Raw genomic sequence first — 49122 nt, 5'->3', positions numbered from 1 at the left:
GTGCGCTGTGCGTGCACAGCGACATCACATTCGGGGCGCTTCCACGAGCGGGAGAGCGCGAGAGGGACAAGGTTCCTCTCGCATTCAGAATAAAGGTTAGGTTTGAAAAGACGCCGACAGTGAAGAGCTGCGCAGGCTTCCGAATCAGCCATTCGGTAGAAGCACCGACAATGAAGTAGCGCACAGGCTCTAGAATCAGCCAGCAGATCAAGACGCTAACGTTGAAGCCCACCCAGGCTCCAGAATCAGCCCCCTGTATAGCCTCCTACGAAAAAGGGCGCCTTATCGGCGCCCTTTCTTCTCTACTCTTACCCAGCCTTACTCGGCAAACAAATTCTCGAGTACGATGGTTTCGGAGCGGTCGGGGCCGGTGGAGATGATGGCGATGGGTACGCCGACTTCCTTCTCGAGGAAGTTGATATAGCCACGGGCGTTGGCGGGCAGGTCATCGATGCTTTTGGCACCGATGGTGGATTCACGCCAGCCGGGCAGGTCGGTGTAAACCGGTTCGACCGCTTCGTAACCTTCCGCATCGATGGGGCTATCGAGAAGGTTGCCGTCTTTCGAGCGGTAGCCGACGCAGACGCGAATGTTTTCGAGCCCGTCGAGCACGTCGAGTTTGGTCAGGCACAGCCCTGAAATCGAGTTGACCAGCACTGAGTGGCGCAGCGCAACGGCGTCGAACCAGCCGCAGCGGCGCGCGCGTCCGGTGTTGGAGCCGAACTCGTGGCCTTTTTCGGCGAGGTGACGACCAAAGTCATCAAACAGCTCGGTGGGAAATGGCCCTGAGCCCACTCGGGTGGTGTAGGCTTTGGTGATACCCAGCACGTAATCAAGGTACAGCGGACCAACGCCAGACCCGGTTGCAACACCGCCGGCAGTGGTATTGGAACTGGTGACGTAGGGGTAGGTACCGTGGTCGATATCGAGCAGCGAGCCTTGAGCGCCTTCAAACAGAATGTTTTTACCTTCGGCGCGCAGCTGATGCACCGCACTAACGGTGTCGCACATCATCGGCTTGAGCTCTTCCGCCATCGCCATGGCTTCATCGAGCACTTTCTGGAAATCGACGGCTGGCTCGTTGTGATAATGGGTCAGCACGAAGTTGTGGTAGTCGAGCACTTCGCCCAGTTTGCTGGCGAAGCGTTCGCGATGCAGCATGTCGCCGAGGCGCAGGCCGCGCCGCGCCACCTTGTCCTCATAGGCAGGACCGATACCGCGCCCGGTGGTACCGATCTTGGCGACACCGCGCGCCTTCTCACGCGCCTGGTCCAGCGCAATGTGGTAAGGCAGGATCAGCGGGCACGATAGCGAAAGACGCAGCCGCTCGCGTACCGGAACGCCGCTATCTTCAAGCTCTTTCATTTCGCTAAGCAGCGCTTCGGGTGAGAGCACTACCCCGTTACCGATGATGCAGCTCACGTTGTCATGCAGGATACCTGACGGAATCAAACGCAGGATGGTTTTCTTGCCATCGATCACCAGCGTGTGTCCAGCATTGTGGCCGCCCTGATAACGCACCACAGCAGCGACGGAATTGGTTAGCAGGTCAACTACCTTGCCCTTGCCTTCATCGCCCCACTGAGTGCCGAGCACCACGACATTCTTGCCCATTGAAATGTGCCTCTTGATAGCTTCGAAAAGGTAAATCGGGAAACTGCCAGGCATCGCGGCACTGATACTCGAACGCGCTCGATATCGGTTCAGCCAGTGCGCGGCACCTTCGTTACGTTATGTCATGCGACGTTGCTGCTGGTGCAACTTAACCAGCAGCGCGTCCTGATTAGGTCAGGTCTTTCACCTGCCACTCACCGTCTACCTGCACCAGCTCACGGCGACAGCGGTGCTCGGCAGGCCCGGTGGACTGTTGCGGCAGCGCGCTTACCACCCGCTCGCCCTGGTTGCGGAGCTTTTGTACCAGTGCCGCTAGCTGACTATCGTTGACCGCCGGCGCCCAGATGCCATCGTGGGTTGGCTGCTGCTCCTTGAGGCTGGCCAGCATTTTCAGCTCCAGCGAACAGCCCGTTGCAGGGCGCGAGCGCCCAAATGCACGCCCGGTATGATCGTAGCGACCGCCCTTCACCAGCGCCTGCCCATAGCCGGGCACATAGGCCGCAAACACAACGCCTGTGTGATACTCATAGCCGCGCAGCTCGGTCAGATCAAGATAGAGGGACACATCGGGATATTCCTCGCTGATGCGGTGCGCGAGCTGCTCAAGCTGCCCCAACTGCTGCTCAACTTCAGCAGGAAGGTCGGAAAGCGTCGCACGCGCCTCGTCAAGGATATCGATGCCGCCATGCAAACGCGGCAAACGACGCAGAATCTCGCGCAGCGCGGCAGGGATGTTGGCTTGCTCCAGCAGTGCTTCGATTTCGCTGTAGGACTTGCGCTCAATGGCCTCGAACAGCTGATGCTCAGCGATCTCGTCCAACTGAGCCTTTTCGATTAGCACGCGATAGATGCCAATATGACCGAATGCCAGGTGGATATCCTGAGCGCCTGCGTAGGAAAGTGATTCAAGCGCCAAGCGTACGATCTCGAGGTCGGCCTCAATCCCCGCGTGGCCGAATAGCTCGAACCCCACCTGCAGCGGGTTGCGCCCGCCCTGATACTGGTCGGCGGTTGCGCGCAGCGCATTAACGCAATAGCACAGCCGCGAAGGGCCGGGACGCACCAGCGAGTGGGCGTCCATACGCGCCACCTGAGGCGTGGCGTCTGCCGACAGCCCCATCATGCGTCCGCTGATTTGATCGGTGAGTTTGAACGTTTGCAGTTCGAGGTCGCTGCCGACGCCCGTCAGCAGTGAGTCGAGAAACTCAGCGGGGGGCGGTACCACCAACTCGTAGCCCCAGCGCTGATACAGATCGAGCAAGCCTCGACGGAGTGTCTCCATACGCAGCGCTTGTGGAGGCAGCACCTCATCGATGCCATCGGGAAGCAGCCAACGATCGGCTATCGTCATCTCTGAAAACCTTAAAAACCTAGCCCCACCCCACGTTCAAGAGCAGGCAGTTCGCCAAATTGACTGCAGGCTATTACCACTGACCATCGCCACGCCGCGCGAGCGATACCGCTGATCTACAGCCACAAAAAAAACCGGAGCAGCGCCCGGTTTTAGAGATTCTATCACGCTATAGCGACAGTGCCATCCCACCTGCTCGACAAATCGCCGCTGTGCAGGTGGGAGGTGGCCGTTACTTGCTGGCGCCGCCAGCAGGGTGCTCGAGATAGCGGAAGAAGTCGGACTTCGGCCCGATGACAAGAATATCGTTGTTGCCCTCGAAGCTTTTGCGATAGGCCTGCATCGAACGATAGAAGCGCGCGAATTCCGGCTCTTGCTTATAGGCGTTGGCGTAAATATTGGCGGCCTCGCCATCGCCTTCACCGCGCAGTCGGTCGGCTTCCTTGCGCGCGTTGGCCAACGCGATTTCACGCTGACGATCGGCGTGAGCACGAATACGCTCGCTCTGCTCCTGCCCCTGAGCACGGTACTGACGCGCTTCGGCATGGCGCTCGGTGCTCATGCGTTGGTACACCGCCTGAGTGACCTGCTCCGGCAGTTCAACGCGCTTGAGCCGGATGTCGAGAATCTCGACGCCGATTTCATCACGCATCGCGGTGTCGAGTGAGGCCATAGAGTCGGCCAGCATATCGTCGCGATCTTCAGAAATGATGGTGTTGACATCGCGACTACCGAAGGCGTTGCGCAAGCTCTGCTCAACACGGGGCGAAATCAGCGCCTCGGCACGATCGGTGCTGCCTCGGGTGGCCTGATAGAAGCGGTTGGGATCAACCACGCGCCACTTGAGGAACGAATCGACAATTAGCGCGTTACGCCCTGCCGTCAGGAAGCGACTCTGACCATTTTCAAGCGTCTGCACACGCGCATCGAAGGTATGCACGGTGTTGATCAGCGGCCATTTGGCGTGCAGCCCGGGGGCAATGTCGGTTTCGACCACTTCACCGAAACGCAGTTTGATCGCACGCTGGGTCTCATTGACCACATACAGGCTGGTGCTAGCAAGCCACGCCAGTACGGCCAGCAGCGCAATAATTACCAGGGATCGATTGTTAACCATTAGCGTGCCCCCCGTTCTGTCGAGCGTTGCGAGCGTGCTGATGAGCCGCTGCCGGAGGAAGCGTTTGATTGGCTGTCGCGTGCATCGCCATTATCGCTATTGCTGTCATTGCTTGAGTTGTCGTCTGCGCTGCTGGCGGTGTCTGCCTGATGCTGTTTACGCAGTTGATCGATCGGCAGATAAATCAGCGATTGATTGCCGCGGTCAACATCAACAAAGGCTTTCGGATTGGACGAATAAATACCGCTGAGCGTATCCAGGTAGATGCGCGTACGCGTCAAATCGGGCGCGCTGCGATAGCCGCCCAGCATCGACAGGAAGCGCTGGGTTTCACCCTGGGCATCGGCCACCACCGCATCACGATAGCCGTACGCCTGCTCGATGGTACGCTGAGCTTCACCGTCGGTACGCGGTTTGAGCGCGTTCTCGTAGGCGTGCGCCTGGTTAATATCGCGCTGGCGGTCCTCGCGGGAGCGAATGACGTCGTCCACCGCATCCTGAATTTCATCGGGAGCAGCGGTACTCTCAAGGTTAACCGCCTGCAAGCGCAAACCAACCCCATAGCGATCAAGGGTTTGCTGCAAGCGCTCGGCGACAATCGGCCCCAACTGTTCGCGCCCGCTCAGCAGCGAATTCTTGACCGGCGGCGTCATAGAGATAATCGGTGCGTCTTCGGCGTTTTCAGGGCTCTTGCCCTTGGCAGAAGAGGCTTCAGAGGCCTCCTGCACTTCCTTCACCTCAGCTGTACTGGTCAGTACGTTCTGCATGCCACTGGCACCCACCACGTGACGCAGCGTTGAATCGAGCGCATCGCGCAGGCTGGCCTCAGGATCGCGCACATTGAGCACGTAATCACGCGGCTTATCGACCTGGTACTGCACCGAGATATTGACCTTCACGATGTTGGTGTCGGCGGTCAGCATGGAGGACTGCTGATCGAAGGAGCGCACCGCCGAAACATTCACCTTGTCGAGCTTGTCGATTAACGGTGCGTGCCAGTGCAGGCCAGGCTCAACGGTCGCGTGATATTGGCCCAACCGCAGCACCACGGCGCGTTCGGATTGATCGACCAGATAAAAGCCGGAGCCCGCCCATACCAGTAGCGCAACGCCCACCAGCCCAGCGGGCAGCAACAGCGGATTACGCGGCGTAGAGCTGCCGCCGCCCTGCTCGGGGCCGCCGCCCTTGCCGCTTTTACCCTTTTTGAAAAATCCGGAAATGCCGTCCTGCAGCTTCTTCAGCGCTTCGTCGACATCTACCGATTGACCGCTCTTTTTCTTGCTGCGATCACCGTTGTCTCCCCAGGGCGATGGAGGACGCTGACTGTCTTTGTCTCGACCGTCTGATCCTTCCCCGCTTCCCCAGGGATTACGGCCTTTGTTATCGCCGCCATTACCTGGCTCGTTCCACGCCATACAAAGATTCTCCAGGACTTCATCAATCAGCGCTGAGTTGCGCCCTAACCAAGCCGCGAACGGTCAGGCACCATGCTGGTAGTGTAAGCCTTAATGGCATACGTCTGACAGTGCTCACGCAGGTTGCTCTGCGGCCTGCTTCAATTAGCAAAACCGCATTTGTCAGCGGAATACAATAACAGAAAAAAAAGCGCTAACGTCAGCTCAATCGCTACAATCTGCAACCTTGTGACTGACGTTAATGCCTTGTTAAGGAAGGAAAAGCTTAGAGTTCGCTTTCGAAGGCTTCGCTGGGAAGATAGTCGCGGGGATTTTCCTGCGCACGCGCCAGCAATCGCAGGAAGTCGTGCTGCGGCAGGCGTATATCGAGACGCGTGTTGCCGTTCTCATCGAATCCTTCCTGACGTACCGCGCCCAGCTCATGCAACTGCGCACGCAGCCACCCCTTCTGCGGGGCAAGCTCAAGCGATAGCTCGATGACATCCTCACCAAGCAGCTCGCCCAGCGCCTGATCGAGCAGATCGAAACCACTCTGCTGCTGCGCCGACAGCCACACCGCCAACGGTTTGCCGTCGCTATCGCGCTCAAGCCGAGGTTGCGAGCCCAGCAGGTCAATCTTGTTCATGACCAGCAGTCGAGGCACTTCGTCGGCACCGATTTCGGTAAGTACCGAGTTGACCTGCTCGATATTTTGCTCGCGCTCGGGGTCCGCCGCATCGATCACATGCACCAGTAGATCAGCTTCGGAGGCTTCTTCGAGCGTTGCCTTGAACGCCTGCACCAGCTTGTGCGGAAGATGGCGAATAAAGCCTACCGTGTCGGCCATGACCACTGTGCCAACGTCGGAAACCTCGAGGCGACGCAGGGTAGGATCGAGGGTGGCGAAGAGCTGGTCGGCGGCGTACACCTGCGCTTCGGTCAGCGCATTGAACAGCGTCGACTTACCGGCGTTGGTATAGCCTACCAGCGAGGTGGAGGCGATATCGGCGCGCGAGCGAGCACGGCGATTTTGCTCGCGCTGGGTGCGCACCTTCTCGAGGCGTTTGTTGATCTGACGAATACGGGCACGCAGCAAACGACGGTCGGTCTCGAGCTGGGTTTCACCCGGGCCGCGCAGCCCGATGCCGCCCTTCTGACGCTCAAGGTGGGTCCAGCCACGCACCAGACGCGTGGACATGTATTCGAGCTGCGCCAGTTCGACCTGCAGCTTACCTTCATGAGTACGCGCACGCTGGGCGAAGATATCGAGGATCAGGCCGGTACGATCGAGCACTCGGCATTCGAGCTCTCGTTCGATGTTACGCTCTTGAGAGGGTTTGAGCGCGTGGTTGAAGATAACCAGCTCAGCCTTGTGCTCCTTCAATGCGTGGCGCACTTCATCAAGCTTGCCCTCACCAACAAACAGCCGCGCATCGGGATAGCGACGGCTGCCTTCGATCAGGGCGGCAGGATCAGCCCCCGCAGAACGCGCGAGCTCAAGTAATTCTCTAGGATCTTCGGACTCACGACCATCCTGGAAACCGATATGTACCAGAATGGCCGTTTCGCCGGAATTGGGGCGTTCAAAGAACAATCAGCGCCTCTCCCATCAGTCTTCCTGACCGGCCGCTGCATCAGGGGCAGGCAGACGCACATTGCGCGACGGCACAACGGTCGAAATTGCGTGTTTGTACACCATTTGGCTAACTGTGTTGCGTAGCAGCACAACAAACTGGTCGAAGGACTCGATCTGCCCCTGAAGCTTGATACCATTGACCAGGAAGATGGAAACGGGAATACGCTCCTTGCGGAGAATATTAAGGTAAGGATCTTGTAGTGACTGTCCTTTGGACATGAGCGCTCTCCAAAAATATAAATGCTGCAACGTTGGGGTCTTATAAGCCGATACCGAATCGGGATCGCTGGCCGGAAGCCGCAAGTGAAAGGCGATTGATATCGACACCAGCACACGGGTCTGGACCCTCACAGCGACCTTCGCTGCGCCCCATTTGGCCCGGAGCAAGATTCGACAGCAGCGGCATATAAAGGTTTCTTGTGAATGCCGCTGGCAACACCGCGCAGCCGTTGAGCATGCGCGCTGCCAATGAAGTATCAACATTGGCAGAATCTCACCAAACCGGTTCTTCAGTGTACGCTAACTGGAGACGTTTCGTACAATTTTCAACAGCCGCTGCTCAAGCTCAGCATCAGGTACTTGAATGCGCTCCACGCTGGGCCAGCTGCGCAGCCAGGTAAGCTGCCGTTTGGCTAACTGGCGCGTGGCGATAATGCCCTGCTCGCGCATGCTGTCCCAATCGCACTCGCCGCTTAAGTAGCGCCACACCTGCCGGTAGCCCACGCTTTTGATCGATGGCAGTGAAGGCAACAGATCACCGCGCTGATAAAGCGCTTGTACCTCATCGACGAAACCTGTTTTTAGCATGGCGTCGAAGCGCTGCTCGATGCGGCGATGCAGCTCGGTGCGCTCGGCGGGTTCCAAGGCAATCTGCACAATCGAATAAGGGAGCGGCTGGCGCTGCTGCTCGCGCCAATGTTCAGTAAGCGAGCGACCGGTCTGGCGATACACCTCCAGCGCCCGCAGCAGCCGCTGGGGATCGTTGGGATGGATACGCTGGGCGGCTTCAGGATCGATGCGTTCAAGCTGTTGATGCAGCGCTGCCGGGCCGTGCGCGGCCAGCTCCTGCTCAAGCTCAGCGCGCAGCGCTGGGTCGCTGGCGGGCAGGTTATCGTTACCCTGCAGCAGCGTTTTGAAATACAGCATGGTGCCACCGACCAGCAGCGGTATCTTGCCGCGCGCGCTAATCTCGCCCATCGCGGCCAGCGCGTCTTCGCGGAAATCGGCTGCCGAATAGGGCTCGCCAGGGTCGCGAATATCAATCAAACGGTGCGGCGCGCGCGCGAGCTCGCTAGCGCTGGGTTTGGCGGTGCCAATATCCATGCCGCGATAGACCATCGCGGAATCAACACTGATCAGCTCACATCCGAGCGATTCATGCAGTGCGATGGCCGCATCGGTTTTGCCCGAGGCGGTCGGCCCCATCAGGAAGATCGCGGGAGGAAAGGCGGCATTGCTGGGTTGGTTAGGCATGTGCGTGGTTGCGTAATAGGCAGATTGACGGAAGCAGTCACCAGCTCCGTAGGCAGGTAGAGTGCCGCTCGCCGGTGTTGCGCCGTCGCCAGCGCGGCACCGGCACTATTGGCCGCGCAGGAACAACCGATCGAGATCTTTCATGCTTAGCTCGGTCCAGGTCGGGCGACCATGGTTACACTGCCCGCTGCGCTCAGTCACTTCCATATCGCGCAGCAGCGCATTCATCTCTTCGATGGTCATGCGTCGGTTGGCGCGAATGCTGCCGTGGCACGCCATGGTCGAGAGAATTTCATCAATTCTCCCGCGCAACGCATCGCTGCGACCAAAGCGCTGAAGCTCGTGGAGCATTTCCCGCACCAGCGGCTCGACATTCTCCTGCCCTTTCGGGCGCATCAGCGCCACTGGAATTTGCCGCACCAGCAGCGTTTCCGGGCCAGCGATGCTGAGCTCAACTCCCAGCCGCGAGAAGCTTTCGCTCTCCTGCTCGGCCAATTCGGCTTCGGCTTCAGACACTGCGATGGACACCGGCACCAACAGCGGTTGCGCCTCGATTTTGCCATTATCGAACTGGCGTTTAAGACGCTCGTAGTTGATCCGCTCATGCGCCGCGTGCATATCGACAATCACCATCCCGGCGCTGGTCTGCGACAAGATATAGACGCCGTGCAGTTGAGCCACTGCATAGCCCAGCGGCGGGGCCTGGGTATCGTCTTCCGCGAAACTGTCGCTGCTAACGCGGGTGGTGTCAGCACTGCGGGTGATGCTATCAGACTCGTGTGCGCCCAACAGCGCATCTTCGCGCTGCTGCGGGTGGAGAGCGCGATAGCCATCAAGGAAGGCGCGGACGCGATCTCCCGACGGCGCTGGCGCGTTGCGCTCGCCAGCCCCATTACCTGCGTCATAGCTGGCACGCTGCTGATTGAGCGACATGCGCTGCTGATGCCACTGTGCTTCCGGCGCAGTGGCGGACTGTTGCGCATGGCTCAGCACCTCACCGGTAGCAGGATCGACTGATTCGCTTGGTGCGCTGCCTTCAGAATCTGCCGCATGCGGCGCACCGGCCCGCGTATCGGACAAAGCGTGATGCAAGCTTGAGAACAGAAAATCGTGCACCAGGCGGCCATCGCGAAATCTTACTTCGTGCTTGGTCGGATGCACGTTAACGTCGACCACATGCGGATCGAGCTCAAGATAGAGCACGAAGATCGGCTGGCGGCCGTGAAACAGCACATCACGGTATGCCTGGCGCACCGCATGCGCGACCAGACGATCACGCACTACCCTGCCATTGACGAAGAAATACTGTTGATCAGCCTGGGCGCGCGTGTGCGTTGGCAGCCCTACCCAGCCCCACAGGCGAAGGCCGGTGGCGTTAACGTCGACTTCCAGCGATTTTTCGAGCAGTTGCGCGCCCAGCAGCGCCCCCACCCGCGCCCGACGCTCGGCCATCGAGTGGGCAGGCTTGAGATGATGAATTCCCTTCTGGTTGTGACGCAGCGTCCAGCCAATTTCATAGCGCGACAGCGCTAGTCGGCGGAAGGCTTCTTCCAGATGCCCGAATTCGGTCTTTTCGGTGCGCAAGAACTTGCGCCGCGCGGGCGTGTTGAAAAACAGATCGCGCACCGCCAGCGTGGTGCCCTGTGGATGCGGCGCAGGAGAGACCCGAGAGGCCATGTCACGGCCTTCCGCGACAACGCGCCAGCCTTGGGTGGGATCGTCGTTAACGTTGGAAAACAGCTCAAGACGCGACACCGAACTGATCGACGCCAGCGCCTCGCCGCGAAAGCCGAGGCTAGCAACACCTTCCAACTCGTCGAGCGAGGCAATTTTGCTGGTGGCATGCCGTGACAGCGCCAGCGGCAGGTCGTCCTGATCGATGCCAGAACCGTTGTCGCGCACCTGAATCAGCTTGGCGCCGCCGCTTTCGATATCGATATCGATACGGCGAGCGCCGGCATCGACGGCATTTTCGACCAGTTCCTTAAGCACAGATGACGGGCGTTCGACGACTTCTCCTGCGGCAATCTGGTTAGCCAGCCGCGGCGGCAATATCTGAATACGCCGCCGCGCATCGCCGTTGGCAGCATCTTCTGCGCTCATCATTGGCCCTTGGGAATGGTCAACACCTGCCCTGTTTGCACGACATCCAGGGCGAGATTATTGGCTTTTTTCAGCGCCTCGATCGATACCCCCTGACGCTGAGCAATCAGGCTGAGGGAATCGCCAGGGCGCACGCGGTACTGGTTGCTGCCCACCTTGGCACCCTGCTGATTGGCCAGATAGGTGCCGGGCGGTGGATGCTGGCGGAAGTAGGAAGTCACGCCGGCGAAGATTGCCTGAGCAATTTGCTGCTGGTGCGACGGCGACTTCAGCAGACGTTCCTCTGTCGGGTTCGACAGGTAGCCTGTTTCGACCAGCAGCGAAGGAATATCAGGCGATTTGAGTACCACGAAACCTGCCTGATCGACACGACCAGTGTGCAGTCGATTGAAGCGACCAAGATGGTCGATCAACTGACGACCCGCGCTCAACGACGCATTGATGGTGGCGGTCATACTCAGATCAAGCAGCACACCGCGCAGCATTTCGTCCTTGTCGCTCAGGTCGAGATCACCCTCAACGCCGCCGATCAGGTCAGAGTTATTCTCTTTCTGTGCCAGCCAGCGCGCTGTTTCGGAGGTGGCACCGTGCTGCGACAGCGCATAGACCGAAGAGCCGCGCGCCGAGCTCGAGCCTGCAGCATCAGCGTGCACCGAGACGAAGAAGTCGGCGTGATCCTTACGCGCAATTTCAGTACGTCCGCGCAGCGGTACGAAGGTGTCGTCGTCACGGGTCATGCGCGCCACGAAGCCGCGCGCGTTGTCAAACAGCGACTTCACGCGTTTGCCAATTTGCAGCACCACGGTTTTCTCGAGCGTTCCGCCGGGGCCATGAGTGCCGGGATCCTTACCGCCATGGCCCGGATCGATAATCACCACGATATCGCGACCGCGCCCCTGGTTGGCCTTGGGACTTACCGCCACGGCTACGTTGGGCGATTCGGGCGGCGCCTGCGACTGGCGCTCGGCGTTGGCCTGCTGCTGCTTGATGATGTCAGCAATGGGGTCGCCCGCCGCACCCTGCTTGGCCACCTGTTTCGGCTGCGCTTCAGGATCGCCGTTTTCACCGCTATCGCCGGCCTGCATATCGACCACCACGCGACTGCCCTGCTTGCCCGGCGCCGCGCCCAGCGGGAACTGGCTATAGGCGACCGGGTGCGCCAGATCGATGACCACGCGCAGATCGTTGCCATTGCGCGTTGCCCAGCGGATGTTCTTGAACAGCGCCTCTTGCTTGGCACTGTCAGCGATATCAGGCGTGGTGGTGGTATTTTTGAAATCGAGCACCAGTCGCGCCGGATCCTTCAGCGTGAACACCTGGTAATCAACGTCGCCATCAACGTCGAATACCGCACGCGTGGTGCCATCGTGGCTCCAGGTGCGGATTCCGGATAATTGCATTGCCTGCGCACTACTGAACGCTTGCAGCAATAAGCAGCCCATCATCAGCAGACAGGCAAGCCACCAACGTGACTTAGACATAAACACCAGGGGTAAACTCACTCTGCCTCCGAAACTGTTCGATCGAGCGTCGCCAGTGCGCGCGCTCCCGCTTCGCTGTGGGCGGTAACACGCGCTTTACGGCCGCTCTCGAGCACATCTATGCAAATACGCAGATCAGGAGCCGGCAAGCCGCCTTCTCCGCGTGAAGGCCATTCGACCAAGTAGAGGCCAGCCTCCTTGAATACATCACGGGCACCAATAAATTCGAGCTCTTCCGGGTCTGAAAGACGATAGAGATCGAAATGGTAAATGTGCCGATCAGCGATGTTATAAGGTTCCAACAAGGTGTAGGTAGGGCTCTTGACTGCCCCCTGGTATCCTGCGGCCCTAAGCACGCCTCGTGTTAGCGTGGTTTTGCCTGCTCCCAGTTCACCTTCAAGAAACACGCAGCCGCTGAAATCAAGCGCCGCGCCCAACGCGCGGCCAAACGCAATTTGCGCGTCTTCATCACGCAGCGTGCGCTCGAGCGACGCTACGCCACAGCTAAGCGGAGAAGAACCTGATGACATGCGAACGGCTAGCCTTGAAGCGACGGGTTGACAATACGATGCGCAAAGGATGCCAGATCTGACGCCATGAGGCCACGTTCACCGTATTTTTCGGCAGCGCTGTCGGCCGCCATGGCATGCACAAGAACGCCGGTACGGGCAGCATCAGCAGGCGCCAGGCCCTGAACCAGCAGCCCCGCAATAATGCCCGTCAGCACATCGCCCATACCGCCACTGGCCATCCCCGGATTACCGAAGGGGCACAGCGCGGTATGGGCACAGCCGCTGCCATCAACGATCAGCGTGCCGTTGCCCTTGAGCACAATCACACCGCCGCGCTGCTGCCACAGCGCTTGCGCGGCCGCTAACCGATCCGCCTGCACTTCGGCCGCGCTGATCCCCAGCATAGCCGCTGCCTCGCCCGGATGCGGCGTAAGAATCCAATTGTCACGCTTAAGATCAGGATAGTGCGCGTGCAGCAAATGCAGCGCATCTGCATCCACCACCGTCGCCTGCCCGCTTTCAAGCACTGCCGCCAGCAGCGACTGCCCCCATTCGCTGCGCCCCAACCCCGGCCCCACCGCGATGGCACGAGCCCCCTGAAGCAAATCAGTGAGATCGCCACCCTGTGCGACAGCGCGCACCATCAACACCGGACAGCGCGCTAATGCGGGGGCCAGATGCAGCGCATCCGTTGCCAGACTCACCAGCCCGGCACCCACCCGCGCCGCGGCCTCGCTCACCATGATACAGGAGCCGCCGAAGCCGGCTTGACCACCCACCACCAGCAGGTGACCGGTATGCCCCTTATGGCTACTGGGCAGGCGCGGCGGCAGCATGGCGGGCAGCAGATCGTGATCCAGCAGAAGCGCTTGAGCCGCGACCTGCTCGAATACTTCAGCCTCGATACCGAGATCATCGAACACGCGCTCACCACATACATCAGCGGCGTTACCGGTATAAAGGCCCAGCTTGCGGCCAATAAAGCTCAGCGTCACCGACGCCTCGATGGCCTGCTCAACATGGCCGGTGTCGGCATCGACGCCGCTGGGCAAATCGAGCGCCAACACCGGCGCAGGATGCTCATTCACCCAGTCGATGACTTCGTGATAACGCCCGCGCGGTGCGCCTTTGGTGCCAGTGCCCAATAGACCATCGACAATCAGATCGATGTCGCCGGTGTCGGTCAGTACCGTATCGGCCCAATAGATCGGCACCCCCTCCTCCAGAGCCATCTGGTAGGCCTGGGCCGCTTGCTCGGTCAGCGTTTCGGGGTCCTTGAGCGCCAGCACTTCTGCGGCCAGGCCGCTGCGTCGCGCCAGCGCCGCCACCACATAACCATCGCCCGCATTATTGCCCGCGCCACATAGCACCAGAATACGGTGGGCGCTGGGCCAGCGCTTGCGCAGCAGCGTGAAGGCGGACTCGCCTGCGCGGCGCATCAGCTCGAACCCCGGCAAACCACCTTGCATGGCCAGCCGATCGAGCTCGCGGGTGTGTGCCGCGCTATAAAGCTGCGCCAACACCGGGGTTGGCTCAGCGCGACGAGTATGACGAGGTTGGCTCATGAAAACTCCCGATAACAGCGAAGAGCAATGCAGCCTATCCGGCCGCATGCTTTGCATTAACGATAGTGTGCCAGCCGCTGTACGGGAAGCAACTGACGACTTTCGCGCTCAATTAACGCTTCAGGCATAATAACGACTACTTTGTCCGGTGCAGTGGTCGCCATGTGCCTTGGTTTCGACATGGCGCGGCATCCTGCTGCTCTCTCACGCGTTATCACCGTCTTCCAGCCACTCTTGTGTTCGCCATGTCTTCAGCCTCTTCTACATTGCCGAGTGAGGCGCCGCTGCCGCTGAATCAGCAACAGTTGCAAGCGCTCAAGGAGAAGATTCAGGTCTGGGGCCGCGAGTTGGGCTTCCAGCAACTGGGTGTAGCTGACATCGATTTGGGCGAGCACCAGCAGCATTTAGAGCGCTGGCTCGACCAGCAGATGCACGGTGAGATGGGCTATATGGAAGCGCATGGCGACAAGCGCTGGCGTCCTGAGCAATTGGTACCGGGCACCCAGCGTATTATTACCGCACGCATGGATTACCTTCCCCCGGAAGTAGAAACCACGCGCGTGCTGGGTCAGCCCGAACGCGCGTATATCTCGCGCTATGCACTGGGACGCGACTACCACAAGGTAATTCGTAAAAGGCTTACCACGCTGGCCAAATGGATCGAAGCCGAGGTGGGCAGCATCGGCTATCGCGCGTTCGTCGACTCGGCTCCCGTGCTTGAGCGTGCGCTGGCACAGCGCAGCGGGCTGGGCTGGTTCGGCAAGAGCTCGATGCTGCTCAACCCCAAGGCGGGCTCGCTGTTTTTCCTTGGTGAGCTGTTTACCGATGTTCCGCTACCGGTAGATGCCCCCTTCGAGCGCGAGCACTGCGGTAGCTGCGATCGCTGCCAGGTGGCCTGCCCCACCGGCGCTATTGTCGACGACAAGGTGGTGGATGCGCGGCGCTGCATTTCTTACCTGACCATTGAGCTGAAGGACGCGATTCCGCTCGAATTTCGCCGCGCCATCGGTAACCGCGTCTATGGCTGCGACGACTGTCAGTTGGTCTGTCCCTTTACGCGCTTTACTCGTGCCAGTGCGCTGGACGACTTCAGCCCCCGCCACGAATTGGATCGCGCTCGACTGATCGATCTGTTTCGCTGGAGTGAGGCGCAGTTTCTAGCCAATACCGAAGGCAGCGCCATTCGCCGTATTGGCCACGAGCGCTGGCTGCGCAATCTCGCCGTGGGGCTGGGCAATCATCCCGCCTCTGATGAGGTAGTGGCGGTGCTACAGGAACGGCGCGATCATCCAAGTGAGTTGGTGCGAGAGCACGTCGAATGGGCGCTGGAGGAGCAGCGCATCAAAGCCGACGCGGTGATTACGAAACAGTAACGCGACGATTGCGACAACATCGCTACGCTCGGCGCAGTGCTTGCTCGCGTGAAGGCATCGCTACCGTGAGCAAGGCGTGCTACTCGGTGCCTCAGCGCGCTCATTCCCCCCGCGCACGTTACGCAGCAGATAAATATCCATCACCCATCCCTTGCGCTCGCGCAACGCCTCGCGCGCTTGGCGAATCTGCTCGCCTACCTCAGCAACGCTGCCACGAATCAGCTGCTCATCGGCGCTGCCCAGGCAAGCTCCCCAAAAAATCTCGCTCTCCGGCGCGGCACACTGCAAAAAACTACACTGGCCGTCCAGCATCACTACCGCTTCGTCGATTCCCTGGGGGAGTCCCTCATCGCGCAAACGCCGTCCGGTGGTGATGTGAATGGTGCCATTGAGCTGATTCAGCGCTATCTGATGCGCTGCTGCGAGCAGCTGAATGCTGGAAATTCCCGGTATCACCTTCAGCTCCAGCGGGATCGCGCCGCGCCGCTTGATCGCTTGAGCGATTCTGATCGTGCTGTCGTAGAAGGCAGGATCGCCCCATACCAGCATGCCGGCGGTTTGCTGCGCGCCAAGCTGTTCGCGCAATACGGCTTCCCAACGTTCAGCACGCTGCTCGTGCCACGCTTCCACCCGCGCCAGATATTCCCCCTGCGCCGCACGCGGCGGATCGGACAATCGCACTACCCGCAGCCTGTTGCCGCCGAAGCGAGCCAGCAGTTGTTCGCGTAGATGGCGCAGTTCTCCGCTATCGGCGCCCTTATCAAGCACCAGCGCAACATCGAGCTCAGCGATGGCATCGATGGCCTGCTGCGTCAACTGACGCGGGTCGCCAGAACCGATACCTATAAGTGAAAGCGTTGCCATCGTCGCCATCCAATCGTTGAAAAAGGGCGTTTAGCGGCCAGCGCCCTGGGTATTTGCACCAGCACCGCGCAGGCGTCGATAGGCAATCGTACAGCCGCCGAGCGGGTCGGGCGTTACCTGCGCGTCCACACCGTAAACGTCGAGAATATGCTGGTGGGTGAGTACCTCAGCGGGCGCGCCGTCGGCCACTACCGCGCCACGATCAAGAAGAATCAAACGATCACAAAACATTGCCGCCAGATTCAGGTCGTGAAGCGCCACCACCGAGCGTGCTGGAAGGGTTTTCAGCAGTTCAAGCAGCTCTAGCTGATGGTGAATATCGAGATGGTTGGTAGGCTCGTCGAGCAGCAGCTCGCTGGCCGATTGGGCCAGCGCTCGCGCCAACTGGGTGCGCTGTTGCTCGCCCCCGGACAAATGCTGCCAGCGGCGTTGGCGCAGGTGGCTCAGATGCGTCCACTCAAGCGCCTGCTCGACCGCCTGGTCGTCTTCGGCATCTTGCCCGGCGAACGCTTTACGCCACGGAATGCGCCCTAACCGCACGACATCGATCACCCGCAGATCAAGCCCGGTAGCGGCCTGTTGTTCGACCAAGGCAATGCGCTTGGCCCGTTCGCGCTTGCGCCAATGCGACAGCGCTAAGTTATCGAGCGACACATGCCCGCCGGAGGGTGTTGCCAGCCCTGCCAGCAGACGCAACAGGGTAGACTTGCCCGAGCCATTTGGCCCCAAAACACCCGTCAGCCGCTGCGTAAGAGGCGCAATGCTCACACCACGCAGAATATCGACATTACCCGCGCGAAAGCTGAGTGCGTTGACGGCGAGACTCATTGCTGCCCCCGGGCACGGTAAAGAATAATTGCAAAGGCCGGCGCGCCGATCAGCGCCGTGACCACTCCGATCGGCAGCACCTGGTGAGGCACGATCAGACGCGCAACAATATCGCACCACACCAGGAAATTGGCGCCAAAAACAGCCGCCAACGGCAGCAAACGACCGTGCAACGGCCCTACCAGAAAACGCATCGCGTGCGGCACTACCAGCCCGACAAAGCCGATCGCACCGAGCTGACTCACCAGCGCCGCCGTTACCAGCGCCGTGATTAATAGCAGCACTGCTCGAATGCGCCCCACCGACAGCCCAAGCGAGCGTGCCTGCTGCTCACCAAAGGCCAATCCATCCAGCGCCCGGGTAAACTGTAAACAGCACAGCAGCGCAACGCCCACCACCAGCGTTGCCAGGCCGACATCCGGCCAACGAACCCCTGCCAGGCTACCCATCATCCAGAACATGATGCCGCGGGTCTGTTCAGCGTTGGCCGAGGTCGCGACCAGCCATGAGGTGAGTGCATTGAAGAGCTGCGCGCTAGCAACGCCCGCTAGAATCACGCGCACATTACCTGCCGCGCCGCCTTGCGAGAGCACCATCACCAGCGCGAAGGCCGCTACAGCACCAATAAAGGCACCCAGCGGAACGCCCAGCGACGCCCCGCCAATGCCCAGCAGCATAACCGCGACTGCGCCCGTCGAAGCCCCTGCCGACACGCCCAACACATAGGGTTCGGCCAGCGCATTGCGCAACAGCGCTTGCAGCACCGTACCGCAGACCGCCAACCCGGCACCGCTTACCGCCGCCATGATGGCGCGGGCCAAACGGTAATCCCATATCACGCCCATATCGATGGGCGCGACGGCAAAGTGCCCCGCGCCTGTTCCGTTCGCCAGCGCCTTGATTACCGTGCTGATGGAAACGGGCATTTCTCCAAGAGAGGCCGCGCAGAGAATCGCCACTACCAGCAGCGCCAGCCCCGCCAGTAGCACGGCAGCGTTTCCTTTCCGATCAAACGGCTGGGTTACCGCTGATATCAATGGCCGTGCTCCTGATGGAGCTGGAAGGAGATGGATTCCAAACCGTTAACGATGCGCAGCGTTGGGTTGAGCGCCTGCGCATCGACAATCACGATGTTGTTGTTACGCACTGCCTTGAGCTGACTGGCCACAGGGTCCGAATGCAGGAATTCGAGTTTTGCCAGCACATCATCTGCCGGGTAGCGGCGGCGCTCCATCGAGGTAACTACCAATATATCGGGGTCGAGCTGAGCAATGCGCTCCCAACTGACCGCGGGCCACTCTTCACCGATATCAACAAGATTGCGAAGACCAAGCTGGCGCGCGATGTAGGCAGGCACACCGTTGTTACCCGCCACCCAGACATCGCCATCCAGCTTGGCACTGGAGAACCAGAACACCACGCTCTGCTCAGTGCGCGCCGTTTGGGTACGGTGGCTAACGGCGTCGATGCGCTGGCGTAGAGAGGAGATGAGGTCTTCGGCACGCTCGGGCACGTCGAACAAGCGCGCAACCTCGTTGACTTCCTGCAGTATCTGAGAGAAATCGAACGGCGTACTGCGGGCACCGTCGGCATTCGAGCTTGCTGTAACGGCCTTGCTCTCGCAGTCAGACGGCGAAATATACGGATTAACACCGAGCTTCAGGAATTGATCGGCGCTCGATACTGCGCCCTGCGGGCCTATGTCGTAGGTGTACTGCGCCATCACCAGATCGGGATGGGTGGACAGCACACTTTCAAAACCGGGCGAGTTATATGCCAAACGCGGCAGCTTATCGGAAAGATAGGCGTATTTTTCGGGCAGTGGCCCAAACCACAGGCTGGTACCAACAATTCGGTCCTTGAGGCCCAGCTCAAGCAGCAGTTCGGTGGAACCTTGCCCGATGGTCACCACGCGCTTTGGGGGCGCCTTGAAGGTGAGCGTACGGCCACAGTTGTTGAGCTGATAGGGGAAGGAGGCGGCAGTGGCCGGCTTGGCGAGCACGGATAGCGCCAGCGCCAGCCATATGGCAGCGATTGGCAGGAGCGCGAATGAATGAATGCTGCGACGACTCATGGCTGATTGCCACCTCCCCAAATTATAAAAGTGCTGGCCAAGCGAGAACATCAGAAACGCAGTCAGGGCAATCAGCGTGCCGTCATAGTGAGAGGGCATCTACTTCGGTGCAAACGAATGAAACTTAAATGAAACATTCTTAGATGCAATCAGCAGCCGCGTTACTGTTTGCGACATTTATTTGCAACCGTCATAACTGTTATATTATCGCAAAATAGCATAAACAAATACCAATACAAAAAATAGGGATAAATATTAAGAATCGCAACTGAAAGAACGCCTTTTTAATTATAGACGAGCCATCCAGCGCTCCCAGTCAGGGGTTAACATCAGTTCGCGGGCACGTGCGTACTTCCACATGCCATATTTTTGATAATCGAAATCCCAGTCGGAACGGCAGCGCTGCTGCACCGCCCAAGCCCCCCACTTCACGTCCGCTATTGCACGCATTACCCACACACGCGCTTCAACACGGCGTGTCACCGCGCCAAAGTAGGCTTCCATCAGTTCGTTGCAACGCGCGCTATCAACAAACATTTCGCCCAGAAACACCCCTAGCTCGTACGCACGTTCGTTGTTCGAGGCAAATTCGAAATCCACTAATTTGAGCGAGCACGGGGCCCCGGTGTTATCTTCCTTGAAGAGGAAGTTTCCCGGCATCGGATCGTTGTGACACGCCACCAGATCAAGCCCCGATGCCAAGAAGGCCTCGCGCGCCCGCTGATACTGCTCAACCATCCAGTCAAACCACGACGGCTGCCGCGCGCCCAGCATACGCCCGTGCTCGAAGTGCTCGTCGGTCATGCTAAACACATCCTTGCTGGTCGCTAGCAGCGGCGCCTGATGCAGGCAACGATAGGCCGACACCGCCGCGTGCAAATAGCGCTGATCGCTGAAATCTGCCGACCGAGCGGTGCGATAATCAGTGAGAAACTCGCTGATTTCTACGCCTTGTTCAGCGTCAAAATGGATGACAGCCGGCGCGATGCCTAGCTGACAGGCCTGCTGCTGAGCCGCTATCGACTGGCGGCGATCAATAAAGGCCGCGGTTCCAGCACCAAAACGCTTAACGAAGTAGTGCTGGTCGCCGCGTGATAATACGAAGTTGTCGTTGACCAGCCCCCCAGCAATGGGCGACAACTGCCATTCAGGCCCACGCGCCCACACGGGCAGTATCCGACGCAGCGCTGCATCGCTCATCGCGCTGCTCCTATCGCACGCAGCCGCGCCGCGCTGTCGTGTTCAAGCCACTTACTGAAACGCCACAAACGCCAACTCGCGTATTTGCCAAACTCCTGATAACGGCGCGGCGACAGATCCGACAGGCACTGTGCGATCAGCCCCCAGCGCAGGTCATCGAGCATCGCGTATACCATCGCCCGCTGATACTCACGTTCGTCGAAGTAGCCGCACCACTGCTCGAAGGCCTCGCGCGCGGTGGCCTCGCTGTCGCAATATTCCATTAAGCAGCAGCCTAGCTGTTGGAAAGGATCGGCCAATCCCGCCATATCGAAATCCAGCAGGCGTACGCTGCCATTATCGTGCAGCATCAAGTTGGACAGATTGGCATCGCCGTGTATCAAACGCTGATCTACTCCCACGGCCCTGATGGCGGCCGTCGCACGCGCGACAAAATCGCGCCAGTGCGCGAGCTGTGTAGCGGGAAATCGACCGGCGCTAGCGGCTTGCGGTAACAGCTCGCCTAGCTGATGATCGACCGCGGCGCAGCCCCACTGGCAGTGCGGCCGGGTGGTCAAACGCTCAAGCGACTTGAACGCGGCAAAGATGGCCTCGCGCGTGCCCGACTCGTCAACATCCTCAAGCCGCGCCACGCGCCACTCGTCGCCCAAGGCTTCCATCACCAATGCGGGATATTCGGCCGCGTACTCATGCACTGCAGGCGCCAAGCGATGCTCCGCGGCTGCACAGGTGACGCGACTAGCATGGTCGGTATCGATATAGAAGCGCGTGTCAGGCAACCACGCCTTGATCATTACCGCCTGTTCGCCACGCTCAGCGCGGATAATCTCGGCGTCGACGCCGCGCCAGCTGGGTGAAGCAAGCGCCACGAAAGGCGTTGCCATGCGGCTTGGCTTACCGCCCAACCAGCGGCTCGCCAATGCGCTGAGGCGATCCTCACGTTCAGCCGTCATGGGCGTTAGTGACCGTGGTATCAGCAACCGCCGACGGTGAGAGCGGCCAGCTGCTCGTTTCGCCCAAGCGCCGCAGCGCAGCTTCCAGGCGAACTGCCCAATGCAGCAAGCGGATATCATCACAGCGCCGCGCGACCAGCTGTATCCCCACTGGTTGACGCTGTGGCCCCATGGTAGCGGCAACCACCGCCGCGGGATGCCCTGACTGATTGAAGGGGGCGGTAAAGCTACAGTGCCGCAGCGGCATCTTGGGGTCGGGCCCCAACTGCTCAGCTCTGAAGCCAATAACTGGCGTTACTGGAGTCAGCAAAAAGTCGGCGTGGTCGAACAACGCATTGGTGGCAGCAACACCGCGCTGCACCCGCGTGTCGATATCCGCCATGTCGGCAAGCGTCCAGCCGCCGGCTGGCGCACACCACTCTACGAGCGGTTGCGGCACGCCATTTCTAAGCGCTGGCGAGCAACTGGCGTACTCCCGCCATGCGCGCAGTTTGAACGTATCATCAATGGCCGCGTAGATGTCTTGCTGATAAGGCGCGGGCTGCTGCGCCACCGAGGCCCCCATTTCGGCAAGCGCTAACGCCGCCTGCTCAACCGCATGTCGGGCGGCAGATTCAGGTTCAGGGCCGAAGCCAAAGCGTTGATAAACGGCGACCCGAGGGGAAAGAGTGTTCGCATCAGGCTCGACAAGCGGCAGCGAGAAGCGATCCTTGGGGTGAACTCCCGCCACAGCGCGCAGCAGCGGTTCGAGATCAGCGGCATGGCGACTGATTAGTCCGGCAGAACGCACGTCCGAGGCTGGCGTGTGCGCCATCAGCCCTTGCGTAGGCTTAAGCGCTGCAAGTCCACATTGAGCAGCCGGAAGGCGCACTGATCCGGCAATATCGGAGCCGATCGAGGCGACACCTACCCCCGCCGCCAGCGAGGCAGCACCGCCCGAGCTCGAGCCACCGGGGCTCGCAGCGGTATTCCAGGGATTGCGGGTGATACCGTGACGCGAGCTGACACCAGACGCGCTCATGCCGAAATCGGGCATGGTGCACTTCGCCAGCACAATGGCATTGGCCGCGTTCAAGCGCTCCACCGGCGGCGCGTCCTCGCTGGCCAGTCGCCCGTCTCCGTGAGCGCTAGAGCCGTGATACCAATGCATGCCGCAAGCATTGACCGAATCCTTGAGCGTGACGGGCACACCATCCAGCGCTCCAACGTTTTGCCGCTTTTGCCAGCGCGCGCGCGACGCCCGGGCCTTTGCCAGCGCCTGCTCGCACTGCATCTCATAAAGCGCATTGATAGTGGGATTGACGCGCTGCGCCTGCGCTAGAAAGCACTCGACGACCGCCACCGGATCGAGGTCTCCGCGACGATAACTCGCCAGCAAATCAGGCAACGGTAATGCCGCCAACTGCTCAATGGATATCACTGTCATTCTCGCATTCAGATAGGCCCGATCAGGTGCTGCGCGTCGCAGTTGGCCCACCGCTCCGCATTGACATAGCAGCGTATCTTAACAGCCTTGCCGCGCCCTCCCCAGCCTCACACGCTAGCAATAAAGCACGGGGACGCCATCGCTAGCGCTATCCTTTGGGCGGCTGTCACAGCAATTCCTTAGAGCCCCAAGCGGCAACCGTGCACTATCGATAAGTAAAACGCAGGTGCTATCGTGTAGCCAATGCGCTCAGCAAACGCATTGGCGCGATGCTGAGCATTCACCACCCGCTTTTACGATGAGGACACACCATGACTGGCGCGTTGCCTGAACAGATGAGAGTGATCGAATTCGACGGCGCAGGAGGCCCCGAAGTCATCAGCTTCGGCGAGCGTAAGGTGCCAACGCCCGCCGAAGGAGAGGTGCTGATAAAGGTGGTGGGAGCAGGCATTAACCGCCCCGATGTCATGCAGCGACAGGGCAATTATCCACCGCCGGAAGGCGCTTCTGATATTCCGGGGCTAGAGGTGGCCGGGAAAGTGGTGGCCGTCGGCAGCGGTGTTGAGCGCTTCACGGTAGGCGATCGCGTCTGCGGGCTGATTGCGGGCGGCGGCTATGCGGAATATTGCTGTGTGCACGAGCACAACGCCCTACCCGCCCCTGACCACCTTGAGCTGGTGCAGGCGGCGGCGATTCCCGAAACCTTCATGACGGTGTGGACCAACCTGTTTCAGGACGGCAAGCTAAGCGCTAATGATCGCGTGCTGATTCACGGCGGCAGTTCCGGCATTGGCACTACCGCCATCCAGCTTGCGCGCGCATTCAAGGCACAGCAGATTATCGTCACCGTCGGCAGCCAGGAAAAAGCCGAAGCCTGCCTCGAATTGGGCGCTACCGATGCCATCAACTATCGCGAACAGAACTTCGCCAAGGAAGTGAAGGAGCTTACCGACGGCCACGGCGTTGATCTGATTCTCGACATGATTGGCGGCGACTACGTCACCCAAAATTATCGCGCCGCCGCCAAATACGGCCGTATCGTGCAAATTGCCACGCAGCAAGGTAACTCGGACAACGTCGAGGTGTTCCGCTTGATGCTGAAACGCCTCACCCATACCGGCTCGACCCTGCGCTCACGGACCGTTGATGAGAAAGCGGCGATTGCGCGCGAATTGAACGAGAAAGTGTGGCCGCTGATTAACGAAGGCGAAGTCGGCCCCGTGATCGATACCATTTTCGATTTTAGCGATGCCCGCAAAGCCCATGAGCTGATGGATTCAAGCAAGCACATTGGCAAGATCGTGCTGCGCGTTAGCGAGGAATAGCGGCCTGGGCATAGGCACCAGACACACAAAGGGCGGCCTGATGGCCGCCCTTTTTCAATCCCGCCTATCTGAATCCCGACCGCTTGGCGCTATGCGTTGTGCACCTTCAGCGTGATGCCCAGCTTGGCGTACTGCTTCACTTCACCATTTAGCTGATCGAGCAGCACCGGATCCATACGCCCTGCCGCAGTCAAGGTCACTTCGAGCTGATCGCCACTACTACTGCTAATGAAAAAGCTCGGTGCTGAATCCTGACGATCGATGTTGTCGAGTACCGCCAAACGCAGCACCACGATCAAGCGGTACACTTCCTGCTGCGAATATAGCGAGAATTCGGGAATCACATCGGGCCTGATCTTCTTCCGACAGCAGCGCACCAACGTGGCGAGCAGCAGCTGCTCCTCCTTACCGAAGCCCGGCATATCGGCATTGGCAAGAATGTAAGCCGAATGGTGATGCATACTGCTGGAGCTGATTTGCAGTCCCACCTCATGCAAGCGGGCCGCCCACAGCATGCGTCGACACCACTCCTGCGACAGTTCCCACGGCTCAGCCACCTTATCGAACTGCTGCTTCGCAGCACGCTCGATGCGGCGCGCCTGATCAGGATCAATACAATAGCGCGCCGCCAGTCCATCAACGGTGCGTTGCCGCACGTTGTGGCGATCAATCACGCTACCGGCCAACTCGTAAAGCACCCCTTCGCGCAGCGCTGCATCGTGAATCTGCAGCGTTTCGATGCCCAGCGCTTCCATAATGCTCAGCATAATGGCCGTGCCCGCGGTGATGATAACCTCGCGCTCGGGGTCCATGCCGCTGATCGATATCTTGTCGATCTTGCCCAGCGCCAACAGCTCGTCGCGGCATTTATAGAGCTGTTTCAGGCTGATGCGATCGTCGGGCTGATCATCACGCTGACTCACCCAGTGCGCCAGCGCCTTGGCGGTTCCCGATGTTGCATACACCGCATCGAAGTCGAATTTCTTGAGTTCAGCGATTACTGGCTTGAGCTCACCACACGCGGCGATGCAGGCCTTTTCGAACGCCTTGGCAGTAATCTCGCCGCTGTCAAAAAAGCGGTCGGTGAAAGAAACGCTGCCCATGCTGCGCGATGTCAGGAAATCGGTGACAAATCGATGACCCGAAATCATTTCGGTACTACCACCGCCAATATCGATCACCAGCCGCTGCTCGTGGGTGGGCGTCGTTTGCGCCACGCCCTGATAGATCAGGCGGGCTTCTTCACGGCCCGATATCGTCTCGATGGCGAAGGGCAAAAACTCGGCCGCGCGGGCGATAAATTCAGCGCGATTACTCGCTTCACGCAGGGCGTGTGTCGCCACCACCCGCACCTGCTCAGGCTGGAAACCAGCCAGCCGCTGAGCGCACAGACGCAGCGCATCAAGCCCGCGCTGCATGGCTTCATCGCTAAGCTCGCCGTCTTCGCCAAGGCCATTGGCCAGGTGCACGCGCTGCTTGAAGCGCAGCAGCGGCTGCAAATGCTGATCGATAACGCGCGCAGTAATCAGGTGAAAACTGTTGGAGCCAAGATCCAGTGCTGCAAACTGCGCCGGAGCCGCCTCTGGCTGGGGCGGCTCGGGAAGTACGTTGCTGCTCATGCTGTACCGCCAGCTTGTTTCAAATAATCATAAATCAACATCTGAGAGCGCACTTTTTTACGGTTGCCGCGAGGCTGGTAAGTATTCGATTGAGAAGCGTCGATAATGCGCGCTTTGGTGTTGTCTCGCCACTGTATTTCGAGAATATCCTTGACCTGCGCAGCAATCGCTGGCGAATTAAGCGGCGCGCTCACTTCGACACGCTGATCGAGGTTGCGTCCATACCAATCGGCCGACGAAATATAGGTACGCGGATCGCCATGGTTATGGAAGCAGAACACGCGTGCGTGCTCAAGGAAGCGATCCACAATACTGCGCACCTCGATATTATCGCTGATGCCCTTCACGCCCGGCCGCAGGCAGCACATGCCGCGCACAATCGCCCGTACGCTAACGCCCGCTTGGGAGGCGCGCTCCAGCGCGTGAATCAATCCTTCGTCAACCAGATTGTTGATCTTGAGGAAAATTTCCGCCTTTTTGCCACGCTCAGCCGCTTCGATCTCGCCCTCAATCAGCGCCATCAAGCCTGTCCGGGTAGACACTGGAGAGACCAGCAAATGGGTGAATGTGGGCACCTGATAGGGCTTCTCGAGATACTGAAACACGCGTTCAACGTCCGCGTTGATTTCGTCATCGGCAGTAAACAGACTGAAATCGGTGTAGATACGCGCCGTCTTCTCGTTGAAGTTACCCGTGCCAATATGGCAATAGCGCTTGATTCCCTGGTCTTCCTTGCGAGTAATCAGAATCAGCTTGGCGTGAACTTTCAGCCCCTGAATGCCAAAAATGACGCGCACGCCTTCCTGGGTCAGAAACTTGGCCCATTCGATATTGGCTTCTTCATCGAAGCGCGCCTGTAGCTCAACCATTACCGTCACTTTTTTGCCGTTACGCGCCGCATCCACCAGCGACTCGATGATCTGCGAATTACTGGCAACGCGATACAGGCAAATATTGATCGAACGTACCGCAGGATCGTAGGCCGCCTGCCGCACCAGTTCGGTCAGCTGCTCGAAGCGGTGATAGGGGTAATAAAGCAGAATGTCCTGAGACGCGATCGCTGCGAATACGTTGCGATGAGCCATGAATACCGGATGATTGAGGGCCTGCACCGGAGGATGCTGATAGGATTTTCGCCCCCAGTTGGGGAAGCTGACAAAATCACGCGTATTACGGTAGCGCCCGCCTGCCACTAGCGAATCGTTAGGCGCCATTTGGGTGTTGTCTACCAGAAAGTCGAGCATCGACTGCGGCATATCACCGTCGTACACCAAGCGTACTGCTTCGGCCTGCTCACGCTGACGAATCCCCTCTTCCATCAGCTCGAGTACGCTATGCTCGATATCGTGGGACAAGCGATATTCAGCATCACGCGTTAGCTTGAACTCATGGGCGCGCACCGTATCGAAGGGCACAATGCCGTCAAACAGCTCCTCAAGACACAGCGTAATCACGCTGTCGAGCAGCACGATGCGCTTATTACGCTTCTCATACTTGAACGGCAGCTTGATGAATCGAGGCAAACGGTCGCGGGGTAACTCTACCGCCGCGTAGCTGGCATGGCCCTGATGCATTAGCTCAACAAAGAAGTAGGTGGAATCCTCATTAACGATGTCGGTGATCGACGTCGATTCATTAATCAGTAGCGGCACTAGATAGCGCTTGATATCAAAGTGAAAGAAGCGCTTCAGCCACTCTTTCTCCTTGGTGGTAATCTGCTCTTCCTCGATTAGCATCATGTGCTTTTTGGCAAGCTCCCGACGTACCTCGAGATTGATGCTGTCGAACAGGGTTTGCTGCTCTACCACCTTCTGCTGAATATCAGCAAACAGTGCCTCAGCGGCGCGCCGTTGCTGCTTGTTGCACGCATCGGCCACCTTGCGCCGTACCTCTGCCACCCGCACGCTGAAAAACTCATCGGCGTTGTTGGAAAAAATACCTAGAAAATGCACTCGCTCAATGATGGGCACCCGACTATCTGCCGCTTCCTGCAGTACCCGCTCATTAAACGCCAGCCAGCTCAACTCCTTTGGGTATAACGACATCTCCACCGCCCTACATTAGCTCTATTATTTTTGTAACTTAAAACACTAATGTGACAGTCAGATAAATGGCGATCGCTGACTGCTGTAGCGCTGACACTCAGGGCACCTCCAATGCAGCCACAGGCTGACACCTAAAAGCCGCACGGCGTTGGTAAGACAGCGCGAACCGTTGGACAAACGCCTACCCATCGACCGGCAGTGGTAGCACGGCGGCCCGATGCTGCGCGGAGAGCAAGACGAAGGTGCGGGGCGCTATTCGTTAGACGCTAGCCCCCTCGGATTCTGCATGCACCGTTGACCCAAGGGATAAGCCCCGACGGGCGCAACACACAGCCGTCGTGGTGCTGAAAAGTAAACGAAGACCGCACCCTGAGAAGTGCGCGTTAACGCTTTTTCCAGCAGCACCAACTCCACGCAATCCTCGTGGTAAGCTGGTGACAACTATCAGCCACAGTTTTTTGCGAGGGTGACATGGCGTTTAGTGAAGAGCAGTTAAGCGAAGTTGCTGATATTCTCGAACAGGCGGGGCGTGCGATCGTGATGCCCTCTTTCGGCAAGCTGTCGGCGGCGGAGATTCGTGCCAAAACCAGTGCCATCGATCTGGTAACCGATGCCGACGAAGCCGCTGAGCGTTTCATCAGCGATGCGCTGCTGACCACCTTCGACAACGCTATGGTGATTGGTGAAGAAGCCGTAGCGCAGGGGCAGGCATCGCTGGACACGCTAATGCACGCGAAGCTGGCGTTCGTGATCGATCCGATTGACGGTACCCGTAACTATGCCTCAGCGACACCGCTGTTCGGCATTATGGTGGCGGTCATCGAAGCAGGGGAAGTTGCGGCGGGCATCATCTACGACCCGGTAACGGAGCGGCGCTATTGCGCGGTGAAAGGCCAGGGAGCCTGGGCACAGTGGCCCGATGGCAGCCGCCACCCGCTGCAGGTGGCGAAGCCGGTCGCGCTCGAAGACACCGAAATGCTGATCTCGACCGGACACCTCGACGAGCCGCTGAAGAGTCAGGTGAACGCGCGTCTGGGGCGCTTTAGCGCGGTGTCGATGCTGCTATGTGCCGCTCACGAATACCGGCTGCTGGCGGAGGGCTACCGCCACGCCTCGTTCTATCGCAAGCTAATGCCGTGGGATCACGCCGCTGGCTGGCTGATTCATCAGGAAGCAGGCGGCTACTCAGCGCACTTTGACGGCTCGCCATACCGCCTCGACAACCTGGCGGGCGGCTTGATTTGCGCCCCGGACCAGGCCAGTTGGGAAGCACTTCGGGAGGCATTGATAGCGCCGTGACGATGCACCGGTGGGCACTGCTGACGCTGCTCGCGCTGCCTCTGGCATGCGTTGCGGCGCCAATCGACTTGAGCGTACCCGGCCCTGACTTTGCGGCCGAGGCGCACAAGTACGGCAGCCACTCGGAACACCCCACAGCGCTTAACGACAACAATCCTGAGCTGATCTCGCAACCGCCCAAGCAGCGCGGTGTCGATGTGCACGGCGGCCTTGAGGCCGGCTACATGACCGGCAGCCACGGTGCCTCAGGCCATTACACCGCTGGCCACGTTCACCTTGACCGCGGCAACACCCGCGTCACGTTGGGCTTCAGCGAGTCGAAGCTGAACGGCGGCGATTGGGATAACCGGCGCGACAGGTAAGCACGCTTTCGCAGCAGCGGCGCAGCGATACCTGACACGCGACTTGCATTGGCTGAATCGCCACCGAATGCCTAGAGGCAGGGATGCCGCTCGAATGCGCTACCGACTAGAGCGCCAGCAAATGCTCGCGGTAGTAGCGCAATTCCTCGATGGATTCGCGAATATCGTCGAGCGCCTGATGCGTCGCGCGCTTCTTGAAGCCCTCGAGAATGCCAGGCTTCCAGCGTTTCGCCAACTCTTTCAGCGTTGAGACATCGAGATTGCGGTAGTGGAAGAACTCAGCCAGCTGCGGCATTTCGCTCTGCATAAAGCGGCGATCCTGATGCACGCTGTTACCGCACAGCGGCGATTTTCCTGGCCCGATGTGCTGGCTCAGAAATTCAATGGTCAGACGCTCAGCCTCGGCGGTATCCACGCGGCTATTGCGCACGCGCTCAATCAGCCCTGACTCGCCATGGGTACGGGTGTTCCATTCATCCATCGCATCCAGCAGTTGATCGTCCTGATGCACCGCGATCACCGGCCCCTCGGCAATCACATTGAGGTTGCCATCGGTCACGATGGTGGCCACCTCGATAATGCGATTAACGCTAGGATCGAGACCGGTCATTTCCAAATCAATCCACCCAAGCCGATCGTCGGCCGGGTTGATTCCTTCTGCTGCGTGCGGCATTAACACTTCTCCACCAAATCAGGATAACCGCACAAGAGTAAACCTGTAGAATGGCAGGTCAAGCAAGCCACCATTTTAGCCAGAGGACGCATGAGCGGACGCAAACTCACTCGCCAGCAGCAGCGGCGCATTGATCGTATTCAGGCCGAACGCAATCGGCGCGCTGCCAGTCAGGAGGCGCGCGAACAGCAGAAGCTGGAATCAGGCGAGTTCGGCCCTGAGCAGCGCGGTCGCGTGATCGCTCATTTTGGCAAAAGCCTGGATGTCGAAAGCGAGCGCGGCAGCGTGCATCGCTGCCATTTACGCGCCAATCTCGAGTCGCTGGTGAGCGGGGATAACGTTAGCTGGCGCGAAGGCGACGATGGCAGCGGTGTAGTGGTGGCGCGCCTGCCGCGCAGCTCAACGCTGGAGCGCCCCACCTTTCAGGGCGTGCTCAAGCCGGTGGCGGCCAACCTTGATCGCATCATGATCGTGTTCGCAGTGGAGCCAGCGCCGCACGCCAATCTGATCGACCGCTACCTGGTCGCGGCCGAAGAAACCGGTATTCAGCCGGCACTGGTGCTTAACAAGATCGACCTGCTGAGCGATCGCGACTCTTCTACCCTAGCGCTGCTCGAGCGGTACCAAGGGCTTGGCTATGAAGTTATCGAAGCTTCTATTTCTGCCGCGGGCGGGCTTGATGCGCTGCGCGACTCGCTCAAGGGCCACATCGCTGTTTTCGTGGGGCAATCGGGAGTAGGCAAATCGTCGCTCATCCAGGCACTGCTGCCCAACGAAGCACTGCGCGTTGGCGAGCTTTCCAGCGACACTCGCAAAGGCACCCACACCACCACCACCGCGCGCCTGTACCATTTTCCCGACGGCGGTGATCTGATCGATTCCCCCGGCATTCGCGAGTTTGGCCTGGGGCATCTCGATGAAACCGCCATCGCCGACGGCTTTGTCGAGTTTCGTCCCTATCTTGGCTACTGCCGCTTCCGCAACTGCCGTCATGTAAACGAGCCCGGCTGTGCGCTGCTCGAGGCCGTCGACAGTGAAGAGATCAGCGCCGAGCGCTTCGCCAGCTTCCGCCGCATTGTGGCCGATCCGGAGCGTTAGCAGAGCGGATATGCTCTACACTCAACGTAGCGCGCTTAGTACACGTTCGGCGTGCTCAATGGCTGAGAAACACTCTCTGCCGCCCTTCTCTCTTCTAGCGAGGTCATCATGCCTATTGTTACCGTCCAGCAGTTCCCGCGCAGCACCGAACAAAAACGCGAACTGGCGCATCGCATTACTGCCGCCTTTGTCGATACCTGTCAGGTACCAGCGGAGGCAGTGCAGGTGTTCTTTCAGGAAAGCGACGGTGAGAACTATGCCAAGGGCGGTGTGCTAGGCGTTGATCTGCCGAAGCGCTGAGTACGATAACGCGGTGCCGTCGGGAGTACGCTGAGCCTGGCGCTTGGTGTGCCAAATGATGCGATCAGTACGCCGCTTGGTGGCGCGGCTTCGGCACCTTGTTCTATCAGTGCACACAACGCGACATAAGGGGAATTGAGCCGCACTCGGTTAAGGCGGACAATAGCAGGCAGTTGCACTGTAGCAGCATCGGGCACCCTCAGGTTGGGTGGGTGACCCGCTATTTTGTCAGATAACCGAATTTTCGCGAGCGGCAGTGCTGGGCCGTGATGCGATCCGTGAGGGGGACACGTTTGAACCTGAACCTGTTCTAGGACCCTCAATAATGCAAGCACTTAGATGGCATAACACCAAAGACATTCGATTGGATGAGGTTGAAACACCCAGCGTTGCGCCAGGCCGCGTCAAGATCAAAATCAAGTGGTGCGGTATTTGCGGCACCGATCTGCACGAATACCTGGCAGGCCCCATTTTCATTCCGGTCGGTACTCCCCACCCGCTCACCGGTGATAAAGCTCCGGTAATTCTCGGCCACGAGTTTGCCGGTGAAATCGTCGAAGTAGGCGACGGCGTTAGCGATTACCGCGTTGGCGACCGTGTCACCGTCGAACCTATCATTAACGATCCTGATTCCAAAGCGAGTCGCCAGGGGCTTTATAACCTGTGCGACAAGATGGGCTTTTATGGGTTGGCAGGCATGGGCGGCGGTTTTTCCGAATATGCTTCGGTGCCGGCCTCCATGCTGCATCGGTTGCCCGATAGCGTTAGCTACCAGCAAGGTGCACTGGCCGAGCCTGCTTCGGTCGCAGTACATGCGGTACGCCAGAGTCGCTTCAAAATGGGCAATAAGGCCGCGGTATTCGGCGCTGGCCCGATAGGTCTGTTGGTGATCGAAGCACTTAAGGCCGCTGGCGCTCAGGAGATTTACGCGGTTGAGCTGTCGCCGCAGCGTCGCGAGCGTGCCGCCGCCCTGGGGGCTAAGGTCATCGACCCTGCGCAGGTCGATGCGGTAGAAGAGATTATCGCCCGCACCGACGGCGGCGTGGATGTCGCCTATGAAGTTACCGGCGTACCCAAGGTGCTCGAGCAGAGCATCGACTGCGTGCGCATTCAGGGCGAAACCATGATCGTTAGCGTCTGGGAAGGCGACGCACCGATTCTGCCCAACAATGTACTGATGAAAGAGAGCCATATCACCGGCATTATTGGCTATCGCAACGTCTTCCCCGCCACCCTCGCACTGATGGAGCAGGGGTACTTCAAGGTCGAAGACTTCGTGACCAAAAAGGTCGCGCTCGCCAATGTGATTGAAGAAGGCTTCGAAACACTGCTGAAAGAAAAGGATCAGGTAAAAATTCTGGTCTCTCCCGAGCAGTAATCAGCGCTCTCTCCCCTTGCCTAGCGATACCAACGGCAAGGGGCAGCATGGCCTGCCTCTAGCGGGCATCGATATACCCCAACGCGAACAGGCGCGGCTTGCTGCCAGCGCCTGTTTTGTATTTGGCAGGGCAGTCGTCCCATTCGCGCCGACATCGCTGTCCCCTCGGTGCCTGCAGATAAGCAAGCTTCTCGATAATGCCGAGAATGTCGCCGAAACCCCGTTGCTATCGCTTAACGAGCGAAGATAAACCTGATAAAGGTGGGCTTATTTCCACCACGCTGGCTGTTCGGGTGATGCATTGCCCATATCGTTCGCTCCTGCTCCTGCTCCTGCTCCTGCTCCTGCTGATACCATCGCAAAGGCACTCGCCGGAATAATAGGCGCAAGGTGATTGGTCACTAGCATTGCCTGCGACAAATGAACGAGAACGCTAAAGGTAGCTATTTTAAGGCGCGCTTTTTCGTCTGCTGTCGCTTATCTTTGATTTAACACGCTAATGCACCCTGCCTGCGCTGAGTAACGTAGCAAGCGCAAGTGTGCGCCACCACCTATCGTTTCGCTACAGGCCTTTCTCTAGCTCAGGGCCACCGGCGTTTAACAACGGAGCATTCCCTTCTATGGCCCTGTCGCTAAACGGCATCACTCAGATTGCCGTCACCTTTCTACTTTTTGCGCTTACCGCGGTGCTAGAAATTGTTGGCTGCTATTTGCCGTGGCTGTGGCTACGTCAGGGCGGTAGCGTTTGGCTACTGCTGCCGGCTGCCGTTTGCCTTGCGTTATTCGCATGGTTACTCACTCTGCACCCCGACGCCGCAGGCCGAACCTACGCCATTTACGGCGGCATCTACATCGTGGTGGCGCTACTGTGGCTATGGTGGGTCGATGGCATCAAGCCGAGCGGCTGGGATGTCACCGGCGCAATCGTTGCCCTGATTGGCGTGGCGATTATCGCACTTGCGCCACGCGCATAGCGCTCGCTCTTTTCGTTCGCCCATAACGAATAATATCGCCAGCGGCTGGTGCTAAAACAGCGACTCATACAAAGCCGAGCGGCAATCCGCTACACTGGGGCCATCAACGCAGCGCCAGCGCGGTGCGTTGTGTTCTAAACAACGCTTCCGCCCGTCTTCTTCAGAGCCGTTCTTGTGTCCAGCAGTACCTCTTCTTCGATCTCAGCCCCGCGCGTAACCCCTCGCGACGTGATTGCTGTGGCTGCTGGCGCGGCAGTCGAATTCTTCGACTTCAGCGTTTACGCAACCTTTTCGGTCATGATCGGCCACGCCTTTTTCCCCTCACAAAGCGCGGTGGCCAGCCTGCTGCTGTCGCTATCGGTGTTTGGACTCGGATTTTTGGTGCGACCGCTGGGGGCGCTACTGATTGGCAGCTATGCCGATAAGGCGGGCCGCAAGCCAGCCATGCTACTGACCATGGTGCTAATGGCCGTGGGTACCGGCGGTTTGGTGGTACTGCCTGACTACGCCACGCTAGGCATTGCGGCGCCCATTCTGCTAGTGCTGGTCAGAATGATCCAAGGCTTGGCGTGGGGCGGTGAAGCAGGGCCAGCCACCACCTTTATCATGGAAGCGGCTCCCCCCCACCGTCGCGGGCTCTTTACCAGCTGGCAGATTGTGGCGCAGGGGGCGGCGGGCGTCAGCGCAGGCGCCATCGGCTATCTGCTTAGCGTGGTGCTCAGCGATGATCAGCTCGCCAGTTGGGGCTGGCGAATCCCCTTCGCTTGTGGACTGTTGATCCTGCCGATTTCGATCTACTTGCGCCGCCATCTGCGCGACACCCTAGCGCCCCACTGCGACAGCACCATGACGTCGCAGCGTGCCTTGATCAAACGCGTATTCAGTCAGCATTCACGCTGGGTGGTAGTGGGCATCCTGATTATTTCAGGCAGTACTATTTCCCAGTACTTCCTCAACTACATGGCTACCTACGCGCTGCACGAGCTGCACTATCCCACCCGCGTCGCGATGCTGTCGCCGCTGCTGATTGGGATTGGCGTGATGGTGTTTTCGCTGGTGGGCGGATGGATGGCCGACCGCTACGGCCGTGTGCCGACCATTGTAGTGCCGCGCCTGCTGCTAACGCTGGCGATATGGCCGGGGCTGGTGCTTATCAATCGGATGCACAGTGAGGGGCTATTCTTCTGCATTGTGGCGCTCTTTACCGCACTGCAGTGCATCAGCGGCGCAGGCCTTTTGGTGGCGGTGTGCGAAGTGTTTCCGCAGCAGATTCGTGCGACCGGCTTTTCGCTGGTGTACGCGCTGGGGATTACCCTGTTCGGCGGCAGTGCTCAGCTGATTTTCTCATGGTTGAGCGAAGCTACCGGCGATCCGGTTAGCCCGGCGTGGTACCTGATTGCGACCAACATCCTGTGCATGCTGGCCGCGCTTACCTTAAAAAGAAAGCCGCGCCAGTAAAGGCGCGGCCGATGGAAAGCGACTGAGGCAGCGCTTTCGGCAACCATGGAAATCAGGCGCAGGACTACTTACAGCCCGACACCGAACGACCCTAGCCCCAAACCGACGCCGCCGCCCCATCCGTGATGGGTTCCGTAGCCCACCGTGGGATAGACCTGCACGCGGCGAGCACCGTCATAAAGCGAGGGTGAGCGACGCTCGGGGGCCTGGCGGCTATCAAATACAGGACTGTTGGCGGCATCTTCCGTAATCGCTTTTTCATGCGCGCGCTGTTCAGGTGTTTCACTGGCAGTAGGTGCGTTATTCGCTCCTTGCCCGGTATAGGCAGGACCGGCACAGCCGGTAAGCAGCAGCGCGACCACGATTGGAACGGTCTTGATAAGCTGCATGACGTCCTCCTTGCGACTCGCGCGGAAACGTTCCGTGCGTTGATGCCTCCATTATAGCAGACCCGCCCTACTGGCTCAGTGGCGCGGTCAGCCTATAAACAGCAATAGCAGTGACAGTAGCGCCAGAATCCACATGGTCAGGCGAATTTCGCTGGCCTTGCCCACCGCCAGTTTACACACCACAAAGGCCAAAAAGCCGAAGATAATGCCGTGCGTAATCGAATAGGTAATCGGGATCAGCATCATCGCGATGAAGGCAGGAATCGCTTCGTCGTAACGCTCCCATTCAATCGCGCGAATCGGCGATAGCATAAAAACGCCGACCATAATCAGCGCCGGTGCCGTCGCAATGGCGGGCACTAGCGCCAGCAGCGGCGACAAAAACAAAAACGGCACAAACAGCACACCACAGGTGACCGCCACCAGCCCGGTGCGACCGCCTTGGCTAATGCCCGCGGCAGATTCCACGAAGGCATTGGCGGGGCTGGTGCCCAGAAACCCCGAAACCAGCGCTGAGCCTGCATCAATGACCATGGAGCGTCGAATATTGCGCGGGTCGCCGTTTTCATCGAGCAGATTAGCCGCCTGCGACAGCCCCATAAAGGTAGACAGCGCATCGAAAAACGCGGTGAATAGCAGCACGAAGATAAACGGCCAGTAGATATGCTGAAGCGCGCCCAGCAGATCAACCTGAAACAGGCCGCCGAAGTCAGGCAAGGCAAAAATGCCGTTGAAATTCACCAGCGTATGCAGACCAGGCGCGTATGCTGAACCATCGCCCCACCAGCGTCCGATAGGTATCGCCATCACAGTGGTCAGAATAATGCCAATGATCAGCGCCCCCGGCACCCGGCGCGCCACTAGCGCGGCGGTGATTGCCAGCCCCAGCAGGAAGGTCACCACCGGCGCAGTAAGGTCGGCCATGCCCAGCACGGTGGCAGAATTGCTGACCAGAAACTTGGCATTGACCAGCCCCACCACGGTGATAAAAAGCCCGATGCCACAGGCCACCGCATGGCGCAGTGACGCAGGAATGGCATCAATCACGTATTGGCGCACGTTAAGCACGGCCAACACCACAAACGCCACACCGGCCCAAAATACGCAGCCCAGCGCGATCGGCAGCGGCACACCCGCCCCCACCACCATGGTGTAAGTAAACAGCGCATTAATACCCATACCGGGAGCCAACAGCACGGGGCTGCGCCCGTACAGCCCCATCGCGAAGCTGCCGAAGGCACTGATCAGCACCGTAGCCGTCAGTCCTTGCGAGAAGGGAATATGAGCGCTGCTCAAGATGGTTGGGTTGACCACAATGATATACATGGCCGCCAGAAAGGTGCTTACCCCCGCCACGATCTCGCGGCGCGGAGTACTGCCTTCCCGGGATATTCCAAACAATCGGTCCAGCACAGGCGGTCTCCTTCGACACGCGCCCACGGCGGTGCCTTGTTGTTGTACTAGCGGCTTGAATGACGTGCCTGCAGGCGGGATGAAGCAGCGACACATCGCAGAAAGATGCGCAGTATAATCGTTTTTCCCGCCCCTTCGACAGCCCGCCGCTTGGCAGCCATTGTATCGCGCGCGCTGTACCGCTAGGCTCAGGGGATTGTCGCCCTCTTGATCGACCCTCGTTTGCGGAGCCCATAATGTCGAACTCACCCCTGCTGCCATTGATTGCAGAACCCGCCCAACTCGAAAACGTGCTGGGACACCGCGACCTGCTCATTATTGACGTTCCGCTTAACGCTGACAGCTATAGCGAAGGCCATGTACCGGGGGCGGTCTATCTTGATCACGCGCGACTATTGCGCGGTAGTGGCGAAGTGCCTAACGAGGTGCCCAGTGAACAGCAGCTTTCGGCGCTGTTTTCGGAATTGGGACTCACCCCTAACACCCATGTGGTGGCCTACGATGACGAAGGCGGCGGCTGGGCCGGGCGTCTGCTCTGGACACTCGAGCTGCTGGGCCATCGTCACTACTCCTATCTGAACGGCGGTATTCACGCTTGGCGTGCCGAGCAGCGGCCGGTTGAGACCACCGCGAATCGCGCCTCGCCCAGCGATTACCGTGCCACTATCGAGCATCCCGACGTTGCCGTTGATCGCGACACCCTGCTCGAACGACTAGACGATGTGGTGGTGTGGGACGCGCGCTCCGCCGCTGAATACAATGGTCAGAAAGGCAACAACAAGCGGCTCGGCCACCTTCCCGGTGCGATTAATCTGGACTGGGAAGAGCTCAAGGATCAGCAGCAGCATATGCGCCTGAAGCAAAATGCCGAGCTGTTAACCCTGCTGGCAGAGCGCGGCCTCACCCCTGACGGGGAAATTGTGACGCACTGCCAAAGCCACCACCGCAGTGGTCTGGCATGGCTGGCCGGGCGCGCACTAGGGCTGAATATCCATGCCTACCCCGGCTCGTGGAAGGAATGGGGCAACCGCGACGATACCCCTATCGAATCATGACCGATCACGGTGATCGGCTCCGCCCTGCCAGCCGCCGTTGCGAGTGATGGCGAACGTGGAGCCTTTGCCGCCATGCCCGCAGCGCGCCACTGCCTTGAAACGACGCCACTGCGCCCGCTCTTGGCGGGTTCGACTGACGGCCCGTCAGAGCGTCGAGTTGCGTCGGGATTATCTTTCGGGCCAGCGGTGGAGCTTGCTTCAACAGGCGGTTACACTGCCTCTCTTTAACGCTCCCTTCGTGACTCGACGCCATGTCCAACTCTTTGCGCGACCGCCTGTTTATTGCCCTTCAGCACTCACTGCCGCAAGCATTGCTTTCTCAACTGGCCGGGAAATTGGCGGATGCGCGTACGCCATGGCTGAAATCGCTGCTTATTCAGCAGTTCGCTCGCCACTATCGCATCGATATGAGCGATGCGGTCGAACCCCATCTCGACGCTTACCCAAGTTTCAACGCATTTTTCACTCGCGCGCTCACCCCTGAAGCACGCCCGCTGGGCGATCATCTGGTATCCCCCGCCGACGGCGAAGTGTCACAGCTGGGCGCGATCACTACGGGGCAACTGCTGCAAGCGAAAGGCCGCCACTACAGCATCGACACGCTGCTCGGTGGTGCCAGCCAGTGGAGCGCACCTTTCCAAAACGGCCGTTTCGCCACCGTTTATCTATCACCGCGTGACTATCACCGCGTGCACATGCCGTGCGCAGGCACCTTGAAGCGCACCGTGTATATTCCCGGGCAGCTGTTTTCGGTCAACCAGACCACCGCGGCGAATGTTGACCAACTGTTTGCACGCAACGAGCGCTTGGTCTGCCATTTCGATACCGAAGCAGGCCCGATGGCATTAGTGCTGGTGGGCGCAATGATTGTCGCCGGTATCGAAACCGTATGGGGCGGCCCTGTCGAGGCGCACGGCAAACGCCTTCAGCGCCATGATTTCAGCAACGGTGTACGACTCGAGAAGGGGCAGGAAATGGGCCGCTTCCGGCTAGGATCGACGGTAATCGCTTGCTTCGATCAAAATGTTACGCCCGCCGCTGGCATCAGCGCGGGCGATAGCATTCGTCAGGGCAATACGCTGTTCACGATTGGCGATCCTGACTTGGCGCCCGCACCGACTCCCTCCTGAAAAGCGATCCGGTCGGCGCGATAGCGACCGCCATCCGCCGAGGCTTTCGCCAGGGCTATCTCGAATAGCTATCCACCAGCGCTATCCGGCGGGTAGTGACGCCTTGTTCAGCAACTGCGGCATATGACTATCGCCCTGCACGCGGGTGCGGCTGGTGGGCAGATATTCGGGATAGTGCGTGGCTACCCAGGAAATCATCGCCTCGCGCACAAAGCAGCAGGTGTTCCACCAGTTATCCAAGCCATCGGCCGACACCAGAATACGCAACTGCATGGCGTGCTCGTTCATATCGCACACCTGCAGCGCGCGCTCACGGCCGTTGTAGTCAGGCGCTCGTTCGAGCACGCGCGAGAATTCCTCACGCAGCTCATCCAACGGCAGTCGGTAATCGAACCACAGGAAGATCGCGCCGATCAGGTTGGTGTCGGTGCGTGACCAGTTGGAGATAGGGTTCTCAATGAAGTAGGTGAGCGGAATCACCTGACGGCGGTCGTCCCAGCTGCGTACCACAATGTAGGTGGTGGTAATCTGTTCGACGTAGCCGGGCTCGCCGTTGATCTCGAGCAGATCGTCGATGCTGATGGGTTGGGTCATGGCGATCTGCAGCCCTGCAATCACGTTCGACAGCACCGGCCGCGCGGCAAAGCCAACCGCCAAACCCGCTAGCCCTGCCGACGCCATCATGCTGGCGCCAAATTGCCTGACCGCGGGAAACAGCATCAGCATGCCGGCCAAACCGAACAGCGTCACAATCACCATGGCGGTGCGGCTGAGAACGCGAATTTGGGTGAGCATGCGGCGGGAGCGCTGCGAGCGGTCGCCTACCTTATCGAAGCCAATCGTGTACATCGCCTCGATGCCGCTAATAATGCCAACCAGCAGCCAGGTCGCGGCGCCAATCATCGCGCATACCAGCAGACGCTGCAGCGGCACCATCCAGGATAAACCGTCCAGCAGCGGTGCCGAGTTCACCATGACCGCGAAGCAGAACAACGGCACCAGCCAGCGCATTGGCGCCGCGACATGCTCCTTGAGTGAATTAAGGCGCGGCTTGCCCTTGGCCACCCGATTGAATACCAGCCTCGCGGCTAGCGACAGTATGAGTGAAACGACCATTGCCACCACGGCATAACTTGCCAATCTTGCCAGTGGGGATTCCTGCCATATCGCAATCACATCGAACGCCATCAGCACTTCCTCTTCACAGGTGTTGATTTAGATGGCATCGCTAGGGAGATACCGGTGAGGCTCAGCACAGCGTTATTGGTTGTTGTTGCCGCGCTGGCGTAATCGAAACCAGACAAACGATCGTCTAGCATGTACGAAAAACGTCCTCGTTACGATAGCGAAAAGCGTGTTATTGCGCCAAATGCCCTCGTGGGCGCTGCTCCGGGGCTATCGAGCAACGCGGCGATCGCGCTATCATGACGCCTCAATTCGGCCCTACATGCCTTTGTTTACTACCTGACGCTCGCTTCATCACAGGGAATAGCCTTGACCTCTAAGCCACGCTCCAAAAGCACTGCCAAACGTAAGCCATCATCCTCTTCGCGGGCGAAAAAAGCGCCAGCTGCTGCGCCTCGCTCCCGCTACAAAGGACTCGCTATCGCGTTCATTCTGGTGGTGGCTGCCACCGTCTATCTGCACAGCGGTTCAGGCAGTAACGGCTGGAAGCAAGGGCTGGAGCAGATGCTTGGCTACCTGCCGCGCTACGTTATTGCGGCGCTGGTGGCGGTAGCTGGTGGTTATCTGGCCAGCCTGCTGGGCGGCAAGGGGCGCGCCAATAAGGTCTTTTCGGTGAGCGCCGTGGTGGTGTTTTTGCTGATGGCAGCGCTGCTGGTGTTCAAAAACGGCTGGGTAAACGATCAGCTAAAGGATGGCAGCGCTGGGCTGTCGCAGTGGCTGGGCGATAAACCGTCGAGCACATCACATAACAACGGCCAAACCAGCGCCCCTGCGCCTCAGCCGAAACCGGAGCCCAAGCCGGAATCTAAACCGGAGACAAAACCGCGTCCCACTCCTGAGCAGCCCGCTCACGAGACCAAGCCCAGCACACCGGCCAAGGTCGATCTGGGCGGTTGGGCACAGCAGGTGAATAAACGCCTGCCCAGCAAGGTGGATCAGTACACGCAGCTGTCGAAAATTATCTACGCCCCCAAGGCCCATAAGGTCAGCGTTAATTACGACGTCGATAACTTCGACTCCCTGGGCATCGATGAAGAAGACTTCACCGCCAAAATGGCGACCAACGTGAAGAAGGAATACTGCCAGGGCGCTTTCTTCAAATCCGCGCGCCAGCAGGGTGCCAGCGTCGAGGTGAACTATCACTACCACTACGGCGGTCTTATTGGCTCACCGATAGTGATCAAACCCAGCGAGTGTCGCTAGCCGACTGCGCAAACCCACACCTTGGTTGTTAAAAAACGCGCCGTCCTGATATCAGGGCGGCGCGTTAGTATCCAGCGTTTGTTGGGTGAGTATTACCTATGCGGCAAAAGCGCTGCCGGTACGCATCGCATTAGCGCGGCCCATTCACGCGCGCGGCGTCGGGAAAGCGATCACCTGATCGAGGCTGCGCTCACCGGCCGCTAGCATAATCAGCCGATCTAGCCCCAGCGCTACTCCGCTGCACGCCGGCAGTCCGGCCTCTAACGCGGCGAGCAAACGCTGATCGCTATCAACCTGCGGTTTCCCCATACGTTGGCGCAGCGCGTTGTCGGCGTCAAAACGTACCCGCTGCTCGCTCGCATCGGCTAACTCATCATAACCGTTGGCCAACTCGACACCTTGCCAATACAGCTCGAAGCGCGCCGCCACCTCGACGCCATCCACCGGGTCGCGGCGTTTCTTGGCCAACGCCGCCTGACTGGCCGGATAATCGACGACCGCATCGAGCAGCGCCACCGCCCCACCGCTATCGCGGCCCAGCTGCGGCTCGATTACGTGGCTAAACAGCAGATCCAGGCAATCGTCGCGCGAAAAATCGCTGCTATCCATGCCGCCCACCTTCGCCGCCAGTGCCGCGATATGCGCTGTTTCAGCGGTGAAGGGGTCGATCTCGAGCCACTGTTCGAACAGCGCACGATAGCGATGCACGCTAAGCGACACCGGCTTACCGATCACCCGCTCAATTAGCTCAACGCACTCTTCCCGCAGCAGCTCGAGCCCGTAGCCGGGTTGGTACCACTCAAGCAGGGTGAACTCGATATTGTGGCGCTGGCCGACTTCAGCATCGCGGAACGCATGCGCTATCTGAAAGATAGGGCCGCTGCCCGCAGCCAGCAGCCGCTTCATATGAAACTCGGGCGACGTTTGCAGCCATAAGCGCTGCCGCTGGCCCGACAGCTGCGCTTCTACCTGTAGCGAGTCGAGCAGTGGATCGACACTGCCCCCCTGCCCCAATACCGGCGTATCGACCTCCAACACCTGACGTTCGGCGAAAAACTGCCGCACCGCCGCTACTCGATCGGCACGAAAGCGCAGCGCATCCAGTGACGCGCTGGGCGCCCAGTCGGCCACGGACATAAGGATCTCCTTCAAAACGCAACGGCGCCGGCAGAGTGCCAGCGCCTGAGGCCTTGCGCTATCAAAGCGCTACCGCCTTGGTTGCAACGAAACAGCCATCGCCGTTATGCGCGGCTAACGTATTCGCCGCTACGGGTATCGATTTTCAGCACTTCGCCCTGATTGATAAACAGCGGCACGCGCACCACCGCACCGGTAGAAAGCGTGGCAGGCTTGGAGCCACCCTGCGCGGTGTCGCCTTTCAAGCCGGGGTCGGTTTCGGTAACTTCCAGCTCAATGAAATTGGGCGGCGCAATCGAAATGGGGTTGTCGTTCCACAGCGTTACGATGTAGGACACCTGCTCTTTCAGCCACTTCTGGTTATCACCAACGGCTTTCTTGTCGGCAGCAAACTGCTCGAAGGAACCGTCGGTTTTCATGAAATGCCACATCTCGCCGTCGTTGTAGAGATACTCCATGTCCAGCTCAAGAACATCGGCACCTTCCAGCGACTCGCCCGATTTGAAGGTACGTTCCCACACCCGACCGGTGTTCAGGTTGCGCAGCTTCACGCGGTTGAACGCCTGACCTTTACCGGGTTTTACAAACTCGTTTTCGACGATAGAGCAAGGATCGCCGTCGAGCATTACCTTGAGTCCACCCTTGAATTCGTTGGTAGAATAACTTGCCATGAACACCTCGTGATTAGCGGACAGCTGCGCTGCCTTCTGCCATTGCGGCGTGACACCGCCACCATAATGAAAAAAATCGCTCGATTACTGTCTGGCACGCGATACAGCGCGATCAACCCAACGCGAAGCGCGCCGGGACCGCGCATGTAGCCAGCATTTGTCGCCGCAGCGCGGCACGCTGCCTTACGGCCAACGGTAGTGCGCCACAGAGCGTTTGGTCCGTGCAGCCACCCTTCGCCAGACACAGCCCGCGCAGTCGGCAGCAATCATCAGGACATATGTGAATGATAACCCGAAGTTACCCTCAAGTGCAGGCCATCGCCAGCGACATTAGCACCACCGCACCGCGCGACTGGAAGGCACAGCTTGCCGGTGCCATTCGCGATCCGCGCGAGCTGTGCCAGCAGTTGGGTCTTGATGATGCGTGGCTTGAGGGCGCCGAAGCGGGCCATGCGCTGTTCAAGGTACGCGTTCCGCATGCATACTTGTCGCGTATTGAGCGTGGCAATCCCGCCGATCCCTTGCTGCGTCAGGTGCTGCCGATTTCCAGTGAAACCGACAGCGTCGCAGGGTTCGTCAGCGATCCCCTCGAGGAAGCCGAACACCAGCCGTTGCCGGGCCTGATCCACAAATACGCTAACCGCGTACTGCTGATTACCAGCGGCGCTTGCGCCATCAACTGCCGCTACTGCTTCCGACGTCACTACCCCTATGCCGATAATACCCCTTCTCGACAAGCGCTTGATAACATCCTTCACTATTTGCGCGAGCGCCCTCACATCAATGAAGTGATTCTTTCTGGCGGCGATCCCTTGGCCTCAAGCGACAAGCGCCTGGGCCAGATGGCCGAGCAACTTAGCGCCCTCGAGTCGATCAAACGGCTGCGCATTCACACGCGTTTGCCGGTGGTTATCCCCGATCGTATCGACTCGCAGCTACTGGGCTGGCTAGCCCCCTTGCCCATTCACAAGGTGGTGGTGCTGCACATCAACCATGCCCAGGAGATTGACGACAATGTGATCGCTGCTTGCCAACGTTTGCGTGAGGCGGGCGTTACCCTGCTAAATCAAAGCGTGCTGCTGCGCGGCGTTAACGATAGCGTTGCCGCCCTCGCCCAGCTTTCGGAGCGTTTGATGGACGCACGGGTGTTGCCTTACTACCTGCACGTGCTCGATCCCGTTGCCGGAGCCGCCCATTTCGATATCAGTGATCGCGAAGCCATTAAGCTAGTAGAAGAATTGAGGCAACACCTGGCCGGCTTTCTGATGCCTAGACTGGTCAGAGAAATTCCCGGCGAAGTCAGCAAAACCCCCCTCTACTAAGCCCCGCCGCTATTACCCTGTCGCCTGGGTGTTAACTGCGTGGCGACGCTGATGTCAGGCTTTTCCTAACGCTAGCTTAATCAAGGCGTAATGTTTTAACCCCGCCTTTATGTTAACAATCCCCCCTACCTTAGTCGGGTAATGAACTTTTGCGCATATCGATAGAATGCCGACTCTTCATGAGAAGCACTATCAGCGCCACTCCCTGCCATGTCCGATCATGGCACTAGCTAGGAAATCACTATGTCTTCTGCTCCACCACTCTCACTACACAGGAGGTTACCCGCGTATATCGCTGGTGCCGCCATTGCCCTGCTAGGGCTATTTCTTGTTATTGCCGGTGCCTGGCTGATTAATCTCGGCGGCTCCTGGTACTATCTGATTGCAGGCGTGTTCGCCATCGCCAGCGGTATCGCCATATTCCGCCGCAAGCTTCTCGGTCTATGGCTTTACGCGATACTGCTGGGTGGCACCCTGATATGGGCATTGTGGGAGGTAGGGCTCGACTGGTGGGAATTGGTCCCTCGCGTGGCGATCCTATGCCTGCTCGGCATCATTCTGCTAGTCATCTGGTGGCGTGAATCGCTTGCCCCGCACCGCAATGGTGGTAGCGCCGCGCTGGCGGTTGCCGTTATCGCCTGCGCACTGGTCGCGGTAGTGAGCCAGTTCAAGGATCAGAAAAGCATCAAGGGCCATATTCCTGAGCAGAAGCAAGCACGTGAAGTGCCAGCCACTGAAGCAGCGGGCAACGATTGGGCGTCCTATGGAGGCACCAATGCCGGTACTCACTACTCCTCGCTGAAGCAAATCACTCCAGAAAACATTTCGCACCTGCGCGAAGCATGGCGCATTCACACCGGCGACAAGCCGCGTCCTGATGCTCCGCCCGAGATCACCAACCAGAACACCCCGCTGAAAATCAACGACAGCCTCTATATTTGTACCTCGTACAGCAAGGCCAAGTCGCTTGACGCTACCTCCGGTGAAGTTAACTGGACCTTCGATCCGCATATCAGCAAAGAAGGTGCCAACGACTTCTCTGGCTGGGCGCACATGACCTGCCGCGGTCTCGCCTATCATGACGAAGATGCTTACGCAGACCAGCATGACGGCAAGGCCGATAGCGGCGCTCCGCAGCAGTGTCGCCAGCGTCTGTTCCTGGCCACGGCCGACGCGCGCCTGATTGCGCTGAATCCGAAAAACGGCAAGCGCTGCACCGATTTCGGTAATAACGGCGAAGTGGACATGACCAAAAACATGGGTCCGTTCACGCCGGGTGGCTACTACTCAACTTCGCCGGCCATCACTACCAAGGATTTGGTCGTTGTTGGCGGACACGTGACGGACAACGAGTCCACCGATGAGCCTTCCGGTGTCATCCGTGCCTACAATGTCAGAACCGGTAAGCTGGTCTGGAACTGGGACGCGGGCAACCCCGAAGCAACTGCGCCGATCGCCGAGGACGGCATCTACACGCGCAACTCCTCCAACGTCTGGGCACCGTTCAGCGTCGATGAAGAGCACGGCCTGATCTATCTGCCGATGGGCAACCAGACGCCTGACCAGTTTGGTGCGCACCGCTCGCCCAGCAATGAGAAGTACAGCGCTGGCTTGGTGGCGCTGGATCTGGCCACCGGCAAAGTGCGCTGGCACCGTCAGTTCACCCATCACGACCTGTGGGACATGGACGTACCGGCACAGCCTGTACTGACCGATGTCCGCACCCGTGACGGCATGCGTCAGGCGGTTATTCAGCCGACCAAGCAAGGCAGCTTGTTCGTGCTTGATCGCGTTACTGGCGAACCCATCGTGCCGATCGACGAGCTTCCGGCACCTCAAGGAACGGTTCCCGGCGATCACTCCGCGCCTACCCAGGCACGTTCGCGCCTGAACCTGATCCCACCGAAGCTCACCGAAAAGAACATGTGGGGAGCATCACCGGTCGATCAGCTGATGTGCCGCATCAAGTTCAAGTCACTGCGCTATGAAGGCCAGTTCACGCCGCCTTCCGAGCAAGGTTCGATCGTTTATCCCGGCAACGTAGGGGTGTTCAACTGGAGCGGTATCGCTGTCGATCCTGCGCGCCAGGCCATCTTCACTTCGCCGAACAAGCTGGCCTTCGTATCGCGCATGGTCAACAAGGAAAACCTGACCGAGAAGCTGGAAGGTTCCGCGAGCGAGTCAGGCCTGCAGCTGAACAACGGCATCCCGTGGGCTGTTGAAATGGGCCCGCTGCTATCAATGTTCGGACTGCCGTGTCAGGCACCACCCTGGGGCAATGTCGCAGGCGTCGACCTGGGCTCTCAGAGCGTCACCTGGAAGCATCGTAACGGCACCACGCGCGACCAGACGCCAATTGTGCAGATGCCTTTCAGCATGGGTGTACCGGCGCTGGGTGGTCCCATCACCACCGCAGGTGGCGTATCGTTCCTTGGCGGAACGCTCGACTACTACCTGCGCGCGTATGACATCAATACCGGCAAGGAACTGTGGAAGTCGCGCCTGCCTGCAGGGGGTAATGCCACTCCCATGACGTACATGGGCAAGGACGGCAAGCAGTACGTGGTTATTACTGCCGGTGGCCACGGTACCTTCGGTACCAAAATGAGTGACTACATCATCGCTTATGCGTTGGAAGAGGATTAATCCGCTAGCGTCACTCACCTAGCAACAAAAAGCCCCGCTCGATATCGAGCGGGGCTTTTTTTGAGCAGCTGTAACGTGATTAGACAACCAAGCACGCTGCGGTTATGCACAGCGCAACGCGGTGCTCAATGGTTTAGCCAGCCTGCTCGGCCGCCAAACGAGCGCGTTTTCTGCGCAGCGAGCGACGCAATGCAAAGGCGTATACCGCCAGCCCGATCAGCGCCAAAATAGCGCCTGACCAACCGGTCATCGCCCAACTGCCGGTAACCGTTGCGGAGACGCCGCCCAGCCACGCGCCCAGCGCATTGGCAAGGTTAAACGCCGAATGGTTAAGCGATGCCGCCAAGGTTTGTGCGTTCTTGCCAACATCCATCAGGCGTACCTGCAGCGGCGGCGTTAGCCCCATACAGGTGCCCACCAGAAATACTGCCGGCAATACTGCCCACGCCGAATAAGACAGCGGCGTAAACAGCACCATCACCACCAGCGTCCACACCAGAAAGATGCCCGCAGCGCGCATGGTGCCCTTGTCGGCCATGGAACCGCCCAATTGGCTACCAATGATGGTGCCCACCCCAAAGATAGCCAGAGTGGCTGGCACCCATGAGGACGACAAGTGGCTGACATTGGTGATGGTCGGCGCGATGAAACTCAACACACAGAACATGCCGCCAAAACCGGTGGCGCCAATCGCCAGCGTTAGCCAGATGTCAGGGTTCTTCAGTGCGCCCAATTCCTGTAGCGGAGAGCTTCTTGGGGTATGGTGATCGTTAGGTACAAACAGTACGATCAGCAGCGCGCTCACCGCGCAGATCACGCCCACCATCACATAGGCCATGTGCCAGTTCGACAGTTGACCAATCCATACCGATAGCGGATTGCCGAGCAGTGTCGCCAAGGTAAGCCCCAGCATAACGCGCCCCACCGCTCTGCCGCGATGACGCGGCTCCACCAGCGACGCCCCCGTCAGTGCGGCAACGCCGAAAAACGCGCCATGCGGCAGTCCCGCGATAAAGCGTACCACCATCAGCCCACCAAAATGGCTCACGAACCCTGTCACCACGTTGGCGATAACGCACAGCACCAGCATTAGAATCAGCAGCAGCCGACGCGGTAGCGCAGCCCCGCACACTGCCAGCAGCGGTGCCCCTACCACCACACCAAGGGCGTAGATACTAATCAGATAGCCCGCCTGCGATTCGCTGCTACCGGTGCTGCTAGCCACCTGGGGCAATAGCCCCATCAGCGAGAATTCACCGGTACCGATTCCAAAGGTACCCAGCGCTAGCGCAAACAGCGCCAGTATCAGGCGCCCACCCGACAAATGGGTCGGCGCTGCAGAGTGAGTTGAGGTCATTGACGTTGACACCTTTTTAAGCAAAAAAGCGTGTGCGAACAGAAAAAGCCGCACCCCCTTGGGACACAACTTTTCTCCAACTACCCCAAATGTTTGTAAACATCACCTTGACCTCCACC

42 protein-coding genes are annotated in these 49122 nt (G+C 59.2%); 14 read left to right on the top strand and 28 right to left on the bottom strand.

Annotated elements, in window-relative coordinates:
• Positions 1-318: 318 nt before the first annotated feature.
• From R84865_RS12915 to R84865_RS12860, 12 genes are all read right to left on the bottom strand, one after another.
• Positions 319-1614 carry an adenylosuccinate synthase gene (locus R84865_RS12915; RefSeq protein ID WP_435636741.1) on the bottom strand — a complete coding sequence of 432 codons (1296 nt, stop codon included), beginning with the start codon at positions 1612-1614 and terminating at the stop codon, positions 319-321.
• A gap of 169 nt (positions 1615-1783) precedes the next feature.
• The gene (locus R84865_RS12910; protein ID WP_435633051.1) at positions 1784-2965 is read right to left on the bottom strand and encodes an ATP phosphoribosyltransferase regulatory subunit; all 1182 of its coding nucleotides are present in this window, start codon (positions 2963-2965) and stop codon (positions 1784-1786) included.
• Positions 2966-3197: 232 nt separating this feature from the next.
• Positions 3198-4082: a protease modulator HflC gene (hflC, locus tag R84865_RS12905; RefSeq protein ID WP_435633052.1), complete on the bottom strand. Its 885-nt coding sequence runs from the start codon at positions 4080-4082 to the stop codon at positions 3198-3200.
• Positions 4082-5497 carry a protease modulator HflK gene (gene hflK, locus R84865_RS12900; RefSeq protein ID WP_435639887.1) on the bottom strand — a complete coding sequence of 472 codons (1416 nt, stop codon included), beginning with the start codon at positions 5495-5497 and terminating at the stop codon, positions 4082-4084. The genes hflC and hflK overlap by 1 nt, the downstream gene beginning before the upstream one ends.
• Positions 5498-5762: 265 nt before the next feature.
• Complete coding sequence (gene hflX / locus R84865_RS12895) at positions 5763-7070, bottom strand: ribosome rescue GTPase HflX (RefSeq protein WP_435639886.1); 1308 nt, start codon at positions 7068-7070, stop codon at positions 5763-5765.
• 15 nt (positions 7071-7085) lie between these two features.
• On the bottom strand, positions 7086-7331 hold the full coding sequence (gene hfq, locus R84865_RS12890) for an RNA chaperone Hfq (protein WP_435633055.1): 246 nt from the start codon (positions 7329-7331) through the stop codon (positions 7086-7088).
• 300 nt (positions 7332-7631) lie between these two features.
• Positions 7632-8585: a tRNA (adenosine(37)-N6)-dimethylallyltransferase MiaA gene (gene miaA / locus R84865_RS12885; protein WP_435639885.1), complete on the bottom strand. Its 954-nt coding sequence runs from the start codon at positions 8583-8585 to the stop codon at positions 7632-7634.
• A 105-nt stretch (positions 8586-8690) separates the two neighbouring features.
• Positions 8691-10688 (bottom strand): DNA mismatch repair endonuclease MutL, encoded by a 1998-nt coding sequence (gene mutL, locus R84865_RS12880; protein ID WP_435639884.1) that lies wholly within the window; start codon positions 10686-10688, stop codon positions 8691-8693.
• A complete protein-coding gene (locus R84865_RS12875) occupies positions 10688-12169 on the bottom strand; it encodes an N-acetylmuramoyl-L-alanine amidase (RefSeq protein ID WP_435639883.1) in 1482 nt (493 codons plus the stop codon). Before R84865_RS12875 ends, mutL begins: the two co-directional genes overlap by 1 nt.
• Before the next feature lie 17 nt (positions 12170-12186).
• Positions 12187-12699, bottom strand: a complete 513-nt coding sequence (tsaE, locus tag R84865_RS12870; RefSeq protein ID WP_435633059.1) for a tRNA (adenosine(37)-N6)-threonylcarbamoyltransferase complex ATPase subunit type 1 TsaE — start codon at positions 12697-12699, stop codon at positions 12187-12189.
• 8 nt (positions 12700-12707) lie between these two features.
• Positions 12708-14246 carry an NAD(P)H-hydrate dehydratase gene (locus R84865_RS12865; RefSeq protein WP_435633060.1) on the bottom strand — a complete coding sequence of 513 codons (1539 nt, stop codon included), beginning with the start codon at positions 14244-14246 and terminating at the stop codon, positions 12708-12710.
• Positions 14247-14302: 56 nt separating this feature from the next.
• Positions 14303-14428, bottom strand: coding sequence for a hypothetical protein (locus R84865_RS12860; protein WP_435639882.1), 126 nt, complete (start codon positions 14426-14428; stop codon positions 14303-14305).
• A 63-nt stretch (positions 14429-14491) separates the two neighbouring features.
• Here R84865_RS12860 and queG point away from each other — a divergent pair, with 63 nt between their 5' ends.
• Positions 14492-15619 (top strand): tRNA epoxyqueuosine(34) reductase QueG, encoded by a 1128-nt coding sequence (gene queG, locus R84865_RS12855; protein WP_435639881.1) that lies wholly within the window; start codon positions 14492-14494, stop codon positions 15617-15619.
• A 60-nt stretch (positions 15620-15679) separates the two neighbouring features.
• Here queG and cobF read toward each other — a convergent pair whose 3' ends face one another.
• From cobF to R84865_RS12820, 7 genes are all read right to left on the bottom strand, one after another.
• A complete protein-coding gene (cobF, locus tag R84865_RS12850) occupies positions 15680-16483 on the bottom strand; it encodes a precorrin-6A synthase (deacetylating) (protein WP_435639880.1) in 804 nt (267 codons plus the stop codon).
• Between the two features lie 30 nt (positions 16484-16513).
• Complete coding sequence (locus R84865_RS12845) at positions 16514-17311, bottom strand: ABC transporter ATP-binding protein (protein WP_435639879.1); 798 nt, start codon at positions 17309-17311, stop codon at positions 16514-16516.
• On the bottom strand, positions 17308-18348 hold the full coding sequence (locus tag R84865_RS12840) for a FecCD family ABC transporter permease (protein ID WP_435639878.1): 1041 nt from the start codon (positions 18346-18348) through the stop codon (positions 17308-17310). The genes R84865_RS12845 and R84865_RS12840 overlap by 4 nt, the downstream gene beginning before the upstream one ends.
• Positions 18345-19385, bottom strand: a complete 1041-nt coding sequence (locus R84865_RS12835; RefSeq protein WP_435639877.1) for an ABC transporter substrate-binding protein — start codon at positions 19383-19385, stop codon at positions 18345-18347. Before R84865_RS12835 ends, R84865_RS12840 begins: the two co-directional genes overlap by 4 nt.
• A gap of 288 nt (positions 19386-19673) precedes the next feature.
• Positions 19674-20585, bottom strand: coding sequence for a phosphotransferase (locus tag R84865_RS12830; protein ID WP_435633067.1), 912 nt, complete (start codon positions 20583-20585; stop codon positions 19674-19676).
• Positions 20582-21538 (bottom strand): phosphotransferase, encoded by a 957-nt coding sequence (locus R84865_RS12825; protein ID WP_435639876.1) that lies wholly within the window; start codon positions 21536-21538, stop codon positions 20582-20584. Before R84865_RS12825 ends, R84865_RS12830 begins: the two co-directional genes overlap by 4 nt.
• Positions 21528-22964, bottom strand: a complete 1437-nt coding sequence (locus tag R84865_RS12820) for an amidase family protein (RefSeq protein WP_435639875.1) — start codon at positions 22962-22964, stop codon at positions 21528-21530. Before R84865_RS12820 ends, R84865_RS12825 begins: the two co-directional genes overlap by 11 nt.
• 311 nt (positions 22965-23275) lie before the next feature.
• Between R84865_RS12820 and R84865_RS12815 the strand changes: the two genes are divergently transcribed.
• Positions 23276-24289: an NAD(P)H-quinone oxidoreductase gene (locus tag R84865_RS12815; RefSeq protein WP_435639874.1), complete on the top strand. Its 1014-nt coding sequence runs from the start codon at positions 23276-23278 to the stop codon at positions 24287-24289.
• A gap of 89 nt (positions 24290-24378) precedes the next feature.
• Here the strand turns inward: R84865_RS12815 and R84865_RS12810 are convergent, their stop codons facing one another.
• Both R84865_RS12810 and ppk1 read right to left on the bottom strand, forming a co-directional pair.
• Positions 24379-25908, bottom strand: a complete 1530-nt coding sequence (locus tag R84865_RS12810) for a Ppx/GppA phosphatase family protein (RefSeq protein WP_435639873.1) — start codon at positions 25906-25908, stop codon at positions 24379-24381.
• Positions 25905-27953, bottom strand: a complete 2049-nt coding sequence (ppk1, locus tag R84865_RS12805) for a polyphosphate kinase 1 (RefSeq protein ID WP_435639872.1) — start codon at positions 27951-27953, stop codon at positions 25905-25907. Before ppk1 ends, R84865_RS12810 begins: the two co-directional genes overlap by 4 nt.
• A gap of 471 nt (positions 27954-28424) precedes the next feature.
• On the opposite strand from ppk1, the gene R84865_RS12800 reads away from it, so the two are divergent.
• Together R84865_RS12800 and R84865_RS12795 are read left to right on the top strand one after the other, a co-directional pair.
• The gene (locus tag R84865_RS12800) at positions 28425-29252 is read left to right on the top strand and encodes an inositol monophosphatase family protein (RefSeq protein ID WP_435633073.1); all 828 of its coding nucleotides are present in this window, start codon (positions 28425-28427) and stop codon (positions 29250-29252) included.
• Positions 29249-29614: a hypothetical protein gene (locus R84865_RS12795; RefSeq protein ID WP_435636723.1), complete on the top strand. Its 366-nt coding sequence runs from the start codon at positions 29249-29251 to the stop codon at positions 29612-29614. Before R84865_RS12800 ends, R84865_RS12795 begins: the two co-directional genes overlap by 4 nt.
• Before the next feature lie 106 nt (positions 29615-29720).
• Here the strand turns inward: R84865_RS12795 and orn are convergent, their stop codons facing one another.
• Positions 29721-30287 (bottom strand): oligoribonuclease, encoded by a 567-nt coding sequence (gene orn, locus R84865_RS12790; RefSeq protein ID WP_435633075.1) that lies wholly within the window; start codon positions 30285-30287, stop codon positions 29721-29723.
• A gap of 90 nt (positions 30288-30377) precedes the next feature.
• Between orn and rsgA the strand changes: the two genes are divergently transcribed.
• From rsgA to R84865_RS12765, 5 genes are all read left to right on the top strand, one after another.
• Entirely contained in the window at positions 30378-31385 is a 1008-nt protein-coding gene (rsgA, locus tag R84865_RS12785) for a small ribosomal subunit biogenesis GTPase RsgA (protein WP_435639871.1), read from the top strand.
• A 108-nt stretch (positions 31386-31493) separates the two neighbouring features.
• Entirely contained in the window at positions 31494-31685 is a 192-nt protein-coding gene (locus tag R84865_RS12780) for a tautomerase family protein (protein WP_435639870.1), read from the top strand.
• Between the two features lie 325 nt (positions 31686-32010).
• Entirely contained in the window at positions 32011-33063 is a 1053-nt protein-coding gene (locus R84865_RS12775) for a 2,3-butanediol dehydrogenase (protein ID WP_435639869.1), read from the top strand.
• A 620-nt stretch (positions 33064-33683) separates the two neighbouring features.
• Positions 33684-34037 carry a YnfA family protein gene (locus tag R84865_RS12770; protein WP_435633079.1) on the top strand — a complete coding sequence of 118 codons (354 nt, stop codon included), beginning with the start codon at positions 33684-33686 and terminating at the stop codon, positions 34035-34037.
• A 174-nt stretch (positions 34038-34211) separates the two neighbouring features.
• Positions 34212-35495 carry an MFS transporter gene (locus tag R84865_RS12765; protein WP_435633080.1) on the top strand — a complete coding sequence of 428 codons (1284 nt, stop codon included), beginning with the start codon at positions 34212-34214 and terminating at the stop codon, positions 35493-35495.
• Positions 35496-35563: 68 nt separating this feature from the next.
• On the opposite strand, the gene R84865_RS12760 is transcribed toward R84865_RS12765, so the two are convergent.
• Together R84865_RS12760 and R84865_RS12755 are read right to left on the bottom strand one after the other, a co-directional pair.
• The gene (locus tag R84865_RS12760) at positions 35564-35884 is read right to left on the bottom strand and encodes a hypothetical protein (protein ID WP_435633081.1); all 321 of its coding nucleotides are present in this window, start codon (positions 35882-35884) and stop codon (positions 35564-35566) included.
• A gap of 87 nt (positions 35885-35971) precedes the next feature.
• Positions 35972-37297, bottom strand: coding sequence for an NCS2 family permease (locus R84865_RS12755; protein WP_435639868.1), 1326 nt, complete (start codon positions 37295-37297; stop codon positions 35972-35974).
• A gap of 236 nt (positions 37298-37533) precedes the next feature.
• Between R84865_RS12755 and R84865_RS12750 the strand changes: the two genes are divergently transcribed.
• Positions 37534-38352 carry a sulfurtransferase gene (locus R84865_RS12750; RefSeq protein WP_435633083.1) on the top strand — a complete coding sequence of 273 codons (819 nt, stop codon included), beginning with the start codon at positions 37534-37536 and terminating at the stop codon, positions 38350-38352.
• A 251-nt stretch (positions 38353-38603) separates the two neighbouring features.
• Positions 38604-39482, top strand: coding sequence for an archaetidylserine decarboxylase (asd, locus tag R84865_RS12745; RefSeq protein WP_435639867.1), 879 nt, complete (start codon positions 38604-38606; stop codon positions 39480-39482).
• Between the two features lie 81 nt (positions 39483-39563).
• Here asd and R84865_RS12740 read toward each other — a convergent pair whose 3' ends face one another.
• On the bottom strand, positions 39564-40670 hold the full coding sequence (locus R84865_RS12740) for a mechanosensitive ion channel family protein (RefSeq protein WP_435633085.1): 1107 nt from the start codon (positions 40668-40670) through the stop codon (positions 39564-39566).
• Positions 40671-40976: 306 nt separating this feature from the next.
• Between R84865_RS12740 and R84865_RS12735 the strand changes: the two genes are divergently transcribed.
• Positions 40977-41870, top strand: coding sequence for a hypothetical protein (locus R84865_RS12735; protein WP_435639866.1), 894 nt, complete (start codon positions 40977-40979; stop codon positions 41868-41870).
• A 144-nt stretch (positions 41871-42014) separates the two neighbouring features.
• Here the strand turns inward: R84865_RS12735 and epmA are convergent, their stop codons facing one another.
• Both epmA and efp read right to left on the bottom strand, forming a co-directional pair.
• Positions 42015-43007 carry an EF-P lysine aminoacylase EpmA gene (gene epmA / locus R84865_RS12730; protein WP_435639865.1) on the bottom strand — a complete coding sequence of 331 codons (993 nt, stop codon included), beginning with the start codon at positions 43005-43007 and terminating at the stop codon, positions 42015-42017.
• Between the two features lie 104 nt (positions 43008-43111).
• Positions 43112-43678, bottom strand: coding sequence for an elongation factor P (gene efp, locus R84865_RS12725; RefSeq protein ID WP_435633088.1), 567 nt, complete (start codon positions 43676-43678; stop codon positions 43112-43114).
• Positions 43679-43962: 284 nt separating this feature from the next.
• Between efp and epmB the strand changes: the two genes are divergently transcribed.
• Positions 43963-45000 carry an EF-P beta-lysylation protein EpmB gene (gene epmB, locus R84865_RS12720; protein ID WP_435639864.1) on the top strand — a complete coding sequence of 346 codons (1038 nt, stop codon included), beginning with the start codon at positions 43963-43965 and terminating at the stop codon, positions 44998-45000.
• Between the two features lie 243 nt (positions 45001-45243).
• Positions 45244-47646: a glucose/quinate/shikimate family membrane-bound PQQ-dependent dehydrogenase gene (locus tag R84865_RS12715; RefSeq protein ID WP_435639863.1), complete on the top strand. Its 2403-nt coding sequence runs from the start codon at positions 45244-45246 to the stop codon at positions 47644-47646.
• A 133-nt stretch (positions 47647-47779) separates the two neighbouring features.
• Here the strand turns inward: R84865_RS12715 and R84865_RS12710 are convergent, their stop codons facing one another.
• Positions 47780-49003, bottom strand: coding sequence for an MFS transporter (locus R84865_RS12710; protein ID WP_435633091.1), 1224 nt, complete (start codon positions 49001-49003; stop codon positions 47780-47782).
• Between the last annotated feature and the right edge of the window lie 119 nt (positions 49004-49122).

Origin of the sequence: Carnimonas bestiolae, assembly GCF_051251145.1 — a bacterium.
Classification (GTDB): Bacteria; Pseudomonadota; Gammaproteobacteria; order Pseudomonadales; family Halomonadaceae; genus Carnimonas; species Carnimonas bestiolae.
The sequence above is the reverse complement of the archived record's forward strand: the minus strand, read 5'-3'. Positions and strand labels throughout refer to the sequence as shown.

Coding starts and splice junctions, on each gene's coding strand:
- R84865_RS12915 (WP_435636741.1), bottom strand. CDS start 1,614: ATGGGCAAGAATGTCGTGGTGCTCGGCACTCAGTGGGGCGATGAAGGC.
- R84865_RS12910 (WP_435633051.1), bottom strand. CDS start 2,965: ATGACGATAGCCGATCGTTGGCTGCTTCCCGATGGCATCGATGAGGTG.
- hflC (WP_435633052.1), bottom strand. CDS start 4,082: ATGGTTAACAATCGATCCCTGGTAATTATTGCGCTGCTGGCCGTACTG.
- hflK (WP_435639887.1), bottom strand. CDS start 5,497: ATGGCGTGGAACGAGCCAGGTAATGGCGGCGATAACAAAGGCCGTAAT.
- hfq (WP_435633055.1), bottom strand. CDS start 7,331: ATGTCCAAAGGACAGTCACTACAAGATCCTTACCTTAATATTCTCCGC.
- miaA (WP_435639885.1), bottom strand. CDS start 8,585: ATGCCTAACCAACCCAGCAATGCCGCCTTTCCTCCCGCGATCTTCCTG.
- mutL (WP_435639884.1), bottom strand. CDS start 10,688: ATGAGCGCAGAAGATGCTGCCAACGGCGATGCGCGGCGGCGTATTCAG.
- R84865_RS12875 (WP_435639883.1), bottom strand. CDS start 12,169: ATGTCTAAGTCACGTTGGTGGCTTGCCTGTCTGCTGATGATGGGCTGC.
- tsaE (WP_435633059.1), bottom strand. CDS start 12,699: ATGTCATCAGGTTCTTCTCCGCTTAGCTGTGGCGTAGCGTCGCTCGAG.
- R84865_RS12865 (WP_435633060.1), bottom strand. CDS start 14,246: ATGAGCCAACCTCGTCATACTCGTCGCGCTGAGCCAACCCCGGTGTTG.
- R84865_RS12860 (WP_435639882.1), bottom strand. CDS start 14,428: ATGTCGAAACCAAGGCACATGGCGACCACTGCACCGGACAAAGTAGTC.
- queG (WP_435639881.1), top strand. CDS start 14,492: ATGTCTTCAGCCTCTTCTACATTGCCGAGTGAGGCGCCGCTGCCGCTG.
- cobF (WP_435639880.1), bottom strand. CDS start 16,483: ATGGCAACGCTTTCACTTATAGGTATCGGTTCTGGCGACCCGCGTCAG.
- R84865_RS12845 (WP_435639879.1), bottom strand. CDS start 17,311: ATGAGTCTCGCCGTCAACGCACTCAGCTTTCGCGCGGGTAATGTCGAT.
- R84865_RS12835 (WP_435639877.1), bottom strand. CDS start 19,385: ATGAGTCGTCGCAGCATTCATTCATTCGCGCTCCTGCCAATCGCTGCC.
- R84865_RS12830 (WP_435633067.1), bottom strand. CDS start 20,585: ATGAGCGATGCAGCGCTGCGTCGGATACTGCCCGTGTGGGCGCGTGGG.
- R84865_RS12825 (WP_435639876.1), bottom strand. CDS start 21,538: ATGACGGCTGAACGTGAGGATCGCCTCAGCGCATTGGCGAGCCGCTGG.
- R84865_RS12820 (WP_435639875.1), bottom strand. CDS start 22,964: ATGACAGTGATATCCATTGAGCAGTTGGCGGCATTACCGTTGCCTGAT.
- R84865_RS12815 (WP_435639874.1), top strand. CDS start 23,276: ATGACTGGCGCGTTGCCTGAACAGATGAGAGTGATCGAATTCGACGGC.
- R84865_RS12810 (WP_435639873.1), bottom strand. CDS start 25,908: ATGAGCAGCAACGTACTTCCCGAGCCGCCCCAGCCAGAGGCGGCTCCG.
- ppk1 (WP_435639872.1), bottom strand. CDS start 27,953: ATGTCGTTATACCCAAAGGAGTTGAGCTGGCTGGCGTTTAATGAGCGG.
- R84865_RS12800 (WP_435633073.1), top strand. CDS start 28,425: ATGGCGTTTAGTGAAGAGCAGTTAAGCGAAGTTGCTGATATTCTCGAA.
- orn (WP_435633075.1), bottom strand. CDS start 30,287: ATGCCGCACGCAGCAGAAGGAATCAACCCGGCCGACGATCGGCTTGGG.
- rsgA (WP_435639871.1), top strand. CDS start 30,378: ATGAGCGGACGCAAACTCACTCGCCAGCAGCAGCGGCGCATTGATCGT.
- R84865_RS12780 (WP_435639870.1), top strand. CDS start 31,494: ATGCCTATTGTTACCGTCCAGCAGTTCCCGCGCAGCACCGAACAAAAA.
- R84865_RS12775 (WP_435639869.1), top strand. CDS start 32,011: ATGCAAGCACTTAGATGGCATAACACCAAAGACATTCGATTGGATGAG.
- R84865_RS12770 (WP_435633079.1), top strand. CDS start 33,684: ATGGCCCTGTCGCTAAACGGCATCACTCAGATTGCCGTCACCTTTCTA.
- R84865_RS12760 (WP_435633081.1), bottom strand. CDS start 35,884: ATGCAGCTTATCAAGACCGTTCCAATCGTGGTCGCGCTGCTGCTTACC.
- R84865_RS12750 (WP_435633083.1), top strand. CDS start 37,534: ATGTCGAACTCACCCCTGCTGCCATTGATTGCAGAACCCGCCCAACTC.
- asd (WP_435639867.1), top strand. CDS start 38,604: ATGTCCAACTCTTTGCGCGACCGCCTGTTTATTGCCCTTCAGCACTCA.
- R84865_RS12740 (WP_435633085.1), bottom strand. CDS start 40,670: ATGGCGTTCGATGTGATTGCGATATGGCAGGAATCCCCACTGGCAAGA.
- epmA (WP_435639865.1), bottom strand. CDS start 43,007: ATGTCCGTGGCCGACTGGGCGCCCAGCGCGTCACTGGATGCGCTGCGC.
- efp (WP_435633088.1), bottom strand. CDS start 43,678: ATGGCAAGTTATTCTACCAACGAATTCAAGGGTGGACTCAAGGTAATG.
- epmB (WP_435639864.1), top strand. CDS start 43,963: ATGATAACCCGAAGTTACCCTCAAGTGCAGGCCATCGCCAGCGACATT.
- R84865_RS12715 (WP_435639863.1), top strand. CDS start 45,244: ATGTCTTCTGCTCCACCACTCTCACTACACAGGAGGTTACCCGCGTAT.
- R84865_RS12710 (WP_435633091.1), bottom strand. CDS start 49,003: ATGACCTCAACTCACTCTGCAGCGCCGACCCATTTGTCGGGTGGGCGC.